Raw genomic sequence first — 50177 nt, forward strand, 5'->3', positions numbered from 1 at the left:
CTGATCTCCTACGTCGAGACCTACGGCGACGACGACCTGGTGCTGGTCTTCCTCGGCGATCACCAGCCGTCCCCGGTCGTCACCGGCGAGAACGCCAGCCGGGACGTGCCGATCACCATCGTGGCCCGCGACCCGAGGGTGCTCGACCGGATCGACGGCTGGCAGTGGCAGGACGGGCTACGGCCCAGCCCGGACGCGCCGGTGTGGCGGATGGACGCCTTCCGGGACCGCTTCCTCACGGCGTTCGGGTCCCGGCCGGCTTCCGCGCCGCCGGCCGCCGCGCCGCGCTGACCCGTCCGGGCGTACGGCGGGTCAGGCGGCCTCCCGCCCGGTGCGCGTGCCGTCGGGCCGGGCCGCAACGCCGGGCCGGGGGCGGGTGGCGGGAAGCTGCGGGCCGGTGGCCGCGTCGCCGCGGGCGAGTCGCATGGCGCGCTCGGCGTCCACCAACACGTGGCACGGGGCCTCCTGGTCGCCGCAGAGCAGGCTGCGGCACCGGCCGGTCCCGTCGGGCTGGTGGGCCTCGGCGACGTCGTACGCCAGCCGCCACAGCAGCGTGTCCGTCACGTCACTCGGCGGAACTGTGTCGTGGCTGGGCCGGTGGCGCGTTGTGCCGGACACCCGGGAACCCCTCTCGTTGTCGCTACCCGTACAGGTTCACCGGCATTCCGGCTCGCTAAACCCACCCCGGGTAGGCGGTTGCTCACATCCCCCCGATTCTCGTCCCCCGGCGCAAATGCGGTTGCCGGCGTCGCCCCGACCCTGCTGTCCTGGTCGTGAACCGTCCGATCGAAGGGAGCAGCGCCATGCCCGACTCGTCGAGGTCCGCCGCCAGCCCGATGTTCGTCCCCCTTTGAGGATGCGAGACTTCATGAGTACGTCGACCCCGGGGCGCACGCCCCAGGCGAGCACCACCAGTCCCCGCCGATCCGCCGCCGCGCCGCCCCGGCGGATCCCGGAGGGGGAGGCCGCCTGATGTCGATCTTCGACGATCCCGGCCTGTTCGGCCAGCTCTGGGCGGCCAGCTACGACCTCGGCCCCAATCCCGATCCGGCCCCGGCCGTCGACTTCCTAGCCGGCCTGGCCGACGGCGGTCCCGTCCTGGAGTTGGCGATCGGGACGGGCCGGGTGGCGCTGCCCCTGGCAACGCGCGGCCTCGACGTCGAGGGCGTCGAGGCCTCGGAGGAGATGGTGGCGCGGATGCGCGCCAAGCCGGGCGGCGACGGCATCCCGGTGGCGATCGGCGACATGGCCGACGTGCCGGTGGTTGGGCCGTACCGGCTGGTCTACCTGGTGTTCAACACGCTGTTCAACCTGGTCGACGAGTCCCGACAGCAGGACTGCTTCCGCAACGTGGCCCGGGTGCTGGCCCCCGGCGGCGCATTCGTCGTCGAGGCGTTCGTCCCCGACCCGGCCGGCTTCGACCGCGACGAGCAGCTTCAGGTGCGCGAGGTGACCGAGGACTCGGTGACCCTGCGGGTGCACCGGTACGACCGGCCCGCGCAGCGGTTCGTCCGGCAGACCGTGGTCATCGACGGTCGGGGCGCGCGGCTGGAGCCGTTCGCGATGCGGTACTGCTGGCCGGAGCAGATCGACGAGATGGCGGAGCGGGCCGGGCTGCGCCTCGCCGAGCGGTACGCCGGCTTCGACCGCCAGCCGTTCGACGCCGACAGTCGCTCGCACATCTCGGTGTACCGCCTGCGGTAGTGGGCGCCGCCGCCGCGCCGGCCGGAGAGCTACGGCCGGCGCGGCGGGCCGGGCCGGTTCCGCCGTCGGCGCGTACCGGCCCGGCGACACCCTGCCGGGCGAGCGGGAGCTGTCCGCCACCTTCGCGGTGAACCGGCACGCCGTGCGCGAGGCGCTGCGCCGCCTGCAACAGCTCGGCCTGGTCCAGGTCACCCAGGGGTACGCGACCCGGGTACTCGACTGGCGGGTGCACGCGGGCCTCGACCTGGCCCTGTCCCTGGTCCGCTCCGGCGACGTCCTGCCGGTCGACACGCTCGTGCGGGACATGCTGGAGATGCGCGCCTGCTTCGGCGTCGACGCGGCCCGGCTCTGCGCCGAGCGGTCCGACTCGGCTTACCCGGGAGACGGTCACCCGCGCCGCCGATTAGTTCGCCGCGCTCGCACCCGACCTGCCCCGTCGGCGTGGCGCTCGACGACATGGTGCTCCACAGTGTCTGGCCAAGCCGCGCCGGCGGCCGTAGGTGCCTGCCCGCCGGCCGTCATCGGGGCCGGGCGGGACAGCCTCCGGCGACCGCCGGGGCGGGACGGCGGACCGCTGCCCGCCCGTCCCGCCCCAGCCTGGTCGTCACGCCTGCGGGGCGGCCTCCCGGCGCAGCGTCGACGAGCCGGCGGCCACCGACCAGCCGGCCACCCACCGGCTGACGCTGCCCGGCCGGGTCCGGTCCGCCAGGTGGTACCAGTCCATCCGGCACCGCTGCCGGGTCACGTCCAGTACGCCGTAGCCGTGGCCGTCCAGCTCCGTCCAGCGCACGTGCGTGTTGGTCGCGCGGACCAGGTCCGCGCCGAGGAGGCTGAGCGCGTTGCCCTCCGGCAGGCCGAGGAAGTCGTTGATGTTGTCGCTGGTCACCGAGGGGACCACGAACTCGGCGGCGGCCGGGGCGGACGTGCCCGTGGCCCGGGTGGTGACCTCGTTGGCCCAGGAGGTGTGGATGTCGCCGGTCAGGAAGACGACGTCGCGGGTGCCGGCCGCCCGCAGGTGGTCGACCAGCTCGTTGCGGTCGGCGTTGTAGCCGTCCCACTGGTCGGGGTTGAGCACCGCGCCGTTCTCGGGAATGCCGAGCAGCCTGCCGAGCGGGCCGAGTAGCCACGCGGGCAGCGTGGCCAGGTCGACCCGGGCGATCATCACGGGGTTGCCGACCAGCTTCCACCGCGCGGTGGAGGCGGCCAGGCCGCTCTTGAGCCAGGACATCTGCGCGTCCCCGGTGATCGTCCTGGCCGGGTCGTCGACGGCGGCGCCCGACGCCTGCCGCGAGCGGTACGAGCGCAGGTCCAGCATGGACAGCTCGGCCAGCCGCCCGAACCGCAGCCGGCGGTAGATCGCCCCGTCCGCTCCGGTGCGCACCGGCATCCACTCGGCGTACGCCTGCCGGGCGGCGGCGACGCGGTCGGCGAATTCGCCCTCGGTCGCCGGGGTGTGGTTCTCGGCGCCGCCGGACCACTGGTCGTTGGCCACCTCGTGGTCGTCCCAGGTGATCACCCACGGCACCGAGGCGTGCAGCGCCTGCAGGTCCGGGTCGGTCTTGTACAGCGCGTGCCGGATCCGGTAGTCGGCCAGCGTCAGCACCTCGTGCGCCGGGAGCACCGACCGCACCACCGTCCCGCCGGCATCGAACTCGCCCGTGCCGTACTCGTAGAGGTAGTCGCCGAGGTGCACGACGAGGTTGAGGTCGCCCCGGTCGGCCAGGTTCCGGTACGCCGAGAAGTAGCCCGCCTCCCAGTTGGCGCAGGAGACCACGCCGAGGCGGAGCCGATCGATGTCGGCGTCGGCCGGCGGCGCGGTCATCGTGCGACCGGTCGCCGACCACGCCCCGGCGTACCCGAACCGGTACCACCAGGTGGTCGCGGGGGCCAGGCCGGTGACCGCCACCTTGACGGTGTGGTCGCGGGCCGGCCCCGTGGTCAGCGTGCCCTGCGCCGCCACCGTCGCGAAGTCGGGGTCGGCGGCGACCTGCCAGGTCACCTCCACCTCCGGGCCGACGCCGGAGCCGGGCTGCGCCTCGTCGGTGGGGGTGAGTCGGGTCCACAGCAGGACGCCGTCGGGCAGCGGGTCACCGGAGGCCACCCCGTGCCGGAACGCGCCGCCGGCCGCGCCGGCGGGGGCCGGGCCGGCGAGGGTGGCGCCGGCGAGCACGGCGGTGCCGGCGGACGCGCCGGCCAGCCGCAGGAGGGTACGACGGTCGATGGTGTTCGTCATGCCTCACGTATCTACCGTCATCACCGTCTCGCCCGCTGCCCCGCACGCCACTGTTTCGCCGACCCTTCACCGGCTGTCGGCCCGATTCCGGCCGGCGGAGATAGGGTCGGCAGCCATGCGGACGAAGCAGGAGTTGGGCGCGACGATCCGGCGGGACCGGCGGGCGGCGCTGGTGGTCAACGCCCGCTCACGCCGGGGTCGCCGACTCTACGAGCACGCCCGGGCGCTGCTGGCGCGGTCGGGCTTCGAGCTGCTCGGGGCGTACCCGGCCGACCGGCCCGGTGAGCTGGAGCGGAGCCTGGACGACGCCCTCGCGCTCGGGCCGGACCTGCTCGTCGCCGGCGGTGGTGACGGCACGCAGAGCGCCGCCGCGCGGCTGCTCGCGCACCGCGACGTGGCGCTGGGCCTGCTGCCGCTGGGCACCACCAACAACTTCGCCCGCACCCTCGGCCTCCCGCTCGACCTGGACGCCGCCGTGGCGGTTCTCGCCGAAGGCAAGGTGATCGACGTCGACCTGGGGCTCGCCGGCGACGTGCCGTTCGCCAACCACGTCGGGGTGGGGCTGTCGGCCGACATCATGCTGCGGACGCCACCGGCGCTCAAGCGGGTCACCGGGCGGCTGGCGTACCCGGCGACCGCGCTGGCGCTGCTGACCCGGCACCGGGCGCTGCGGGCCACCGTGCGCGCCGCCGGCGCGACGCACGAGTTCCACACCCACCAGCTGTACGTGGCCAACGGCGGCTTCCACGCCGGCCGCCCGATCACCGCGGACACCGACGCCGACGACCGGCTGCTGGTGGCGTACCCGGTCGGCGGTCCGACCCGGCGCGGTCTGCTGCGGGACACGGCCCGCAACGCCGTCACGGGAGCCCGACGCACCCTCGCCGAGACGACGTTCCTCGCCGTGGGCGAGCTGTGGCTGGAGACCGACCGGCCGGCGCGGGTCGAGGTGGACGGCGAGCTGTGCGGCGAGACCCCGATCCGGATCGGACTGGCCGCCAACGCGCTGCGGGTGATGGCCCCCACGGACAGCCCGGACCGCTGACGACGCAAGGAAGGGCCCCCTGTCAACGCATACGGTAGAGAAGGGTTCCCTTCTCACGGGCGGAGTCCCCGGGCCGGTGGCGCGCCGGACGGCGTGCCACCGGCCGGGGTCAGGCCGGGGTCAGGACCCGTACGGCCGGGCCGCCCGCGCCGTCCGCAGCGCCTCGGCCCACCAGCCGAGCTGGTCCAGCAGGGCGGTGGCCGCACGGTTGACCGAGTCGGCGTCGACCGGCTCCCCGGTCGGGTCGAAGCAGGCGTGGCACATGGCGAAGCTGACCGTCTCGCGGACGGTGACGGTGTGCAGCTCGGCGAAGACCGCCCGCAGCGGCTCCACCGCCCGCAGCCCACCGGAGATGCCCCCGTACGAGACGAAGCCGACCGGCTTGGCGCGCCACTGGGCGCCCACCGAGTCGATCGCGGTCTTCAGCGGCCCCGGGTAGCTGTGGTTGTACTCCGGCGTCACCACGACGACGGCGTCGGCCGCCCCGATCCGGTCGGCGAAGGGCACCTCCTCCGCGCCGGGGGCCACGGCACCCGCCGCGCCGCCGAGCGCCGCCGGGACGTGCGCGAGGTCGATCAGGTCGACGACGAGGTCGTCGCGCTGACGCGCCTGTCGGCAGAACCAGTCCGCCACGACGGGGCCGAACCGCCCCTCCCGGACGCTTCCGACGATGACGGCCAACCGATACGGGAACTCGGACAACGCATTCTCCAAACGGGACGACGGGCCGTCCCTCGACGGCCGCTCGCCAACGGTACGACCTCAACCAAAGTTCAGGTCAACCCGGAGGCAGCCAGCCCGCCGCCCTGCGGCCGGCCGGGGACCGCTCAGGCCCCGCCCCGCCAACCGCCACACACAGGCCCGGCCTGTACCGGCCCCGGCCGGCCCACCGTCGTCGGCCCAGCCGGGACGGCGGGCCGGCGACGGCGCGGGTCACTGGGCCAGCTCGGCGACCTCCTCGGCGCTCAGCCGAAGGGCGGTGGGGGCTGCGGACTTCGCCAGGGCGCGCGCCGCGGCGGCCGGCGGGTCGGCGGGCCGCCGCCGATGCCAGTCGGTGACCGCCTGGTACGCCGCCGCGACCGACAGTAGCCGATCCTCCCCGTACGGCAGGCCGCCGAGGATGGTGCCGATCGGCACGCCCGTCGTCGTGAAGCCGATCGGGAAGGCGATCTCCGGCAGGCCGAGGATGTCGAAGGGCACCGGGCTGGTCTGCACCACCACGTCGCAGGAGGCGAAGAGCTGGTCGAGCACCCGCTCCATGAGCAGCAGCTTGGCCCGCTGGCCGGTGATGAACTCGCTGCCGCCCATCAGCGCGCCCTGTAGCCAGCCCGTCACCGACACGCCGAAGCCGCGCAGGTCGGTACGCAGGTACGGCAGGAACGGCTCGCTGCGCTCGGGCAGCCGGACGTTGTTGAACGCGCTGCCGGTGAGCAGATCCCACTCGTCGGGCAGCGGCACGTCGACCACCGTGGCACCGGGGATCGCGGCGAGCTTCGCCAGGTACGCGGCCCGCGCCGCCGCCGTCTCGGTGGTGCCGGCGGTGAAGCCCGGCAGCACGCCGATGCGGGTCTTCCAGCGCAGTCCGAGCCGGCCACCGAAGTAGACCGGGGTGGCCGCGTCGATCAGCTTCGGCACTGCGGGCAGGCCCTGCGTGCGCGGGTCGGCCGGGTCCTCGCCGGCCATCGCGGTGAGCATGATGGCCGCGTCCTTGGCGTCGCGGGCCAGCGGGCCGGGGTGGTCGCGGGTGTAGCTGAGCGGGATGATGCCGTGCAGCGAGACGCGGCCCATCGTCGGCTTGAGGCCGGTGAGGTTCTGCGCGTTCGACGGGGCGGTGATCGAGCCGCCGGTCTGGGTGCCGGTGCCGGAGGCGGCGAGTCGCCCGGCGACGGCGGTGGCGGTGCCGGTGGACGAGCCGCCCGGGTCGGTGCGGTTGTCGGTCGGAGTCCAGGCGTTGACGGTGGTGACCACCCCGTTCGGGGTGGTGGCCCGGGTGGTGGCCAGCGGCCCCATCTGGGTCTTGCCGAGCACGATCGCCCCGCCGGCGAGGAGCCGGGACACGGCCGTGGCGTCGTACGGGGGCCGGAAGTCGGCGAACAGGTAGGAGTTGGCGGTGGTGGGCACCCCGGCGGTGTAGTAGTTGTCCTTGATCGCCAGCGGGATGCCGTGCAGCGCCCCCCGCCGGGGCTTCTTCGCCAGGGCGGTCGCCGCCTTGGCCGCCGCCTCGGCGAGGACCAGGTTGAACGCCTGGTACGTGCCGTCGTACGTGGAGATGCGGGCCAGGTACGCCTCGACCAGCTTGGCGGGGGTGAGCCTGCCGGCGCGGATCAGCCAGGCCGCTTCGGCGACGGTGAGTTCGGTGGGGTCGGCCACCGCCTCCGGGCGCGGCTTGACGTAGGCGTTGGGCACGTCCAGCGCCGGGTTCCACTTCGCGGCCGTGAGCAGGGGTGTTCGGCCCGGACCGGCCGCCGACGCCACGGCGGGCAGGCCGACGGCGCCGCCGACCGCCGACGCGGCGGCCAGGGCGGCGGTGCGGGCGAGGAAGGCGCGGCGGTCGACGCCGCGGTCGACGGGGGCTGCGCTCATCAGTTCCGCCATTCCGTGCTGATCGAGGGGTAGAGCATCGGCGCGGGCTGCTGGGACAGCGCCCTGGCGACGGCGGGGTCGGTACCGGCCGGGGCGGGTAGCTGGTACGCGGCGAGCGTGCCCACGGTGCTACGGACGAAGGACCGCAGGGAGGCCAGCACGGAGTCGCGGCCGGGGGAACCGGTCTCCGGATCGGCGGTGGTGCCGGCCGGAAGCTGGTCGAGGTCGATGCCGAGGGACGCGAGCCGGGCGCGGATGAGAATGTCCAGTTCGGCGTCGGTCGGTGGGGTGGGTGCCAAGGGTGCCCCCTCCTGGGGTGGGAGTTGATGCGCCCACTGTCGGGCCGGGCCGTGTCACCGGCGTGTCGAGTCGATCTCGACGCGGTGAAGCAACGCGGGTCGATGCGCTCTGACCTGCGAAGGCTCGGCCGACTCCAGCCTCGCCCGGTTCCGCCGGCCACACCTGCGGGCGCGCCGGCGCGGGTCACTTGAGGTGGGTGAGGAAGAAGTCGCGGATGTCCTCGGCGAGCAGGTCCGGCACTTCCATCGCGGCGAAGTGGCCGCCGCGTTCGAACTCGGACCAGTGCCTGATGTCGTACAGTCGCTCGGCCAGCGGTCGCACCGACTGCGTGATGTCGTGCGCGAACACCGCCACGCCGAGCGGCACCCGGCACGGCTGCTGGCTCCCCCGCGGGGTGTCGTGGTGGAACCGGCCAGAGGAGGCCCCGGTCGCGGTCAGCCAGTACAGCGAGATGTCGGTGAGCATGCGCTCGTCGCTGACCGGCGTGACGGGGTCGGTCCACTGTGCGAAGCGCTCGGCGATCCATACCAGCTGCCCGACCGGCGAGTCGGTCAGCGCGTAGCCGATGGTCTGTGGGGTGAGGGCCTGCAGAGCCTGGTACGGCGGACGGTTCGCCATCAGCTGCCTGACCTTGTCCAGTCGGGCCTCATCCGCTTCGGACACCTCGACGTCGGGATCCGGCCGGGTCGGCAGGTAGTTGACGTGCACCCCGACGACCTGCTCGGGTGCCACCGCGCCCAGCGCCATGGAGATGCCCGCACCGAAGTCGCCACCCTGCGCGCCGTAACACTCGTACCCGAGACGGCGCATCAGCTCAGCCCAGGCCCGCGCGACCCGGACGGTGTCCCAGCCGCGCTCGTGGGTAGGCCCAGAGAAGCCGAACCCCGGTATGGACGGAATCACCAGGTGGAAGTCTCGCGACAGCGGCTCGATCACGTCCAGGAACTCCAGGAACGAACCAGGCCAGCCATGGGTGAGGACCAGCGCGAGCGCGTCCGGTTTCGAGCACTGGACGTGGACGAAGTGGATGTTCTGGCCCTCGATCTCGGTGGTGAAGTGCGGAAGCTCGTTGAGCTTGGCCTCGTGCTCGCGCCAGTCGTAGCCGGTGCGCCAGTATTCGGCCAGTTCCTTGAGCCGCGCCAGCGGGAAGCCGTAGTCCCATCCGGCGTCGGCGACTTCGTTGGGCCAACGGGTGCGGGAGAGTCGGTCGGTCAGGTCGTCGAGGTCTGCTTGGGGGATGTCGATGCGGAACGGCTTGATCATGGGTCTGCCTCCAGGGGCCCACTCGGCGACAAAACGTTCGGACGACTAACATTTGGCGTACTAACGGTACCACAATCATTAGTTAGCCAAACGATCCGTTAGGCTTGTCACATGGAGAACACATCCGAGGAGACGCCCGCCGGGTGGCAGAGCCTGCCCAGCTGGCTGCTCACCCAGACCGCCAGCCACGCGCACCGCCTGGTGGCTGGCGGGTTCTCGGCCGTTCATGCCCGCGGGCACCACTACCGCCTGCTGGCGACGCTGGAGAAGTACGGCCCGGCCAGCCAGGCCACGCTGGGCCGCGGTAGTGGCATCCACCTCAGCGACATGGTCGCGACGATCAACGAGCTCGCCGAAGGCGGACTGGTCGAGCGCGCCCCGGACCCTGCCGATCGGCGGCGCAACATCATCTCGCTGACCGTCGCGGGCAAGCGGCAGCTGCGACGACTGGAGAAGCAGCTGGCCGAAACCCAGGACGAACTGCTGGCCCCGTTGTCACCCGAGGAGCGACAGCGGTTGACCGAGCTGCTGTCCAGGCTGTTGGACCACCACAACCGGCGAACCGGCTCCCCCGAAGAGCAGTGACGCTGACGGGGAACGAGCCCAGGAACCCGCTGCCCGGCGAGGAACGCCGGTGGAAGTGGAAGTTGCGAGGCGGCGTCGTCCGGCCCGGGTAGCACCGACACCGAAGGCCACCTCCCGTTTCGGGGGAGGTGGCCTTCGGCCCGCGTGGGCGGTGGAAGCGACTACCTAACGACCTTCGCGGTCTGCTTCGACGTGGCCGTGCCGGGCTGGAGGTCCGAGCGCATCGCCGTCACCCGCACGGAGAGCCGGTGCCCGACGTCGACCGCCTGCGGCACGTACCGCTGGCCGGTGGCCCCGGCGATGACCTTGCCGTCACGCAGCCACTGGTAGGAGAACGTCAGCCCCTTCTGGTCCCACTTGCCCGGATCGGCCCTGAGGGTCTTGCCGACCTTGGCCGTCCCGCTGATCGACGGGAGGGTCTTGGCCTTGGCGGGCGGGCCCAGCGCCGGCACGTTGAGGGCGCGCTCGCGGCTGACGTTGCCGGCCACGTCGTACGCCCGGTACCGGATCACGTGCGCGGAGCTGTCGATCCGCGCCGGGGCCAGGTAGGGCTGCCAGGCCCCCTTGTCGATCCGGTACTCGATCCGGGCCACGCCGGAGTCGGCGTCGCTGGCGTTGACCACGAACTTGCGCTCCACCAGGTACGCCTGCACCGTCGGTGGCGCCTCGTCCACCTTGGCCGGCAGGGACCACACGTCGCTCCAGAAGAGGTTGACGCCCTGGGCCCGGTAGTCGATCTGGTGGCTGCCCGCCGGCAGGTCGACCGGCTCGCGGTACGGGAACCAGCCGCCGCCGTCGATCTGGTACTCGACGAGGCGCACCTTGTCGCCGGCGGTGATGGTCAGGGCAGCGTCCGCGCCGTACCACCCGTCGGCCCCCGCGTCGGAGACCGTGGCCTTCGGCTTCCCGCCCTCGTAGCGCAGCGGGTCGACGCCGCCCAGCGTCGGGACGACCTTCTTGATCGTGTCGTCCGCGCCGAAGTACAGCCGGTCGATCGTGGTCTCCCGGTGCATGCCGTCGCCGCCCGGGATCCCGAACCGGTGGTACGCGATGTACCAGTCGTCGGTGCCCGGCACCTGGAGGATCGAGTGGTGGCCGGTGCCGAGGATGCCCTGGCTCGGGTCCTTGGTGAGGATCTCCCCCTTGGCGGTGAACGGGCCCAGCGGGCTGGTGCCCGTGCCGTAGCCGACGCGGTAGTTCTCGCTGCGGGTGTCGTCGATCGACCAGGACAGGTAGTAGGTCCCGGCGCGCTTGTGCATGAACAGGCCCTCGCGGAAGTCCGTGAGGCCGGTCAGCCGCACCCGCTTGGCGACGTCGTAGGAGACCATGTCGTCGTTGAGCGGGACCACGTACGGGGTGCCGTTGCCCCAGTAGAGGTAGCTCTGCCCGTCGTCGTCGGTGAAGACCGCCGGGTCGATCTGCTGGGCGTTGTTGTAGTCGGCCTTGCTCACCAGCGGCTTGCCGATGGGGTCGACGAACGGCCCGAGCGGCGAGTCGGCGACGGCGACGCCGATGTTCTGCTGCGCCGAGAAGTAGAAGTAGTACTTCCCGTTCTTCTCGATCGCGGCGGGCGCCCAGGCGTTGCTGTCGGCCCAGGTGACGTCCGGCCCGAGGTCGAGGATCGTGTCGTGCTCGGTCCAGTCGACCAGGTTCCGGCTCGACCAGACCTTGAACGTCGAACTGCCCCAGCCGGGGATGCCGTCGGTGGTGGCGTAGATGTAGTAGGTCTCGCCGAACCGGACGATGTTCGGATCGGCGTTGAAGCCGGGCAGGACCGGGGTGCGCATCTGGATCGTCCGCACGGTCCACTCGCGGGTGGCCCCGGTCGCGCTGGTCACGGTCAGCGTCACCGGCTGCGAGTAGTCCCGCGCGCCGCTGGGCGCGACGGTCGAGGTCGGCGCGACCACGTACGTCGGGGCGAGGGCGGTCACGTCGGTGCCCGGCTTGACCGGCAGGGTGATGGTGCTGCTGGCGGGGTCGACGATCGCGGGGACCTTGAGGCTGTCGAGCTGCACCGCCTGGACGCTGGTGCCGTTGGAGCCGAGCCCGGCGACCTCGCCGTCGGTGAGCGCCCGGTTGTAGATGGAGAAGTCGCGCACCCGGCCCTTGAGGTATCTGTCGGCGGTGTACTGGGAGCGGCCGATGTAGTTGGCCGTGGTCCGGCCGCCGCCGATGTCGCCGGGACGGTTGGTCAACCCGGTCTTCTCGGCGACCCGCACCCCGTCCAGGTAGATCCGGGCGGTGCCGGCCGAGTTCAGGGTGTACGTGAGGGTCTTCCACACGCCCCGCGGCACGGCACTGGTGCCGTCGACGCTCTGCTCGCCGGTCCAGTTGCCCAGGCTGATCGCGGTTCGGTAGTTGTTGCCGGTGGTGAAGAGGTAGCCGTTGCCCACGCCACCGGAGTCGGTGTTGCCCAGACCCCAGATGAAGTACGGCGTGGCCTGGTCGGCGGCCATCTTCACGTCCATCGACACGGTGATCTCGTCGAGGCCGGCCATGATGTTGTCGGGCAGGGCCACGTGGCCGTTGGTCCCCCCGAGGGCGAGGCTGCCGTCGCCCCAGCTCGCGTCACCGGCCAGCTTCGCGTCGTAGCCGTTGCCGGAATCGTCGGTGACGGTGGTGCCGGTGGCCTGGTCGAGGGGGTAGTGGGCGACGACGCCGTCGGCGTTGGCGCGCACCGGCGGCGGCGCGTCGTTGAGGGCGTCGAGTTCCTTCTTCGTGACCGGGATGACGGTGCCGTGCCGCGGGCTGGCGGGCAGGCGGTAGGAGGCCGGCACCTTCCAGTCCGGATTCGCCAGGTCGTTGGTGCCCAGCGGGATGTAGCCCCGGCCGCCGTACTCGTCGACGAACAGGTAGTAGGCCGAGCCGGAGGTGTCGCCCGGGTTGGTCTTGAAGACCGTGGGCCCTTCGACGGCGGAGGTGCCGGCGTCGCGGCCGATGCAGGAGTCCTGCATGGTCCAGGCGGGCTTTCCGGGCAGGTCGACGGCGGTCAGCGAGGACGACTTCTCCTGGATGATGTCGGAGCAGCCGGTGCCGCCGCCGCCCTCGTCCTTGGTGAACCGGTAGTAGGTGTCGCCCTCCCGGATGACCGTGGAGTCGATGCGCGACTCACCCCGGTCCTGCCAGATCGTCGGCTGGCTGAACGTGACGAAGTCACGCGTCGTCGCGGCCAGCATCCGGTTGTACGTGTTGCCGGTGTGGTTCGGGTCGTTCTCGGCGAAGAGCTTCGAGGCCCAGAAGACGAGGTACTCCCCGCGGGCGGCGTCCCAGTACGCCTCGGGCGCCCAGGTGTTGCCGGCGGTGGGCGGGGAGATCAGGACATGCCGCTGCTCCGACCAGTTCACCAGGTCGGTGGACTCCCAGACCTCCAGGTACCGGCTGCCCTGGCGCTGGGCGACGTCCCAGTTGCCGTTGCGGCCGATGGACAGGTCGGTGGCGATGAGGAAGAACCGGTCCCCCTCCGGGCTGCGGATCAGGAACGGGTCACGCAGGCCCAGGGTGCCGAACTTCGACTCCAGCTTCGGCTGGCCGCCGTTGAGCTCGGTCCACCGCAGGGCGTTGTTGCCCTGGCTGGCCGCGAAGTAGATCTTCTCCCCGGCGATGGAGTTGCCGGTGAAGTAGCTGAAGACGTAGCCGGCGTACGGGGCGGCCTCGGGCAGCTCGCGGACGGTCAGCTCGATGGCCCGCTCGGCCGTGGCCGTGCCGACGGTGACGGTGGCGGTCACGGTGACCTTCACGTCGCCGGCGCCGTGCGCGGGGCGCTTGACGACGCCGTCGGCGCTGACGACGGCCGGCTGGGCGGAGCGCCAGGCGACGGCCGCGCCGTTGATCCCGGTGGTCGGCATGGTCAGGTTGCCGCGTACGTCGCCCGCGTTCACGAGCGACAGGGCGGCGGCAGCCCCCTCGCCCAACGTCTGGTCGTTCTCGTTGGGCAGCACGGTGGCGGTGAACGCCTTGGTGTCGCTGGTGGCGCCCGGCTGATGGTGGCGGTGAGGGTGACGGTGGCGGGTCCGTCGGCGGGGGCGGGGCGAGTCACCTCGCCGGTCGCGCTGATGGTGCCCGGTGCGCTGGAGGACCAGGCGATCGCCGACCCGTACGTGCCCGTGGTGGGCAGGGTGAGCTTCCCGGTCACGGCCGAGAGGTCGCCCAGGTCCAGGGCGGCGGTGTCGGCGGCGACGCGGGTGCCGTCGGGTATGGCGATCGCCGCCACCTCGTCGGCGGCGAGGGCCCGGTCGTAGATGCGGAAGTTCGCCACCTTGCCCTTGAGGTACCGGTCGGCGGCGTAGTTGGACCGGCCCAGGTTGTTGTTGGTCGTGGTGCCGTTGCCGACGGCGCTGGGCAGCACGGTGACGCCGGTGTTCTGGGCGACCTGCACACCGTCCTCGTAGAGGGTGCCGGTGGTGCCGGTCTGCGTGTAGGTGACGGACTTCCACACGCCCCGGGCGAGGTTCGCGCCCTTGCCGGTCACCTTCTCGCCGGCCCAGTTGGTCGTAGTGATGCCGGTGCGGAAGGCGTCACCACTGGTGAACAGGTAGCCGGTGCCGGAGTTCGAGGTCGCCGAGTTGCCGAGGCCCCAGATGAAGTACGGGGTTTGCTGGCCCGGGTCGACGTACACGTCGACGGCGACCGTGATCGACGACAGCCCGGCCATGATGTTGTTGGGCAGCTTGACGTGGTCGTCCACGCCGTCGAGGACGAGGCCGCCCTGGCCGGTCCAGGTGCCGCCGCCGGTGAGCGTGCCGTTGTTGCCCCGGCCGGAGCTGTCGGTGACGGTGGTGCCGCTGCTCTGGGTCAGGTCGTAGCGCACCAGCAGGCCGTCGGTCACGTCGGCTGCGGTGGCCGGCGCGGCGGTGGCGGGCAGCAGCCCGGCGACCAGCGCGAGCAGCGCGCCGGCGACGAGCGGCCGGGCGCGGCCGAGGACGGCGGGGAAGGATGTTCGCGTTTGCGGGGGCGGTGCTTCGCGCATGGGGTTCCCTCGTGGTGGCGGGGGGTGTGAGGCTTGAACAAGGTCGAATTCTCGGGGTCGCGAAACTCCGGCGTCAATGGCCTGACCAGGCGCAAACGTTCCGTATGTCCACCCTCACGCAATGCGGAGTCCTCCGGGCAGCGCGAACCGCCGACGGGGCTCGCGAGCCCGTCTGCGCGGGCGGCAACCCCCAGGTGCCCCGCCGCGCCGGCGGGGTGCGCGCGGTCAGCCCTGCCGGCCGCCGCTGCTGGCGCGCACCACGAGCTGCGGCTCGACCTGCGGGTGCGGGGCATTCCCCGCCGGACTGTCGGCCTCGAACAACTCCAACAGGGCCGCGACGCATCGGCGGCCGACCTCGTCGAAGTCCTGACGGACGGTGGTCAGCGGCGGCGAGAGGTACTCGGCCTCGGGGATGTCGTCGAACCCGACCACGCTGACGTCCTCCGGAACCCGCACGCCGCGCTGGTGCAGAGCGCGCAGCAGGCCCAGCGCCTGGTGATCGTTGGCGCAGAAGACGGCGGTCACCTCCGGGCGGTCGACCAGTGACTGCCCGATCTCGTAGCCGGCGCGGGGACTCCAGTCGCCGACGAGGGCCGGCGGGACCGACCGGCCGGCCCGCTCCAGCACCAGCCGCCACCCGTCGACGCGGTCGCGGGCCTCCAGCCAGTCCCGGGGACCGGCGATGTGCCACACCGTCGCGTGGCCGAGGGAGAGCAGGTGCTCGACGGCCAGCCGGGCCCCGGCGACCTGGTCGACGGAGATGCTCTGCAGGTCGCCGGCCCCGCCGCTCGACTCGACCACCACGGCGGGCATTCCGGTGGGCAGCCCGTGCACGGCCACCGCCGCCGTCATCATCGGGGCGATGATGACGACCCCCGCCACCGACTGCTCGGTGAGTGCGTCGATGGCGGACTTCATCCCGGTTCGGTCGAGCTGCTCCAGGGTGACGATGCTGATGCCGTATCCCGCGGCGCGGGCAGCGCGCTCGATGCCGAGCAGGGTGGCCGCCGGGCCGTAGAGGATAGTGTCGAAGCTGACCACGCCGATGACCCGGGAGCGCCGCCCGGCCAACCCCCGGGCCAGGGCGTTGGGCCGGTAGTTGAGCTGGCGCACTGCGCGCATCACCCGCTCGCGGGTTTCCTGGCGGACGCTGGGGTGGTTGTTGAGCACCCGCGACACCGTCTGGTGTGAGACACCGGCGAGCCGGGCGACGTCGTTCATCACCGCCGCGCGTGCGGCCGGCTGCTGACCCATAGCAAGTCCCCTCGTGGCCATCGTAACCCGCCACAATCAACAAAACGGGTGGTGAGGCTCGCTGCGCGGATGGCGTGTTCGGTGTGTCCCCGGCCCGGGAACACACCGAACACCCGGTGTCGTACGTTCGATCGGAACCGGGCTCAGAACCCCCGGGCCAAACGGTAGTAGGCCTGGTTCCACCGCAGCTCGTTCGCCAGCCGACGGGGGGTCGTGTCGGCGTCGATCACGACCAGTTCGGTGGCGACCATCTCGGCCAGGTCGTGCAGTTCCTCAGTCCCGACGGCCTGCGACAGCACCGTGTGGTGCGGCGCGCCGGCGGTGAGCCACGCCTCCGCCGAGCCGGCCAGGTCAGGCCGGGGCCGCCACACCGCCCGGGCGACGGGCAGCTTCGGCAGCGGCTGCGGCGGGACGATCACGTCGATCTCGTTGGCGACCAGCCGGAACCGCTCCCCCATGTCGGCCAGCCCCAGCACCACGGCGGGGCCCGGCCGGGCGTCGAACACCAGGCGCACCGGGTCCTCGCGCCCGCCGATGCCCAGCGGGTGGATCTCCACGGCGGGCGTATCGGCCGCGATGGTCGGGCAGACCTCCAGCATGTGCGCGCCGAGGACCACCTCCCGGCCGGGGGTCAGGTCGTAGGTGTAGTCCTCCATGAAGGACGTGCCGCCGCTGGTGCCCACCGCCATCGCCTTCAGCGTGCGAACCAGCACCGAGGTCTTCCAGTCGCCCTCGCCGCCGAAGCCGTAGCCGTCGGCCATGAGCCGCTGCACCGCGATGCCGGGCAGTTGCCGCAGCCCGCCGAGATCCTCGAAGTTGGTGGTGAACGCGCGGAACCCTCCGGCGTCGAGGAAGTCACGCAGCCCCGCCTCGATCCGGGCGGCGTAGCGCAGGGAGTCGTGCCGCTCGCCGCCGGCGCGCAGCTCGGCGACGAGCCGGTAGCTGTCGTCGTACTCCTTGACCAGCTCGTCGATGCGCGCGTCCGCCACCGCGTCCACGGCCGCCACCAGGTCGTTCACGCCGTACGTGTTGACCGAGACGCCGAAGCGCAGCTCCGCCTCGACCTTGTCGCCCTCGGTCACCGCCACGTCGCGCATGTTGTCGCCGAAGCGGGCCAGCCGCAGCGACCGCATCTCCGCGTGCCCGATCGCCGCCCGGGTCCACGCCGCGATGCGGGCGGTCACGGTCGGGTTGCTGACGTGCCCCGCGACCGTCTTGCGGGCCACCCCGAGCCGCGTCTGGACGAACCCGAACTCCCGGTCGCCGTGGGCGGCCTGGTTGAGGTTCATGAAGTCCATGTCGATCTCGGACCAGGGCAGCTCGACGTTGGCCTGGGTGTGCAGGTGCAGCAGCGGGGTGCGCAGCGCGTCCAGGCCGGAGATCCACATCTTGGCCGGGGAGAAGGTGTGCATCCAGGCGATCACCCCGACCGCGCCCTGGACGGCGGCGTCGCGGCAGACGGCCAGGATGTCGGCGCTGGAGGTCAGCACGGGCTTCCAGACCACCCGGGCGGGGATGGCTGGGTCGGCGTCGAGCTGCGCCGCGATCTGCCGGGACTGGTCGGCCACCTGACGCAGGGTCTCCGGGCCGTACAGGCCCTGGCTGCCGGTGAGGAACCAGACCTCGGCGGCCGGGGATGGGTTGGTCATGGGGTTGCCTTCCGGTGTGCTGGGGTGGTCACTTCTTGCGGATGCCGACGAGGCGCTGGAGGAGGATGAACGCGAACAGCAGGCCGCCGATCACGATCTTGGTCCACCAGGAGCTGAGGCTGCCGTCGAAGGTGATCAGCGTCTGGATCACCCCCAGCACGAGGACCCCCAGCAGGGTGCCGAACACGTAGCCGGAGCCGCCCGTGAGCAGGGTCCCGCCGATGACGACGGCGGCGATCGTGTCCAGCTCCATGCCGATGGCGATCAGCGGGGCGCCCGACAGCGTGTAGAAGGACAGCAGGATGCCGCCGATGGCCGAGCAGAGCCCGCTGATCGTGTAGACGGCGATCTTCGTGCGCCCCACGGGCAGGCCCATCAGCAGCGCCGACTGCTGGTTGCCGCCGATGGCGTACACGTTGCGGCCCAGCCGGGTGTACGCCAGCGTGTACGCCGCGACCGCCACCACCGCGAGAGCGACCAGGACGCTCACGGTGACGAAGTTCTCGCCGATGCGGATGCGCTCCTGGGCCGCCGAGGTCCAGAACCCGTCGGTGATCGGGATGGACGCCGTGTTGATCCAGGTGCACATGCCCCGGGCGAAGAACATGCCGGCCAGGGTGACGATGAACGGCTGGATGTCGAAGAAGTGGATGACGCAGCCCATCGCGAACCCGAGGGTGGGGCCGATGAGCAGCGCGATCAGCAGCACCAGCGCGGGGTGCACGCCGTCATTGAGCAGCGACGCCGACACCATCGCGGTCATCGCCACCACCGAGCCGACCGACAGGTCGATGCCGCCGGTCAGGATGACGAAGGTCATGCCGACCGCGACGACGAGCAGGAAGCCGTTGTCGATGAAGAGGTTGAAGACGACCTGGATGTTGGAGAAGGCGCGGTACTGCGAAACGCCGATGCCGTACATCACCAGCAGCAGGGCCAGGGTGGCCAGCACCGGCACCTGCCGCTGCGGCACCCGCCACCAGGCCCGTGGGCCTCGCGCGGCCAGGGGGGTCGTGGTCATGCCGGGACCTGCTCCTTCTGCTTCTCGACGGGCGCCGCCGGGGGCGCCGTCGGCGCCTGCCGGCGCCTGAACCGGGCGCGGAACGCCGGCGCCTGGATGAGGCAGACCGCGATCACCACGACCGCCTTGAACAGCAGGGTCGTCTGCGGGTCGATGTTCATGGCGTACACCGAGGTGGTCAGGGTCTGGATGATCAGCGCGCCCACGATGGTGCCGCTGAGGTAGAACCGGCCGCCGGCCAGCGAGGTGCCGCCGATGACCACGGCGAGGATCGCGTCGAGCTCCACCCAGAGGCCGACAGCGTTGCCGTCGGCGCTGGAGACGTTCGCGGTCATCATGAACCCGGCGATCGCCGCGCAGGCGGCGCTCACCACGTACACCAGCAGGGTGATCCGCCGGGAGCGGATGCCGGCCAGCCGGCTGGCCTCGGCGTTGCCGCCGACCGCCTCGATGATCATGCCCAGGGCGGTGCGGCGGGTCAGCACCGCCACGAGCAGGGTCACCGCGAGGGCGATGATGATCGCGAACGGCAGCGTGAGCAGGTGCCCGACCCCGATCGTCTTGTACGGCTCGCTGTTGATGGTGATGATCTGCCCGGAGGTGATCAGCTGGGCCAGGCCCCGGCCGGCGACCATCAGGATCAGCGTGGCGATGATGGGTTGGATGCCGATCCCGGCAACCAGGATCCCGTTCCACGCGCCGAGCAGCAGGGCGATGCCGAACGCGATCGCCAGCGCGGTGAGCACCGCGCCGAGGCTGTTCTGGTCGGGCTGCTCGCTGATGTAGAGACAGGCTATCGCGCCGCTGACGGCGGCCACCGAGCCCACGGAGAGGTCGATGCCGCCGGTGGCGATGACCAGGGACATGCCCAGCGCGACCAGGATGAGCGGGGCGCTGAGCCGGACGATGTCGATCAGGCTGCCGTACAGTTGACCGTTCTTCAGTTCGACCGAGAGGAAGCTCGGCCGGTAGACGGTGTTCGCCGCCAGCAACACGACCAGCACCACCAACGGCCAGAACAGCCGGTGACCGGTGACCGGCGCGAGGCGGGCCTTGACTGTGCTCATGCCTTCTCCAGCTCTTCCTGCCGAGCGCCGCTGGCGATGGCCCGCATGACGCGGTCGGCGTCGAGGGTGTCGTCGTTGTCGAGCTGGGCGACGAGCTGCCGGTCGCGCATCACGACGACCTTGTGGCTGAGCCGCAGCACCTCCTCCAGCTCGGCGGAGATGAACAGCACCGCCATCCCGCCGTCGGAGAGCTGCGCCACCAGGCGCTGGATCTCGGTCTTCGCGCCGATGTCGATGCCCCGGGTCGGCTCGTCCAGGATCAGCAGCCGCGGCTCGGTGATCAGCCACCGGGCGAGCAGCACCTTCTGCTGGTTGCCGCCGGAGAGGTTGCGCACCGGCATGTCGGGATCGGCCGGCCGGATGCTCAGCGCCTTGATGTAGCGCTCGACCAGCTCGTCCTGCTTGCGCCTGGGCACCGGCCGCAGCCAGCCCCGGGTGGCCTGCATGGCCAGGATGATGTTCTCCCGCACCGACAGCTCGCCCACCAGGCCCTCGGTGCGGCGGTTCTCGGAGCAGAAGGCGACGCCCCGGCCGATCGCGGCCACCGGGTTGCGGATCGCGGTGGGCTCGCCGTCGACGGCGAGCCGGCCCTGGTCGGCCCGGTCCGCGCCGAAGAACAGCCGGGCGACCTCCGTGCGCCCCGACCCGAGCAGCCCGGCCAGCCCGACGACCTCGCCGGCGTGGATGGTGAGGCTGAACGGTGCGACCGAGCCGGTGCGGCCCAGCCCGTCCGCCGCCACGAGGGGCTGCCCCGCGGTGATCGCCGCACGGTCCCGGCCGGCCTCCGAGTCGAGGCGCTCCAGCGCGTCGAGCTCCTTGCCGATCATCTTCTCGACGAGGGCGATCTGCGGCAGCTCGGCCGTCGGGTACTCGCCGACGAGGCGGCCGTTGCGCAGCACGGTGATCCGGTCGGCGATGCCGTACACCTGGTCGAGGAAGTGGGTGACGAAGACGATCGCGATGCCGTCGTCGCGCAGCTGGCGCATGATCCGCAGCAGCTGGGCCACCTCGTCGGCGTCGAGGCTGGAGGTGGGCTCGTCGAGGATCAGCACCCGGGCGTTCACGTCGACCGCGCGGGCGATGGCCACCATCTGCTGCACCGCAAGGGAGTAGCTGCCGAGCGGCTCGGTGACGTCGATGTGCAGGTCGATGCGGGCCAGCAGCTCCTGGGCGCGGCGGCGCATCTCGCGCCAGTTGACGGCGCCGAGCCGGCGCGGCTCCCGGCCGATGAAGATGTTCTCCGCCACCGACAGGTTGGGGCAGAGGTTGACCTCCTGGTAGACGGTGCTCACCCCGGCCGCGGTGGCCTGCATCGGCCCGGCGAAGGAGACCTGCTGGCCGTCGAGGGTGATCGTGCCGGCGTCCGTGCCGTAGACGCCGGTCAGCACCTTGATGAGGGTGGACTTGCCGGCGCCGTTCTCGCCCATCAGGGCGTGGACCTCACCGGGGAAGAGGCGGAAGTCGACGCCGTCGAGGGCGCGTACTCCCGGGAAGATCTTGCTGATCGCGGTCATCGTCAGGACCGGATGCCTCTGCGACATCCCACCAGGCCTTTCGTGTTTCGCGGAAGCGAGCGGCGGGGCCGCCGCGCCGTGGCGCGGCGGCCCCCTCCGGTCAGTACTTCCGGGTCGGCAGAGCGGCCTTGGCCTGCTCCTGGGTGAAGGTGCCCTCCTGGGTCTCGACCCGGGCCGGGACCTCCTCGCCGGCCTTGACCTTCTTCACCAGGTCCATCAGCTGGTCGCCGAGCAGCGGGCTGCACTCGGCGATGAAGTTGAACTTGCCGTCGGCCAGGGCCTGCATGCCGTCCTTGACCGCGTCGATGGTGATGATGGTGATGTCCTTGCCCGGCACCTTGCCGGCCGCGGTGATCGCCTCGAGCGCGCCCAGGCCCATGTCGTCGTTGTGGGCGAACAGCACGTCGATCTTCGGGTTGGCCTTCAGGAACTGCTCCATGACCTGCTTGCCACCGGCCCGGGTGAAGTCACCGCTCTGCGACGCGACGATCTTCAGGTTCGGGTTGGCGGCGATCGCCGTGGCGAAGCCCTCCTTGCGGTCGATGGCCGGCGCCGAGCCGGTGGTGCCCTGCAGTTCGACGATGTTCACCGGGCCCGTGGCGGTCTTCTTCTGCTCGACCAGCCACTCACCGGCGAGGCGGCCCTCCTTGACGAAGTCCGAGCCGAGGAAGCTCTTGTAGAGGCTCTTGTCGGCCGAGTCGACGGCCCGGTCGGTCAGGATCACCGGGATCTTGGCGTCCTTGGCCTCCTTGAGCACGGTGTCCCAGCCGGACTCCTTGATCGGCGAGAAGGCGATCACGTCGACCTTCTGCTGGATGAAGTTGCGGATGGCCTTGATCTGGTTCTCCTGCTTGCCCTGGGCGTCGTCGAACTTCAGCTCGATGCCGGCCGCGGCGGCGGACTCCTTGATGGAGTTGGTGTTCGCCGTCCGCCAGCCGCTCTCCGCGCCGATCTGCGAGAAGCCGAGGACGATCTTGCCGTCGTCGCCGCCATCCGAGCCGGTGTCGCTGTTGCCGCACGCGGCCAGGCCGGTGGCCAGCAGGCCGGCGGCCAGAATCGCGCCGAGCCCGCGGCGGGTGATGGTCGTGCCGGTCTTCAACATCTGATGACTCCTTGCGGGGGTGGGTGGGGTACCTACGAGGGCCGGGCCGCCACGGCATGCCGGACGGCACGGCCAACTGATGGTGCTGGGTGAGGTGCGGTGGGACGGGCCGGGCCCCTGACGGGTGCGGCCGGCCGGGACAGGGTCGGGCGGCGGTCAGGGGGTCGCGGAGGAAGCCCCGGGCTGCCCGTAGACGTTCTGGTAGCGGTCGTAGAGGGAGTCGATGTCCTCGCGGGCCATCGGCACCGGCCGGCCGAGCGTGCGGGCCAGGTGCGCGGTGCGGGCGACGTCCTCGCACATCACCGCCGCCTTGACCGCCGCGCGGGCGTCCTTGCCGATGGTGAAGACGCCGTGGTTGCGCATGAGCACCGCCGGCGAGCGGTGCCCGGACAGGGTGGCCACGATGCCCTTGCCGATGTCGTCGCCGCCGATGAGCGCGAACGGGCCGACCGGGATCTCGCCGCCGAACTCGTCGGCCTGCGCGGTGAGGTGGCAGGGAATCGACTCGCCGCAGGCCGCCCAGGCGGTCGCGTAGGAGCTGTGGGTGTGCACCACTCCCCCGACCTCGGGCATCGCCCGGTAGACGTAGGCGTGCGCGGCGGTGTCGCTCGACGGCGACAGGTCGCCCTCCACCACCGCGCCGTCGAGGTCGCAGACGATCATGTTGGCGGGCCGCAGGTCGTCGTAGGAGACGCCGCTGGGCTTGATGACCATCAGGTCCGCGCCCGGCACCCGCGCCGACACGTTGCCGGCCGTCCAGGCCACCAGGCCGTACCGGACCAGTTCGCTGTGCAGGGTCGCGACCTGTTCGCGCAGCCGCGTCACCTCGGCGCCAAGCTCGGGGCTCATGCCAACACCTCCAGGGGGACCGCGGCCTCACCGGCCGGGGAGTGGTCGACCGCCCGACGGGCGGCGTTGCGGATGGTGCGCAGCCGCAGCAGGGCGTCGTCGCCGCCCCGGCCGAAGTGGTCGTGCAGCCGCCGGTACTCGGCGTACAGCGCGTCGTAGGCGCGGGCCCGCTCCGGGTCGGGCCGGTAGACGTCGCGGTCGACGCGGCCCATCACTGCCGAGGCCGCCGGCACGTCGGGGTACTCGCCCGCGGCGACCGCCGCGTGGATCGCCGAGCCGAGCGCCGGGCCCTGCGCGGAGCCGATGATGCCCAGCGGGCGCTTCGTGACGTCGGCGTAGATCTGCATCAGCAGCGCGTTGTTGGTCAGTCCGCCCGCGACGATGATCTCGTCGACCGGCACCCCCGCCTCGGCGAACGCCTCGATGATCATGCGGGTGCCGAACGCGGTGGACTCCAGCAGCGCGCGGTAGACGTCCGGCGGCCGGGTGGCCAGGGTCAGCCCGACGATCACCCCGCTGAGGTCGTGGTTGACCAGCAGGGACCGGTTGCCGTTCCACCAGTCCAGCGCCACCAGGCCGTGCGCGCCGACCGGCTGGGCGGCAGCGGCAGCGGTCAACGCCTCGTGCGAGGCGTACCCGGCGGGGGCGGCGTGCTGGACGTACCAGCCGAAGATGTCGCCGACGCCGCTCTGGCCCGCCTCGTAGCCCCAGTGCCCGGAGCTGATCCCGCCGTCCACGACGCCGCACATGCCGGCCACCTCGGCCAGCTCGGTGCCGTTGACGACGTGGCAGGTGGAGGTGCCCATGATGGCGACCAGCCGGCCCGGCTCCAGGGCCTGGGCGGCGGCGGAGGTGACGTGGGCGTCGACGTTGCCGACCGCCACCGCGATCCCCTCGGGCAGGCCGGTCCAGGCCGCGGCCTCGGCGGTCAGCCCACCGGCCCGGGCGCCCAGCGGCGCGAGCGGACCGTCGATCTTGGCGACGAAGTCGACGAAGCCCGGGTTCAGCGCGGCCAGGTACTCCCGCGACGGGTACCGGCCGTCCTGCCGGATGCCCTTGTAGCCGGCGGTGCACACGTTGCGGGTCTCGACGCCGCAGAGCTGCCAGACGATCCAGTCGGCGGCCTCGATCCACCGCTCGGCCCGGTCGTAGACCTCCGGGTCCTCCTCCAGCAGTTGCAGGCCCTTGGCGTACTGCCACTCGGCGGAGATCTTGCCGCCGTAGCGGCCGATCCACGGCTCGTTGCGGGAGTGGGCCAGGGCGTTGATCCGGTCCGCCTGGGGCTGGGCCGCGTGGTGCTTCCACAGCTTGACCCAGGCGTGCGGGCGGGTGCGCAGATCGGGCAGCTCGCACAGCGGAGTGCCGTCGGCGAGGGTGGGCAGCACGGTGCAGGCGGTGAAGTCGATACCGATGCCGACGACCCGCTGCGGGTCGACGCCGCTGGCGGCCAGGGCGGCCGGCACGGCGTGCCGGAGCACGTCACGGTAGTCGTCCGGGTCCTGCAGGGCCCAGTCGGCGGGTAGCGCCTGGCCGTCGACGGCAAGTACCGTATCCATCACGGCCTGTCGGTACTCGTGCACCGCCGTGCCCAGTTCGGCGCCGTCACCGACCCGCACCACCAGTGCTCGACCCGACAACGTGCCGTAGTCGACGCCGACAACGTACCGGTCACCCGGTCCGGTCGAAACGCTCATGACATCCTCCGCTCACTTGCTGGCAACAGTGTTAGCGCTCACATGTCGGGTCGTCAAGATGCTTTCCGCCAGGATTCTCCGGACCGTTACGCGGCACCGGCTCCCGCCTAGGCTCCCTGCCGACGGCGACCCAAACGGGGCCACAGCCCGACGCCGCGCCAGCGCAGGAACACCACCACCCGGGGCATGTGCGCGTTCACAAGACCGTGGAGCCGCGTGAGGCGGGCGACGGGCTACCGACGCCCCATCGCGCCCACCCCGCACCCGATCGGGCGCGGCCCGACGACCACGACCCCGACAGCCCGCGCAGCCTAACGCCACCGCCGCGACAGGGTGGCACGGCCATGGCCGGGATACGGTCCCGCCCGTCAACCGGCACGATTTTCGGCCACGCGGCCGAGCACCGGGACCGAAACCTTCCGGCGCATCCGACAAGCCGGTCCCGTCGACAATTCGCATAGACATATATCTATCAAACATAGGTGGAAACCGCCGATCCGCCGCCCCAGGAATCGATCGGCGCGTCGACGCGGAACCGGGCGACCCGGCGAATGTCGCCGCACCGCCCGGCCGGCGTCGGCGAGCGGCGGAGCGCCAGGTGAAGGGATCCTCCCCGCAGCGGGGCCGCGACCACCACCGGCCCCTGCGGCACCATCACCCCCTCCGCGGGGCTTGGCGGCGCGACCACGAGCGTGCGGGCCCAACAGTTGGCAGGGCGACACCGGAGTCGGCACGGCGCCACCGGCAAGGCCGTCCGCTGGACCAGTGCGACGATTCTCCCGGCCGCCACAAAGGCAGGCACGCGCCATAACGGGAATTGCGCTCCGGGGACGCCCGAGAGGCGGTCGAACCGGCCGAATCGCAGATCCACCCCGACCGACCGCCCCGGTCCCCCCCGTGACGGACCGGATCGGCCGTCCGGTGGTGCGCCCGAGCGGGGCGACCCGCCCCGGACACCGGGTCGACGTCACCCCGCCCGGCGGCGTCGACCCGGCCGACAGCGAGCACGGGGCGATCACCGTACCCGAAAGTTTCGGTACCGTTTCGAACGGAAGCAGACTAAGCGCCGGGCGCGAACGCGGTCAAGAGCAGCCCATCGACGCGTCGAAACTCGCGCCGCAATTTCGAGACCCCCCGCCCCATATCGTCGAAACTTTCGAGATATGCTGCCCCCGGTCCGGTGAGCGTGCGAGGGAGATGCCATGGAACAGCAGCGGGCGACGTTGGCGGACATCGCGCAAGCGGCCGGGGTGTCGATCCCTACCGTCTCGAAGGTCCTCAACGGCCGGCCGGACGTCGCAGCCGCGACCCGGCACCGGGTCCAGACCCTGCTCGACGCGCGGGGGTACACCGCCCGGGGCACCGGCCGCCCAGCGGCCCGCGCCGGCCTGATCGACCTGGTGCTGCGGGACCTCGGCAGCCCGTGGGCCATGCAGATCATCGACGGGGTCGAGGAGCTGGCCTACCAGGTCGGCTTCGGCGTCGTCGTCTCCGCCGTCCACGGCCGGCATCGCACCCGTCCCGACCGGCGCTGGACCGAGCAGCTCGCCGCCCGCCGCTGCGACGGGGTGCTGCTCGTCCTGTCCGACATCTCCCCCGCCCAGCGCGGCCAACTGGAGGAGCTGGGCATACCGGTGGTGATCATCGATCCGGCCGGACAGCCCCCCGCGGACATCCCGTCGGTCGGGGCGACCAACTGGGCCGGCGGGCGGGCGGCCACCGAGCACCTGCTCGACCTCGGGCACCGCCGCATCGCCGCCATCGGCGGGCCTCCCACCGTCCCGTGTAGCCGCGCCCGCGTCGACGGCTACCGGGCCGCCATGGACGCCGCAGGGCAGCGAATCCCCGCCGGCCACGTCCGCACCGGTGACTTCCTCGCCCCCTCGGGCTACCGGGAGACACACGCCCTGCTCGACCTGGCCCGGCCGCCGACGGCGATCTTCGCGTGTTCCGACGAGATGGCCCTGGGTGCGTACGAGGCGCTCTACGAACGGGGGCTGCGGGCGCCGGACGACATGAGCGTCGTCGGCTTCGACGACCTGGACGCGGCCCGGTGGGCCGTGCCACCGCTGACCACCGTCCGCCAGCCGCTGACCGAGATGGCCGCGATGGCCACCCGGATGCTGCTCAGCCTGGTCAACGGCGAGGAGCTGGCCAGTGACCGCATCGAACTGGCCACCTCGCTGGTCGTGCGGCAGAGCACCCGGCCCTGTTGATCGCCCCCACGGTGGACCGACGGCCCGGCGTCGGCGCGACCGCCCGGGGCGGCACACTTCGACGTATCGAAGTGTTGCGCAGGTACGACGTACGCCCTCCGGCTGCCGTGGGAGCACTCGCGGGGGCATCGGTGCTGCCGTGGCGGGAGGACACGCAGGCACGGCCGCCACACCACCACCGGGGGGAGGGGCCCCCACCCCGTCCCGTCCCGCCCCGCCCAACGGAATGAGACGGTCCGATGAAGAGAGCCCCCCGCCCGTCCCGGCTGCAGCTGGTCGTGGCCGGTGCGGTCGGTGCGCTGACCCTCGGCGCGACGGCGTTCGTACCGGCCACCAACGCCGTGGCGGCCACCGGCTGCGCCGTCACCTACACGACCAACAGCTGGTCCGGCGGGTTCACCGCATCGGTCGGCATCAAGAACCTCGGCGACCCGGTCAACGGCTGGACCCTCGGCTTCACCTTCCCGAACTCGGGGCAGAAGATCACCCAGGGCTGGTCGGCGACGTACAACCAGAGCGGCAACGCCGTCACCGCGCAGAGCTTGAGCTACAACGGCTCGCTGGCCACGGGCACCACGACCCGGATCGGCTTCAACGGCAGTTTCACCGGCAGCAACCCGGCGCCGACGTCGTTCACGCTCAACGGCACGGTGTGCAACGGCGGCACGCCGCCGACCACCACGTCGCCGCCCGCCACCACCACGCCGCCGACCACCACGCCGCCGCCGACCACTCCCCCGCCGGGCGGCACGACGCCCGTGGCGATCAACGGTCAGCTACGGGTGTGCGGGGTCAACCTGTGCAACCGGTACGGCAAGCCGATCCAGCTACGCGGCATGAGCACCCACGGCCTCCAGTGGTTGGCCCAGTGCTACGACGACGCGTCCCTCGACGCGCTGTCCAAGGACTGGCTGGCCGACCTGCTCCGCGTCTCGATGTACGTGCAGGAGGGCGGTTACGAGACGAACCCGGCCGGCTTCACCAACCGGGTCAACGCCCTCGTGGAGGAGGCCACCGAGCGCGGCATGTACGCGCTGATCGACTTCCACACGCTGACGCCCGGCGACCCGATGTTCAACCTGGAGCGGGCCAAGGCGTTCTTCGCCGCCGTGTCCGCCCGGCACGCCAGCAAGAACAACGTGATCTACGAGATCACCAACGAGCCCAACGGGGTGAGCTGGTCGACGATCAAGAACTACGCGGAGCAGGTCATCCCGGTCATCCGCGCCAACGACCCGGACGCGGTCGTCATCGTCGGCACCCGCGGCTGGTCCTCGCTCGGCGTCTCCGAGGGCGGCAACTCCGCCGAGGTCATCAACAACCCGGTGAACGCCGGCAACATCATGTACGCGTTCCACTTCTACGCCGCGTCCCACAAGGACAACCACCGGGCCGAGCTGGAGCGGGCCGCCGCCCGGATCCCCATGTTCGTCACCGAGTTCGGCACCGTCACGTACAACGGCGGCGGCGCGGTGGACGCGGCCAGCAGCACGGCCTGGCTGGACCTGCTCGACCGGCTGAAGATCAGCTACGCCAACTGGACGTACTCGGACGCCGACGAGGGCAGCGCCGCGTTCCGCCCCGGCACCTGCTACGGCGGCACGTACACCGGCACGTCGGTGCTGACCGAGTCGGGCAACTTCATGCGCAACCGCATCCGCACCCCGGACAACTTCCCCACGAGCTGACCGGTCGCACCATCCCGCGACGCCCCGTCCATCGTGGACGGGGCGTCGCGGCACGTCACCGGCCGGTGGTGCGCGGGGCCGGACCGTCAGGGAAGGGGGCCTCCGGCCCGGCCAGCATGGCCCGGACGGCCTCGCCCGCGTACGGGCAGGCGGCCCGCTGGCCGGCGGTGATCTCGGTCAGCGCCGGGTCGACCTCGGCGCAGTCCGGCCGCGCCTGCGGGCAGCGGGTCCGGAACCGGCAGCCGCCGGGCGGGTCGATCGGGCTCGGCACGTCTCCGCGCAGGATGATCCGACGGCGGCGGCGCTCCACCTTCGGATCGGCCACGGGCACCGCCGACAGCAGCGCGGCGGTGTACGGGTGCGCGGGCTGCCGGTAGAGCTGGGCCGGCGTGCCGGTCTCCACGATTCGGCCCAGGTACATGACCGCGACCCGGTCGCTCATGTGCTCCACGGCGGCCAGGTCGTGCGCGATGAACAGGTACGTCAGACCCAGATCCCGCTGGAGCCCCCGCAGCAGGTTCATGATCTGCGCCTGCACGCTCAGATCCAGCGAAGCGATCGGCTCGTCCAGGACGATCAGGTCGGGCTCCCCGGCAAGCGCGCGGGCGATGCCGACCCGCTGGCGCTGCCCACCGGAGAGTTCGTGCGGGTGCCGGCCGGCGAGGTCGACGCGCAGGCCGACCAGCTCCAGCAGCTCCGCGACCCGGCGACGCCGGGCGTGGGCGGAGTCCACGAGCCGGTGCACCACCAACGGCTCGGCGACACTGGCCCCGATCGTGCGCCGGGGGTCCAGTGACGCCTGCGGGTCCTGGAACACCATGGCCACCCGCCGGCGCAGGCCACGTAGCCGGCGGCGGGACCACCGGGTCACGTCCCGGCCGCCGACCCGCACCCGTCCGGAGGTCGGGTCGACCAGGCGCAGCAGCGCCAGGCCGGCGGTGGACTTCCCGCTGCCCGACTCGCCGACCAGCCCGAGCGTCTCGCCCCGCCGGATGGCCAGCGACACCCCGTCGACGGCCCGGACCCGGGCGCCGCCGCCGGCCGGGAACCACACCCGCAGGTCGTCGAGCTCGGCGAGGAGCTCCCCTGCGGCGGCATCCGGGGCGGTCTCGGTGGTCATGCGTCCTCCCCGCCGGGGTAGAAGGTGCGTACCTCGTGGCCGCGGGTCACCTCGACCAGCGGTGGCAGCTCGTGCTCGCACCGGGCGTCGCCGCGTACCGGGCAGCGGGGCCAGAACGCGCAGCCGGGCGGCAGTTCGAGGGGGCTCGGCGGCGCGCCCTGGATCGCCGGCAGGTCGCCGCCGGCGCGTTCCGGGTCCGGGCGGGCCGCCAGCAGACCCCGGGTGTACGGGTGCGCCGGCGCGGCGAACACGGCGTCGACGTCGCCCCGCTCGACGATCCGGCCGCCGTACATGACGGCCACGGTGTCGGCGACTCCAGCGACCACGCCGAGATCGTGGGTGATCCAGACGACGGCGGTGCCGAGCCGGCGGCGCAGGTCGGCGACCAGTTCGACGATCTGCGCCTGGGTGGTGACGTCGAGCGCGGTGGTCGGCTCGTCGGCGATGAGCAGAGCCGGCTCGCAGGCCAGGGCCATGGCGATGACGACCCGCTGGCGCATTCCGCCGGAGAACTGGTGCGGGTACTCGGCGACGCGCCGGCCCGGCGACGGGATGCCGACCAGGTCCAGCAGCTCGACGGCCCGGTCCCGGGCCTGCCGGCGGGTCATGCCGAGATGCTCCTCGCACGCCTCGGACACCTGCCGGCCCACGGTGAGCACCGGGTTGAGCGAGGTCATCGGGTCCTGGAAGACGAAGCCGACGTGCCGGCCACGCAGCCGCCGGCGGCGCGGCTCGGACAGCGTGGTCAACTCCTCGCCGAGTAGCCGGACCCGGCCGGTGACCCGGGCCGCGCGGGGGGCCAGGCCGGTGGCGGCGAGCACGGTCATGCTCTTGCCGCTGCCGGACTCGCCGACCAGGGCGAGGGTCTGCCCGGCCCGCACCGACCAGTCGACGCCGGCGACCGCCCTCGCCTGGCCCCGTCGGGTGCCGATCGTCACGGTCAGGTCCTCGATGTCCAACACCGGCTCGGCCTCGCGGCCGGCAGCAGGTGACGAGGTCTTCATGCCCGGCTCCTCCTCGCCTCGCTGACGGTGAGCTGACGCGGGTCCAGTACGTCCCGCAGCGCGTCGCCGACGAGGTTGAAGGCGAGCACGGTGAGGAAGATGGCGGCGCCGGGGAAGACGCCGAGCCACCACGCCTCGGTGACGAACCCGCGCCCGTCGTAGAGCATCCGCCCCCACGCCGGGGCGGGTGGCTGCACACCGAGGCCCAGGAAGGACAGGGCCGCCTCCGAGAGGATCGCGAACGCCAGGGACAGCGACGTCTGCACGATCAGCGGGGCCGCGATGTTGGGCAGCACGTGGCGGCGGATGATCCGGGCGTCCGACGCGCCGATGGACACGGCCGCCCGCACGAAGACCTGCTCGCGTACGGAGAGCACGCCCGCGCGGGTCACCCGGGCGAAGATCGGCGTGTAGACCACCCCGATCGCGACCATCGCGGTGACCAGGCCCGGCCCGAGCACGGCCACGATCGCGACGGCGAGCAGCAGCACCGGGAACGCGAACAGCACGTCCATGCCGCGCATGAGGACGTTGTCGACCCAACCCCGGTACCAGCCGGCCAGCAGGCCGACGGTGACCCCGACCAGCAGCGCGATGCCCACGCTGACCAGGCCCACCTCCAGGGAGACCCGGGCGGCGGCGAGGACGCGGCTGAGCACGTCGCGGCCCAGCTCGTCGGTGCCGAACGGATGATCGAGGCTGGGCGGGCGCAGCATCTTCTCGACGTCGACGTCGTTGGTCCCGGCCGGTGCCAGCCACCGGCCGGCCAGCCCCACCACGAGCAGCAGGAGCAGTACGAGGGTGCCGGCGACGGCCGGCGGGTCGTGCCGCAGCGCGGACAGCGCGCGGCGCACCGTGCCGTCGGAGCCGGCGCTCACCGGGCACCGATCCGCGGGTCGAGGCGGGCGTAGAGGACGTCCACCAGCAGGTTCATCAGCAGGAACAGGGCGGCCACGAAGAGCACCGCGCCCTGTAGCACCGGGTAGTCGCGGGCTTGGACGGCATCGTAGGTGAGCCGGCCGACGCCCGGCCAGGCGAACAGCACCTCGATCACGATCACCCCACCGACGAGGCTGGCCAACTGCACCGCCACGACGGTCACCACGGGGATCAGGGCGTTGCGCAGCACGTGCCGGACGACCACGACCCGGGCGCGCAGGCCCTTGGCCACGGCCGTGCGCACGTAGTCCTCGGAGAGGACCTCCAGCACCGAGGAGCGGATGAACCGGGTGAGGATCGAGGCGGTGACCAGCCCCACCGCCGTGGCCGGCAGGATCACGTGCGACGCCCACCCCGCCGGGTCCTCGGTGAGGGCCACGTACCCCGAGGGTGGCAGCCAGCCGAGCACCCCGGCGAAGAGCAGGATGCCCATGATGCCCGTCCAGAAGTCGGGCACCGACACCCCGAACTGGCTGAACACCCGGGCGGCGTGGTCGAGGGCCGATCCGCTGCGCACGGCGGAGAGCACGCCCAGCGGGAAGGCCACGAGCAGGGCGAGCAGCACAGCGGTGACCGCCAGCGACAGGGTCGCCGGCAGCCGCTCCAGGACGATCGTGGTGACCGGCTGGCCGCTGCGGAAGCTGACCCCGAGATCGCCGGTGAGCGCGTGGCTTACGTAGCTGACGTACTGGGCGACCAGCGGCCGGTCCAGGCCGGACCGCTCCCGCAGCGCGTCGTAGGTCTGCTGGTCGAAGCGCGTGCCGAGGGCCACCCGGACGGGATCGCCGGGGACGAGTTGGAGCAGCAGGAAGACGACAAGCGTCACCCCGAGCAGGACGATGGCCGACTGGAGCAGCCGGCGGAGGACGAAGCGCGCCATGCCGGGCCCCGTCACGTCACCGGTCGAGGCCGACGTCGCGGAACCGGATGGCCCGGTCGGAGCGGACCTGATACCCGGTCACCTGCTTCGACCAGCCCTGCACCACGTCCGGGTTGTACAGGTAGACGTAGCTGGCGTCGTCGACGATCTGCTTCGCCGCCTGGTCGTACGTCCGCTTGCGGGCCACCGGGTCCGACTCGGTCCGCCCTGCGTCGAGGAGCTTGTCGACGGCGGGGTTGCTGTACTTGTGGAAGTTGAACGTCCCGCCGGTGCGATGCTGGGCATAGTAGAACTCGTCCGGGTCGATGTTGCCGAGCCAGCCGAGCAGGAACGCGTCGAAGGTGCCGCGGCCCTGCTCGTCGAGCCACTGGGCGAAGTCGAGGGTACGGATCTTCACGGTGATCCCGACGTCTTTGAGCTGGGCGGCGATGACCTGGGCCGCGCTGACCGTCTCCGGGTACTCGCTGGTCACCATCAGGTCCAGGGTCAGCCCGCGGACGCCGGCCTGGCCGAGCAGGTGCCGGGCCTGATCGGGGTCGTGCCGGTACGGCGCGTACTCGTAGTGCCAGGAACTGCCCTTCGGAATGGCGGTCTGGTTCACCGTGGCCTGCCCGAACTTGGCCGCCTTGGCGATCGCGTCCCGGTCCAGGGCGAACGCGATCGCGCGGCGCACGTTCACGTCGTCGTACGGCTTGCGGCCCTGGTTGAGCGCCAGGTACCAGTAGTCGGTCGACGACCGCGACTCGACGCTGACGTCGCCGCCGTCGTCCTTGAGTGCGGTGACCTGCTGGGGCGGGAGGTTGTCGGTCCACTGGACCTCGCCGCCGCGCAGGTTCTGCAAGGCCACGGTGGGGTCCTTGACGAAGGTGAATTTGACCCTGTCCAGCTTCGGCTTCGCGCCCCAGTAGTTGTCGTTGCGGGCCAGTTCGATGCTGTCGCCGGAGGTGTAGCCGGCGACGGCGAACGGCCCGCTGCCGACCGGCCTGGTCTTCACCGCTCCGGATTCCACGTTGGACTTCTCGACGATCGCCACGCCCTTGAACCCGCCGAGGTTGGCCAGCAGGTTCGGGGTGGGCTTGGTGAGCGCGACGACCACGGTGGTCGGGTCGGGCCCGGTCACGGACTTCACGGTCTCGAACTTGTACGCCTGGTTCAGCTTTTCCGAGATGATCCGCTGGTACGAGTAGACGACGTCTTCGGAGGTCAGTGGCGACCCGTCGGAGAACCGCACCCCCTCGCGGAGGGTGAAGGTCCAGGTGAGCTGGTCGGCGCTGGTAGTCCACTTCGTCGCCAGCGCGGGACCCATCCGCAGGTCGGGGCCCGGCTCGACAAGGGTGTCGTAGACGTTCTCCAGCACCTGGAAGCTGTAGTAGGCCGAGGTCCGCTGCGGGTCGAGCTGGTCCGGTTCTCCACCGATGGCGGCGGTCAGCGTGCCGCCGGAGCCCCCGCCTCCGGTGTCGCCGGCTGCGTCCACGTCGACGCTGTCGCCGGTGCCGCAGCCGGCGACAGCGGCGACGGCGAGCGCGAGCACGGCACCGATCACTCTGGATCTGGTCATGAACCCGGTCCCCCTCCGTCACCGAGGCGCGGGAGTGATCCCGCCTCTGCCCTCCTTGCCCGCCGGGCCCCGACGGTGAAACCTGCGGCGGCGCCCCCCGGAACGCCGCCCGGCCGGGCTACGGAGGCAGGGGCCCAGGTGGAAACCATTTCGTAACTCGACCGTCATACGACCGGGGGTGCCCTCCAAAGCCGCGTACCGGTCGAGTTCGACGGGCGGGGCCGTGGTGGACCTGGACGGGATGGACCAGATCGACTCGGTCGGGTTGGAGCTGCTGGTGCGGGCCCACCAGGAGGCCAGGCAGCGGTTCCCCCGCGCCGGTCGCGTACCCGACCGGAGATGACTCAGGCCGACCCGTCGGACTGCGGCTGGTAGACGTCGGGTACGCCGTCGCGGTCGTGGTCGACGCTCTCGGCCTCGTGGACCCGCCGGTACACCCGGCTGCGGGCGCGCAGGATGACGGTGGCCAGGGTGGCGGCGAGCAGGGATCCGGTGAGTACGGCGACCTTGACGTGGCCGTCGCGCTCGCTGCCGAGGCCGAAGGCGAGCTCGCCGATGAGCAGGGACACGGTGAACCCGATGCCGCCCAGCAGCGCCAGGCCGAACACGTCGAGCCAGTTCAGCCCCTCGCCGGGGTCGGCGCGGGTGAAGCGGGAGACCAGCCAGGTGGCCGCCATGATGCCGATCGGCTTGCCGAGCACCAGGCCGACCACGATCCCGACGGCGACCCGATCGGTCAGGGCGGTGGCCAGGCCGGTCAGGCCGCCGACGGTGACGCCGGCCGAGAGGAACGCGAAGACCGGCACCGCGAACCCTGCCGAGATGGGCCGGAACCGGTGTTCGAAGTGCTCGGCGAGCCCGGGCCCGGCGTCGGAGCCGCCTGCGGCCTGGCTACGGACCACCGGGACGGTGAACGCCAGCAGCACGCCGGCGACGGTGGCGTGTACCCCCGAGGCGTGCATGAGAGTCCACGTCGCGGCGGCCAGCGGCAGGAGCAGCCACCAGGACCGGACCCGACGCCGCACCAGCAGGCCGAAGACCGCCAGCGGGACCAGCGCGCCCAGCAGCGGCCCGACGGCCAGGTCGGAGGTGTAGAAGACGGCGATGATCACGATGGCCAGCAGGTCGTCGACCACCGCGAGGGTGAGCAGGAAGGTACGCAGCGGCGAGGGCAGGAACCGGCCGACGACGGCGAGTACGGCCAGGGCGAAGGCGATGTCGGTGGCGGTCGGGATCGCCCAGCCCTTCGCGGCGTCGCCGCCGGCGATGAAGTAATAAAGGAGCGCGGGCACGAGCACCCCGCCAACGGCGGCGGCCACCGGCACCGCCGCGCGGCGCGGGTCCCGCAGGTCCCCCGCGACGAACTCGCGCTTGAGCTCCAGCCCGGCGACGAAGAAGAAGATCGCCAGCAGGCCGTCGGCGGCCCAGGTGGCCAGGCTGAGGTCCAGGTGCAGCGACGCCGGGCCCATCCGCAGGTCACGCAGCGCCTGGTATCCATCGGACCAGGGCGAGTTCGACCAGATCAGGGCCAGCAACGCGCCGACGAGCAGGAGCGCTCCGCCCACGGTCTCCTTGCGCAGGATCGCGAAGATGCGGCTGGTTTCGCCCCACGAGCGTCGGGCGAACAGGCTGGTGCGGCGCCGGGTGGCGTCGGTCACGGGAGAACTCCTCGTCGGCAGGGCAGCGTCATCCATCGCCGACCAGACTTCCCGGCACACCAGAGCACCAGGTTAGCCGCCCCGGCCGCGAACGCATCGACGAAGGCGGGCGATAGGGCTTCCCCGGCCCGAAACCTCCGCTGGTTGCCACCCCAGCGACATCTATACATACTGATGAACGTTCCTGAGCCGGACATGGTCGGGCGCCGGGCAGCCCCCGATCGGAACCTCGCCCCATCGGCACTCTCCGAAGGAACACGTCCCATGAGATCAGGAATGAAGCTGCTGGGTGCCGCCCTGGTGGCCGCCGCAGTGGCCGCGCTGACGGCCGTCACGGCCCCCGCGCCCGCGTCGGCGGCGGCGCTGACCGAGGTCACCAACTTCGGCGCGAACCCCAGCAACCTGCGCATGTACCTGTACGTGCCGGACAACGTCGCGCCCCGGCCGGGCCTGCTCGTCGCGGTGCACTACTGCACCGGCACGGGCCCAGCGTTCTTCAACGGCGCCCAGTTCGACGAGTTGGCCAACCGGTACGGCTACATCGTCATCTATCCGTCGGTGACCCGCAGCAGCCAGTGCTTCGACGTCTCCTCGCCGCAGGCACTTCGCCGCGACGGCGGCAGCGACCCGGTGGGCATCAAGTCGATGATCGACTACGTCCGGGCGCGGTACCCCGTCGACGCGAACCGGATCTTCGCCACCGGCGTCTCCTCCGGGGCGATGATGACCAACGTCCTGCTCGGCGTGTACCCCGACGTGTTCGCCGCCGGCGCGGCCTTCGCCGGTGTCCCGTTCGGCTGCTTCGCCACCACGAACGGCTCGGAGTGGAACAGCGAATGCGCCAACGGGCAGATCACCAAGACCCCCCAGCAGTGGGGTGACCTGGTCCGCAACGCCTACCCGGGCTACGCGGGGAAGCGGCCACGGATGCAGGTGTGGCACGGCACCAACGACGAGACCCTGCGGTACCCGAACTTCGGCGAAGAGGTCAAGCAGTGGACGAACGTGCACGGGCTGAGCCAGACCCCGACGTACACCGACACCCCGCAGTCCGGCTACACCCGCACCCGCTACGGCGGCAGCGGCCCGATGGCGCCGGTCGAGGCGATCAGCATGGCCGGGGTCTCGCACAACCTGCCCGTCGACGCCGCCCAGGCCATCCGCTTCTTCGGCCTGGACAGCACCACCCCGCCGACCACGCCCCCGCCCACCACGCCCCCGCCGACCACGCCGCCGGCCTCCGGTCCCTGCGCGGTCGGGTACGTCGTCAACGCCTGGAACACCGGCCTGACCGCCGCTGTCACGATCACCAACACCGGCAGCACGGCGATCAACGGCTGGAGCCTGGCGTTCACGCTGCCGTCCGGGCAGGCCATCACCAGCGGCTGGAACGCGACGTACGCCCCCACCAGCGGCGCGGTGCTCGCCCGCAATGTCTCCTACAACGGCACGATCGCGCCGAACGCGTCGGTCAGCATCGGCTTCCAGGCCAACCACACCGGCAACACCGCCAACCCGGCCTCGTTCACCCTCAACGGGGCGGCCTGCTCGGCCTCCTGAATCTCTCGGCCGGGGGGTAGACCCTGAGCCTTCCCCTGCTCCCCGGTGGCGGTGCCCGAGGGCCCCGCCACCGGGGACCCGAAGGCGCGCGCCGCTGCCGGTTCGCGGCTTCGTAACATTCCCGCAATGTCGGTCGCCGGCACGGGGGGTCCGAGTTCGGACTCCCCGGTGCCGGCGAGCCACGCCGGGCCGCGCGCCGGCTACGGCCCGGCTCGGCGCGCGGTCAGCTCGTCGCGGTGGCGGGCTCCCCGGGGCCGTCCCCGGCGGCGACCGGCGCGACGGTCCGGTCGGCCAGGTGCTGGCGCACCGACCAGGCCACGGCCGCCACCCAGGCGGCCACGATGACGAGGTAGCTGGCGTACCGGACGCCGGCCGAGGCGTCGACCCAGTCGCTGAGCAGCAGGGTGCGCACGTTGGTGAGGATGATCACGCCACCGACGGCGGAGCCGAGGACCCGCGGCGGCACCATCCGCACCAGCCAGGCGGCGATCGGCGCGGCGATCATGCCGCCGAGCAGCAGCGCGCCCACCCAGCCGAAGTCGATGTTCTCCGAGCCGATCCCGACCAGGAAGCCGGCGCTGGCGGCGATCGCCACCAGGAACTCGCTGGTGTCGATGGAGCCGATCACCCGGCGTGGCTCCAGCCGCCCGCTGGCCAGGATGGCGGGGGTGCCGACCGGCCCCCAGCCGCCCCCGCCGGTGGCGTCGACGAAGCCGGCGACGAGACCCAGCGGGCCGAGGAAGCGCTTGCGCAGAGGCAGCCCGACCCGCCCGCGCGGCAGCCCGGAGACGGTGAACCGGACCAGCACGTACACCCCGAGGGTGAGCAGGATCAGCGACATTATCGGGGCCGCGGTCGCGGTGGAGAGGCTGGACAGGAAGGTGGCGCCGGCGAAGGCGCCGAAGGCACCTGGCACGCCGACCCTACGGACCACCGTCCAGTCGACGTTGCCGAAGCGCCAGTGCGCGGCGCCCGAGACGAGGGTGGTGCCGATCTCGGCGAGATGAACAGTCGCGGAAGCGCTCGCGGCGCTCGTGTTGATGGCGAGCAGCAGGGTGGTCGACGTCACGCCGTACGCCATCCCGAGGCTGCCGTCTACCAGTTGCGCACCGAGTCCCACAAGGGCAAGGAGAAGGAGTTTACGCACAATTACCGCCGATCCGAAAGACAAAAAGAGGACTGACAGCGCCGGGAGGGGACAGCGGTCGGGGCGGACCCACCACCCCGGCCGGCCGGAGTCTGCGCAGGTGCAGGGATTGTCGTAGGCGACGGTGGCCGGCCATTGGTCGGCGACTGCGCGCCAACTATTCCGACAGTCCGGGTGAAATGCTCGTTAAGCAAAAGCGGCGAAGACGTCGCTCCCGGTCGCGGCATCGGCCGTCCAGCGCGATCGCCGGCAACGCACTCGCTGAACTCGCCCCGCTGTGGCCCGACAGCGCGGCAAGGCCCACGCCGGTTACCCCAGTCGGAGTGACGCCAGTCACAAGCGGCCATCCACCAGGGCATTCGATGATCATCCGGCGATGCTCACCTCACTTTCTGTTAATCTCGAAGTTAATCTATGGGTAATAGCGATGACGACATTGACAGGGATCGTTGAGGTGGTAAGCGACACATGGCAAGGCCCGTTCCACATCGTGGGACGGGGCGGACAAAATCACCCATTGCCAGGCAATAGCTGGGTGGCGCAAAACAATTTGGTAATGAACTCGACAATCGCCGCCCTGCGGCGAGCGGTACCGTTCGCGCCCACTTCGGCCCACACGCGGGGTCATTTTGCCTGGCCAACTCGGCGACAAATCCCGCCGCCTTAGTAGGAAATCTTCACCGTCCCGATCAGGTTGGTCAGATTTAACCGGGCTGTAACTGGACGGCGCTACGTTATGACCCAGCGCGACATTGACTGCCGCGAATTAGGGCATCGAGCGCCGGCGGATCGGCCGGCCGGTCCAGCCCGTCGCCCCGCGATCTTCTCGCGACCGAAGTGGGAGCCTGATGAGTACTGCACCGCACACGCGCGACCTGATCATGGTTGTCAACCCTGCCGGCGCACTGGAGCCCGGCCCACGGATCACGGCCGCCGCCTGCGCCGGTGGCGGGTTGGGCGTGCTCGACCTGGCCGGCGGTGACGACTGGGCGTTGCGCGCACTGACCCGGGCCGCGTCCTGGTCCCCCGCTCCAATCGGGGTCCGGGTGCCGGCCGGCTGCCTGGCCACCCCCGAGGAGGTCGACCACGCCGCGCGCGGCCAGGTCGACATGGTGGTGGTCACGGCGGACAGCCCCTGGCCCCTGGCCGAGATCGCCAAGAGGTACCGGGTGATCGTGGAGGTCGCCAGCCGGGACGAGGCCCGCGCCGCGGCTGCGGCCGGCGCGCACGGGCTGATCGCCCGGGGCCTGGAGGGCGGTGGTCGGGTCAGCGACCTCAGTTCCTTCGTCCTGCTCCAGCAGCTCGTCGCCGACGACACCCTCGATCTCCCGGTCTGGGTGGCCGGCGGGATCGGCCCGCGCACCGCCGGGGCCTGCCTCGTCGGCGGGGCCACCGGCGTCGTCCTGGACACCCAGCTCGCCCTCATGCCCGAGTCCGAGCTGCCGGCCGACGTCAAGGCCGCGATCCGGCGCATGGACGGGTCGGAGACGGTGCTGGTCGACGGAGCCCGGGGGATGCGCCGGGGCGGCCAGCACGACACGCGGTCGGAGCTGCTGCCGATCGGTCAGGACGGCTGGCTCGCCGCCGTCTTCGCCGACCGGTGGGCCGACACCGCCAGCGCCGTGCGGGCCATGCACGCGGTCATGCTCGACGCCGCCGACGATTCCGAGGCCGGCGAGCTGCTGCTGCCCGGTGCCCCGCTGGCCGAGGCCCTCGGCGTACGGGTGCCCGTCGCCCAGGGCCCGATGACCCGGGTCAGCGACGAGGCGGGCTTCGCCGCCGCGGTAGCCGACGGCGGTGCTCTGCCCTTCATCGCGCTCGCCCTGAACTCGGCCGACCAGTGCCGCCGGATGCTGACCGAGACCGCCGAACGGCTCGGCGACCGGCCCTGGGGCGTCGGGGTGCTCGGCTTCGCCCCCGAGGAGCTGCGCGCCGCGCAGCTCGCGGTCATCCAGGAGATCCGCCCCCGCTTCGCGATCATCGCCGGCGGCCGACCGCCGCAGGCGCGGGCGCTGGAGGAGCAGGGAATCAACACCTTCCTGCACGTCCCCTCCCCCGGCCTGCTGCGGCAGTTCCTGCGCTCCGGGGCGAGGAAGTTCATCTTCGAGGGCGCCGAGTGCGGGGGGCACATCGGCCCCCGGTTCAGCTTCCCGCTGTGGGAGGCGCAGCTTCAGGTTCTCGAGGAGTACCTCGACGGCGAACCGAGCGCCGCCACGCAGCTCCAGGTTCTCTTCGCCGGCGGTGTCCACGATGCCCGCTCGGCGGCGATGGTCGCCACGATGGCCGCGCCGCTGGCGCGCCGAGGGGCCCGGATCGGCGTGCTCATGGGCACGGCGTACCTGTTCACCGCCGAGGCGGTGGAGCACGGCGCGGTCCAGCCCCTGTTCCAGCGTGAGGCGCTGACCGCCGAGCGGACCGCCCTGCTGGAGACCGCGCCGGGGCACGTGACGCGCTGCCTGCACACCCCGTTCGTCGACGACTTCCACGAGCTGCGCGCCCAGCTTGAAAGCGCCGGGGCGGAGAACCGCGAGGTGTGGGAGCAGCTCGAACTGCTCAACGTCGGTCGGCTGCGGATCGCCAGCAAGGGGCTGAAGCGCTCCGGCGAGACCATCGAGTCGGTGGACGAGAGCGTCCAGGCCGCCGAGGGGCTGTTCATGGCTGGCCAGGTCGCGGTGCTGCGCAACGCCGCCACCACCGTGGCGGGCCTGCACGAGGCGGTCAGCACCGAGGTACGCGACCTGCACGCCGCCCGGCTCGACGCGCTGCGCGCCCGGCTCGCCCCGCCCGCCGCCGAGATCGAGGAGCGGCCCGCGCCGCTGGACATCGCCATCGTCGGGATGGCCTGCATGCTGCCCGGCTCCCCCGACCTGGACAGCTTCTGGCGCACCGTGCTCAGCGGCACCGACGCGGTCACCGAGGTCCCGGCCGAACGCTGGGACACCGACCTCTACTACGCCCCGGAGGTCGGGCCGGGCCAGACGGGCCGGATCAGCGTCTCCAAGTGGGGCGGCTTCATCGAGCCGGTGCCCTTCGACGCCATCGGCTACGGCATCCCACCGACGGCGCTGGGCAGCATCGACCCGACCCAGCTACTCGCCCTGGAGGTGTCGCACCGGGCGTTGCTCGACGCGGGCTACCCGCACGACGCCGCCGGCGTCGACCACTCCCGCACCGGCGTGGTCTTCGGCGCCGAGGCCGGCAGCGACATGGGCCACGCGCAGACCCTGCGCACCATGCTCCCGGCGTACCTCGGGGAGGTGCCCGAGGAGATGCAGGACCTGCTGCCCACGGTCACCGAGGACAGCTTCCCCGGCGTGCTGGCCAACGTGATCGCCGGCCGGGTCGCCAACCGCCTCGACCTGGGCGGGCCGAACTACACCATCGACGCCGCCTGCGCCTCCTCGCTGGCCGCCATGGACGCCGCCTGCAAGGAGCTGGTCAGCGGCGACAGCGACATGATGATCTGCGGCGGCGCCGACCTGCACAACGGCGTCAACGACTACCTGATGTTCACCTCGGCGCACGCGCTCTCCCCGACCGGGCGGTCGCGGCCCTTCGACAGCACCGGCGACGGCATCGCCCTCGGCGAGGGCGTGGCCTGCGTCGTACTCAAGCGGCTGGCCGACGCCGAGCGCGACGGCGACCGGATCTACGGCGTGGTCAAGGGGCTCGGCGGGGCCAGCGACGGCCGCGCCCTCGGCCTGACCGCCCCCCGCCCGGACGGGCAGCGCCGGGCGCTGGACCGGGCGTACCGGCGCAGCGGCGTCTCCCCCCGCGACGTCGGCCTGGTGGAGGCGCACGGCACCGGCACCGTGGTCGGCGACCGCACCGAGCTGGAGACGCTGACCCGGATGTTCGTCGAGGCCGGCGCGGAGCCGGGCGCGTGCGCGCTCGGCTCGGTGAAGTCCCAGATCGGGCACACCAAGTGCGCCGCCGGACTGGCCGGGGTGATCAAGGCAACCCTGTCGCTGTACCACGGGGTCCGGCCGCCGACTTTGCACCTGAAGCGGCCCAACCCGGCCTGGCACCCACAGCAGAGCCCGTTCGCCTTCTACACCGAGGCCCGCCCCTGGCCGGCGCCCGCCGCAGAGCGGATCGCCGGGGTGAGCGCGTTCGGCTTCGGCGGCACCAACTTCCACGTCGTGCTCAGCGCCTACGCCGACGCGCCGGAGCCCCGGCACGCCCGGCGGATCTGGCCGGCGGAGCTGTTCTGCTTCCGGGGCAACGACCGGGCCGCGGCCCACCAGTCGGTCCGCCAACTGCTGGACGGCCTCACCGACAACGGGGGGCAGAACCGGTCGGGACGCCTGGCCGAGCTGGCCGCCTCGGTGGCCGCCAAGGCCGCCGGCCGGTCCGGCCCCACCCGGGTGGCGATCGTCGCCCGGGACCTGACCGAGCTGGAGGCGCTGCTGCACCGGGCGTTGGCCGGCGAGCACGACCCGGCCCGGGGCCTGGTGCAGCCGGCCGAGGACGAGCCGGCCGGACCGGGCCAGGTGGCGTTCCTCTTCCCCGGGCAGGGCAGCCAGCGGCCGGGGGCCCTCGCGGAGCTCTTCGTCGCCTTCCCGGAGCTGCGGCACTACCTCGAACTCGACCGGGACGCGGCCGAGTTGCTCTTCCCGGCCGCAGCCTTCGACCAGTCGTCCCGGCGCGAGCAGGAGGAGCGGGTCCGCGACACCCGGGTGGCCCAGCCGGTGCTCGGCATCGGCGGGCTCGCCGTCGACCACCTGCTGCGCCGCCTCGGCGTACGACCGGACATGACCGCCGGCCACAGCTACGGCGAGCTGGTCGGCCTCTGCGTCGCCGGCGCCCTGGACGCGCCCACCCTGCTGGAGCTGAGCCGGGAGCGGGCGGCGGCCATCCTGGGCGCCTGCGGTGAGGACCCGGGCACCATGGCGGCGGTCAACGCCTCCGCCGACGACGTGGCCCAGGTCCTCGCGAGCGCCGGGCTGACCAGCGAGGTCGTGCTGGCCAACCGCAACTCCCCGACGCAGGTGGTGATCTCCGGTCCGACCGCGAAGTTGCAGTCGGCCGTGGTCGCGCTCAAGGAGGCCGGCCTGTCGGCCAAGACCCTCTCGGTGGCCTGCGCCTTCCACAGCCCCGTGGTGGCCGGCGCGGTGGAGACCTTCGCCGAGGTGCTCGCCGCCTGCAAGATCGCCGAGCCGCGCATCCCGGTCTGGTCCAACCTGACCGCCGCGCGGTACTCCGGCGACGCCGACCAGGTGCGGCACCACCTCGCCGAGCAGATCGGGGCACCGGTCCGCTTCGTCGAGCAGATCGAGTCGATGTACGCCGCCGGTGCCCGCCTGTTCGTCGAGGTCGGCCCGGGCCAGGTGCTGACCCGCCTGGTCAAGGCGGTGCTCGGCGACCGGCCGCACCGGGCGGTCGCCTGTGAGCGCGGGCCGGACGAGGGGCTGCGCGGCTTCCTGATCTCGGTCGGGGAGCTGGCCTGCGCCGGTGTGCCGGTGCGCCCCGACTGGCTCTTCCACGGCCGGGTCGCCGCCGATGCGCCCGGCACCGCACCAACCCGTCGTCCGATCTGGACGGTCGACGGGCTGCTCGTCCGGGACCAGCACGGCAACTGTCTTCCCGGTGGCATGACCCCTCCCCGACGCATCAAGGAGTTGTCGATGACCCCAGCGAACGGTGCCGTCACCGGTACCACCACCGGCACCCGGCCCCGACGCCGGTGGCCAGGGACATCCCGCGGCGAACTGCTCAACGAGTACCTGCGCGCCACCCGGGACATGATCGCCTCCCAGCGCGACGTGATGCTCGCCTTCCTCGGCGACCCGGGCGGCGGCCAGTTCGTCCGCCAGCCCGTCGAGACGTACCGGGTCGACAAACTACGCGCCCGCCGCCCTGCCGCAGGGATCGGCCGCGGTGCCCGCCGTCGCCCCGCCGGCCGCGACCCCGCGGCCCACCGCAGCCCCCGCGCCGGCCGTGGCGGCCGTGGCGGTGACCGCCAACGGTGGGTCGGCGCTGGCCACGACCGTCGCGCCGGCGAGGCCGGTGGCCCCGGCCGTCGTCCCGGTCTCGCCCGCCGTCGGGCCCGTCATCCCCGCCCCGGCGCCGATGCCGGCTCCGGCTCCGGCCCCCGCACCGGTGGCCTCCGGGCCGAGCGTCGCCGACTTCCAGAACGCCATCCTCGCGGTGATCAGCGAGCGCACGGGCTACCCGGTCGACCTCATCGAACTCGACCTCGACCTCGAGGCCGACCTCTCCATCGACTCCATCAAGCGCGCCGAGGTCGCCGGCGAGGTCGCCCAACGCCTCGAACTCGCCGTCGAAGGCGACGAGAGCGAGCTGGAAGACCTCGTCAAGGCCCGCACCGTCCGCGCCATGGTCACCTGGCTCGACGAGAAGATGGGCGCGGCGCCGCCGGCGCTCGGCGCGCCCGTCGCCGCCGTCCCGCCCGCCGGTACGCCGGTCGGCGTCACCACGGCCGACTTCCAGCAGGCGATCCTCAGCGTGATCAGCGAGCGCACGGGCTACCCGGTCGACCTCATCGAACTCGACCTCGACCTCGAGGCCGACCTCTCCATCGACTCCATCAAGCGCGCCGAGGTCGCCGGCGAGGTCGCCCAACGCCTCGAACTCGCCGTCGAAGGCGACGAGAGCGAGCTGGAAGACCTCGTCAAGGCCCGCACCGTCCGCGCCATGGTCACCTGGCTCGACGAGAAGATGGGCGGCAGCGTCCACGTGTCGGTCTCTACCACCGGCCCCGTCGCCACCCCCGTCGCTTCCTCCGCCCCCACCGGGGCCTCCCTCGCCGACTTCCAGAACGCCATCCTCACGGTGATCAGCGAGCGCACGGGCTACCCGGTCGACCTCATCGAACTCGACCTCGACCTCGAGGCCGACCTCTCCATCGACTCCATCAAGCGCGCCGAGGTCGCCGGCGAGGTCGCCCAACGCCTCGAACTCGCCGTCGAAGGCGACGAGAGCGAGCTGGAAGACCTCGTCAAGGCCCGCACCGTCCGCGCCATGGTCACCTGGCTCGACGAGAAGCTCAACGGCGCGGTCACCGCGACGGCGACCCTCACCGCCTCGGCGAGCATCGCCGCCCCGGCGGAGACCACCGCAGCCGCGACCCTGGCCGCGCCGGAGCCGGCCGAAGCCGGGGTCGGCGTCGGGATCGCCCCGAAGCGGTTGGTGGCCCAGGAGAGCGTCCGCACCGAGCCGGTCGGCGACCCGGCCACCGTGCTCGCCGGCACTAGGTTCCTGATCACCGGCGGCGGCGCCATCGGGGCGTACCTGGCGGAACTGCTCGGCGAGTACGGCGCCAGCGGCCAGCTCGGCGTGCTCGACAGCGAGCAGGCCGGCCAGGGCTTCGACGGGGTGCTCGTCCTCGACGGGCTCACCAACCTCGACGAGCCGCTGCTGCCCGACGTGTTCCCGCTGCTGCAACGGGCCCTCGCGACCGGCCCGCGCTGGCTGATGGCCGCCGGGGCCCGCGACGCCACCGGTGCCGCCGACGGCATGCCCGGCCTGTTCCGCACCATCGCCCGCGAGTACCCGCAGCTGACCGCCCGCTTCGTGCAGGTGGACCCGGCGGCGGCTCCGGAGGTGCTCGCCCTGCAACTGCTCGACGAGGTGCTCACCACCAGCGACGCGCCCGTGGTGGCCCGCCGCGGCGACCACCGGTACGTCGCCGACCTGGTGCCGGTGGAGCTGGGCGCGCTGGCCGCCGGCGGGGCCGGACCGGCCGGCGACGGGGTGGCCGAGGCCGCCGCGATCGGCCTGGAGCCGGACTCCGTGATCGTCCTGATCGGCGGGGCGCGGGGCATCACCCCCTGGTTCGCCCGGACGCTCGCCTCGGCCAGCCGGTGCCGGATCGAGCTGGTCGGCCGTACCCCGCTGCCCGAGGGCCCGGAGGACCCGGCGCTGGCCTCGGCCGGCGACAAGTCGGCCCTGGTCGCCGCGCTGGCCCGGCAGGGTCTGCGTAACCCCGCCGAGATCGACCGGACCGCCCAGCGCATCCTGGCCGCCCGGGAGGTCAACGCGACCATCGCCGAGCTGACCGAGCTCGGCGGCGAGGTCCGCTACCACAGCCTGGACGTCCGGGACACCGCGGCGACCCGGCACCTGCTGGCCCGCATCCACTCCGAGTACGGCCGCATCGACGGCCTGGTGTACGCCGCCGGGATCATCGAGGACAAGCTGATCGCCGAGAAGGACCCGGCGTCGTTCACCCGGGTCTTCGACACGAAGGTCGACGGGGCGCGCGGGCTGCTGACCGCACTGGACGAGCTGGCCACCAAGCCGCGCTTCGTAGTCTTCTTCGGCAGCATCGCCGCCGCCTACGGCAACCGGGGGCAGGCCGACTACGCGGCGGCCAACGACGCCCTGGACACGATCGGCACCCGCTACGCGGCGCGGACCGGGGTCCGCTGCGTGACCGTCCACTGGGGGCCGTGGGCCCCCGGCGCCGGCCACGGTGGCATGGTCACCGCCGAGCTCAGCCGGGAGTACGCCCGCCGTGGCATCGGCCTGATCGACCCCGAAGAGGGCGCGCTGGCCCTGCTGCGCGAGCTGGCGTGGGCCGACGCGACGGTCACCTCGGTCGTCTACACCGCCTCGGGCTGGTGAGCGCGCCGATGCCCCGCAACGCCCCCGCCCACACCGCACGACGGAGGAACCGATGAGCAACGGCGCACCCGCGCCCGGCCAGATCGCGATCGTCGGGATGGCCGCCCTGATGCCCTCCGCCGGTGACCTGGAGAGCTACTGGAAAAAACCTGATCAACGGGAAAGACGCGATCACCGACGTGCCGCCGCACCGGTGGGACGAGGAGTTCTACGACCCGGAGCAGGCGCACCGAGCGGACCGGATGTATTGCCGGCGCGGCGGTTTCGTCGACGACTACGCCACGTTCGAGCCGCTGCGGTTCGGGGTGATGCCCGCCTCCATCGGTGACATCGAGCCGGACCAGCTCATCACGCTGGAGGTGGCCGCCGCCGCGATCGACGACGCAGGCGGCAGCGACAAGCTGCCCGACGGCGAGCGGGTCGGCGTCATCCTCGGCCGGGGCGGCATCCTCAGCCCCGCCCAGGCGCGTTACGCCCAGCGGGTACGGATGTCCAGCCAGGTCATCGGGATCCTGCGGGAGCTGATCCCGGACGTCGACCCGGCCCGGCTGGAGCTACTGCGCAAGAAGTTCGACGAGCGGCTCGGCCCGTACCAGCCGGAGGGGACCATCGGCCTGGTGCCGAACCTGGCCGCCTCCCGGGTGGCCAACCGGCTCAACCTGCGCGGCCCCGCGTACACCATCGACGCGGCCTGCGCCTCCTCGCTGATCGCCGTGGACCAGGGCATCACCGAGCTGGTCAACGGCCGGCTCGACGCGGTGCTCGCCGGCGGCGTGCACCACGTGCACGACATCAGCTTCTGGTCGGTGTTCAACCAGCTCCGGGCGTTGTCGCGGCAGGGCGAGATCCGGCCGTTCGACGCCGCCGCCGACGGGCTGCTCATCGGCGAGGGCACCGGCGTGGTGGTGCTCAAGCGGTATGCCGACGCGGTGCGCGACGGCGACCGGATCTACGCGGTGATCCGGGGCAGCGGGGTCTCCAGCGACGGCCGCTCGGCGAGCATGTTCAACCCGGCGGTCTCCGGGCAGGTGTTGGCCATCAAGCGGGCCTGGGAGGCCGCCGGGCTCGACCCGACCGCCCCCGACGCGCTGGGGCTGCTGGAGGCGCACGGCACCGGCACCCCGACCGGGGACGCCGCCGAGCTGACCACGGTGGCCGAGGTGTTCGGCCCGTACACCGGCGGCCCTCGCCCGGTGATCGGGTCGGTCAAGTCGATGATCGGGCACACCATGCCGGCCGCCGGCGTCGCCGGCCTGATCAAGGCCGCCATGGCGGTCTACCGGGGGGTGCTCCCACCCACTCTGCACTGCGAGTCCCCCCGGGCCGAGATGGCCGCGACCCGGTTCGCCCCGATCGCCACCGCGCAGCCGTGGGAGAGCGACGGGCCGCGCCGGGCCGGGGTCAACGCCTTCGGTTTCGGCGGGATCAACGCCCACCTGGTCATCGAGCAGGCGCCCGCGTCTGCGGGCGAGCCGCTCGTCGCGGTGGGCGCGCCCGCCGCCGGCGCCGGGACGGTCACCGTCGACGAGCCGGACCAGGTGCTCTGGCTGGCCGCGCCGAGCCCGGCCGGGCTCGCCGAGCTGCTGGACCGCGACGACCAGACGGTACGCCAGCTCGGCGCCGACCTGGCCGAGCGCTCGGGCGGCGACGCACCGGGGCGGACCCGTCTCGGCATCGTCAACCCCACCGACAAGCTGCTCGCGGTGGCCCGCAAGACGGTGGCCCGGGGGCTGGCGTGGCGGGGTGGGCGGGACATCTGGTTCAGCCCGGAGCCGCTGCTGGCCGACGGGGCGGGCAAGCTCGCGTTCGTCTTCCCCGGTCTGGAGGCGGAGTTCTCGCCACGCACCGCCGACCTGGCCGCCCACTTCGGGCTGCCCGACCGGGAATGGTCCGCGGCCGACCTGGGCCGGCACGGCGCCGGCCTGATCGAGGTCGGCAAACTGCTCAACGAGGCGCTGGAACGCATCAACGTGCGGCCCGACGCCGTGTCCGGGCACAGCATCGGCGAGTGGACCGCCGCCGCCGTCAGCGGCCAGATCAGCACCGCCGCGATGGACGAGTTCCTGGAGCTGTTCAACGCCGACTCGGTGGAGGTTTCCGGGTACGTCTTCGCGGCGGTCGGCGCGGGCGCCGACCGGGTCACCCCGCTGCTCGGGGACTTCCCCGGGGTCGTCCTCTCGCACGACAACGCGCCGGGCCAGTCCGTGGTGAACGGGCCGGAGACGCAGGTGGACCGCCTGGTGGAGGCGCTGCGTACCCGCAACATCCTGTGCCAGAAGCTGCCGTTCCGCTCGGCGTTCCACACCCCGGCCTTCGCCGAGGGGCTGACCTCGATCGGCGCGGCGCTTGGCCGGTGGGAGGTCCACCCGACCCGGATGCCGGTGTGGTCGGCGACCCTGCACGCACCGTTCCCGGACGACGAGGACCAGGTCAACCACATCTTCGTCCGGCACATGATGGAGCCGGTCTGGTTCCGGCAGACCGTCGACGCCATGTACGCCGACGGGTTCCGGGTCTTCCTCCAGGTCGGCGCGGGGCAGCTCGCCTCGCTGGTCAGCGACAACCTGCGCGGGCGGGACCATCTCGCCATGCCGGTGAACACCTCGCACCGCAGCGGGCTCAACCAGCTCCGCCGAGTGGCCACCGCGCTGTGGGTGGAGGGTGCCGCCCCGAACCTGCGGGCGTTGACCGCCCCGGTCCGTACCGCGCCGGCGGCACCGGTGAAGCCCACCGGCAGCACCGGTCGGCGCGGACCCCGAGTGAAGCTCGACCTCGGCGGCCCCCTGGTCCGCCTCGGCCCGGAGGCGGCCGGCCTGCTCGGCCTCACGGTCACGTCGGGCGGAACCGTCGCGCCGGCCACCGTGCGGGCCGCCGGCAACGGGGGACCCGCCGCCCGACCGACGGTGGGCAACGGCACACCGGCCGCACCCCGCCCGGCTGCCGGCAACGGGGCACCGGCCACCCGGCCGGCCGCCGCGCCCGCCCGCGG

Annotated in this window: 31 protein-coding genes and 5 pseudogenes; 13 read left to right on the plus strand and 23 right to left on the minus strand. The window is 72.3% G+C overall.

Annotated elements, in window-relative coordinates; genetic code table 11:
• Positions 1-291, plus strand: a pseudogene (locus MCAG_RS02490) (sulfatase); the annotation flags it as partial.
• A 21-nt stretch (positions 292-312) separates the two neighbouring features.
• Here MCAG_RS02490 and MCAG_RS33270 read toward each other — a convergent pair.
• Complete coding sequence (locus MCAG_RS33270) at positions 313-564, minus strand: hypothetical protein (protein ID WP_050777824.1); 252 nt, start codon at positions 562-564, stop codon at positions 313-315.
• A gap of 408 nt (positions 565-972) precedes the next feature.
• Between MCAG_RS33270 and MCAG_RS02500 the strand changes: the two genes are divergently transcribed.
• Positions 973-1704: a class I SAM-dependent methyltransferase gene (locus tag MCAG_RS02500; protein ID WP_007071412.1), complete on the plus strand. Its 732-nt coding sequence runs from the start codon at positions 973-975 to the stop codon at positions 1702-1704.
• A gap of 79 nt (positions 1705-1783) precedes the next feature.
• Positions 1784-1906 (plus strand): annotated as a pseudogene (locus MCAG_RS36055) (GntR family transcriptional regulator); the annotation flags it as partial.
• 402 nt (positions 1907-2308) lie between these two features.
• Here MCAG_RS36055 and MCAG_RS02505 read toward each other — a convergent pair.
• Positions 2309-3937, minus strand: coding sequence for an alkaline phosphatase (locus MCAG_RS02505; protein WP_007071413.1), 1629 nt, complete (start codon positions 3935-3937; stop codon positions 2309-2311).
• A gap of 115 nt (positions 3938-4052) precedes the next feature.
• On the opposite strand from MCAG_RS02505, the gene MCAG_RS02510 reads away from it, so the two are divergent.
• Positions 4053-4982: a diacylglycerol kinase family protein gene (locus tag MCAG_RS02510; RefSeq protein ID WP_036372023.1), complete on the plus strand. Its 930-nt coding sequence runs from the start codon at positions 4053-4055 to the stop codon at positions 4980-4982.
• Between the two features lie 120 nt (positions 4983-5102).
• On the opposite strand, the gene MCAG_RS02515 is transcribed toward MCAG_RS02510, so the two are convergent.
• From MCAG_RS02515 to MCAG_RS02530, 4 genes are all read right to left on the minus strand, one after another.
• Entirely contained in the window at positions 5103-5684 is a 582-nt protein-coding gene (locus tag MCAG_RS02515; protein WP_036372026.1) for an NADPH-dependent FMN reductase, read from the minus strand.
• A 231-nt stretch (positions 5685-5915) separates the two neighbouring features.
• Positions 5916-7565: an amidase gene (locus MCAG_RS02520; protein WP_198141471.1), complete on the minus strand. Its 1650-nt coding sequence runs from the start codon at positions 7563-7565 to the stop codon at positions 5916-5918.
• On the minus strand, positions 7565-7864 hold the full coding sequence (locus MCAG_RS02525) for a hypothetical protein (RefSeq protein WP_007071417.1): 300 nt from the start codon (positions 7862-7864) through the stop codon (positions 7565-7567). The genes MCAG_RS02520 and MCAG_RS02525 overlap by 1 nt, the downstream gene beginning before the upstream one ends.
• A 184-nt stretch (positions 7865-8048) precedes the next feature.
• On the minus strand, positions 8049-9128 hold the full coding sequence (locus MCAG_RS02530) for an epoxide hydrolase family protein (RefSeq protein ID WP_007071418.1): 1080 nt from the start codon (positions 9126-9128) through the stop codon (positions 8049-8051).
• Positions 9129-9239: 111 nt separating this feature from the next.
• Here MCAG_RS02530 and MCAG_RS02535 point away from each other — a divergent pair, with 111 nt between their 5' ends.
• Positions 9240-9713: a MarR family winged helix-turn-helix transcriptional regulator gene (locus MCAG_RS02535; protein ID WP_007071419.1), complete on the plus strand. Its 474-nt coding sequence runs from the start codon at positions 9240-9242 to the stop codon at positions 9711-9713.
• A gap of 161 nt (positions 9714-9874) precedes the next feature.
• Here MCAG_RS02535 and MCAG_RS02540 read toward each other — a convergent pair whose 3' ends face one another.
• The 10 genes from MCAG_RS02540 to araB form a co-directional block, all read right to left on the minus strand.
• Positions 9875-13651, minus strand: coding sequence for a family 43 glycosylhydrolase (locus MCAG_RS02540; protein ID WP_198141472.1), 3777 nt, complete (start codon positions 13649-13651; stop codon positions 9875-9877).
• The gene (locus tag MCAG_RS02545; protein WP_007071421.1) at positions 13588-14679 is read right to left on the minus strand and encodes a LamG domain-containing protein; all 1092 of its coding nucleotides are present in this window, start codon (positions 14677-14679) and stop codon (positions 13588-13590) included. Before MCAG_RS02545 ends, MCAG_RS02540 begins: the two co-directional genes overlap by 64 nt.
• Before the next feature lie 225 nt (positions 14680-14904).
• Entirely contained in the window at positions 14905-15933 is a 1029-nt protein-coding gene (locus MCAG_RS02550; protein ID WP_036372029.1) for a LacI family DNA-binding transcriptional regulator, read from the minus strand.
• Positions 15934-16076: 143 nt separating this feature from the next.
• Complete coding sequence (gene araA / locus MCAG_RS02555; RefSeq protein WP_007071423.1) at positions 16077-17582, minus strand: L-arabinose isomerase; 1506 nt, start codon at positions 17580-17582, stop codon at positions 16077-16079.
• 28 nt (positions 17583-17610) lie between these two features.
• Positions 17611-18603, minus strand: a complete 993-nt coding sequence (yjfF, locus tag MCAG_RS02560) for a galactofuranose ABC transporter, permease protein YjfF (RefSeq protein WP_007071424.1) — start codon at positions 18601-18603, stop codon at positions 17611-17613.
• Positions 18600-19670, minus strand: coding sequence for an ABC transporter permease (locus MCAG_RS02565; protein ID WP_007071425.1), 1071 nt, complete (start codon positions 19668-19670; stop codon positions 18600-18602). Before MCAG_RS02565 ends, yjfF begins: the two co-directional genes overlap by 4 nt.
• The gene (locus MCAG_RS02570) at positions 19667-21211 is read right to left on the minus strand and encodes a sugar ABC transporter ATP-binding protein (RefSeq protein ID WP_007071426.1); all 1545 of its coding nucleotides are present in this window, start codon (positions 21209-21211) and stop codon (positions 19667-19669) included. The genes MCAG_RS02565 and MCAG_RS02570 overlap by 4 nt, the downstream gene beginning before the upstream one ends.
• 73 nt (positions 21212-21284) lie before the next feature.
• Entirely contained in the window at positions 21285-22286 is a 1002-nt protein-coding gene (locus MCAG_RS02575) for an ABC transporter substrate-binding protein (RefSeq protein WP_036372031.1), read from the minus strand.
• 156 nt (positions 22287-22442) lie between these two features.
• Positions 22443-23135 carry an L-ribulose-5-phosphate 4-epimerase gene (locus MCAG_RS02580; RefSeq protein WP_007071428.1) on the minus strand — a complete coding sequence of 231 codons (693 nt, stop codon included), beginning with the start codon at positions 23133-23135 and terminating at the stop codon, positions 22443-22445.
• Positions 23132-24829 (minus strand): ribulokinase, encoded by a 1698-nt coding sequence (gene araB / locus MCAG_RS02585; protein ID WP_007071429.1) that lies wholly within the window; start codon positions 24827-24829, stop codon positions 23132-23134. The genes MCAG_RS02580 and araB overlap by 4 nt, the downstream gene beginning before the upstream one ends.
• Positions 24830-26031: 1202 nt before the next feature.
• Here araB and MCAG_RS02590 point away from each other — a divergent pair.
• Both MCAG_RS02590 and MCAG_RS02595 read left to right on the plus strand, forming a co-directional pair.
• A complete protein-coding gene (locus MCAG_RS02590) occupies positions 26032-27045 on the plus strand; it encodes a LacI family DNA-binding transcriptional regulator (RefSeq protein WP_007071431.1) in 1014 nt (337 codons plus the stop codon).
• A gap of 239 nt (positions 27046-27284) precedes the next feature.
• Positions 27285-28733 (plus strand): cellulase family glycosylhydrolase, encoded by a 1449-nt coding sequence (locus MCAG_RS02595; RefSeq protein ID WP_050777825.1) that lies wholly within the window; start codon positions 27285-27287, stop codon positions 28731-28733.
• Between the two features lie 55 nt (positions 28734-28788).
• On the opposite strand, the gene MCAG_RS02600 is transcribed toward MCAG_RS02595, so the two are convergent.
• The 5 genes from MCAG_RS02600 to MCAG_RS02620 are packed head-to-tail and all read right to left on the minus strand — an operon-like array spanning position 28789 to position 34234.
• The gene (locus tag MCAG_RS02600; RefSeq protein WP_007071433.1) at positions 28789-29853 is read right to left on the minus strand and encodes an ABC transporter ATP-binding protein; all 1065 of its coding nucleotides are present in this window, start codon (positions 29851-29853) and stop codon (positions 28789-28791) included.
• On the minus strand, positions 29850-30857 hold the full coding sequence (locus MCAG_RS02605; protein ID WP_007071434.1) for an ABC transporter ATP-binding protein: 1008 nt from the start codon (positions 30855-30857) through the stop codon (positions 29850-29852). Before MCAG_RS02605 ends, MCAG_RS02600 begins: the two co-directional genes overlap by 4 nt.
• A complete protein-coding gene (locus tag MCAG_RS02610) occupies positions 30854-31735 on the minus strand; it encodes an ABC transporter permease (protein WP_007071435.1) in 882 nt (293 codons plus the stop codon). Before MCAG_RS02610 ends, MCAG_RS02605 begins: the two co-directional genes overlap by 4 nt.
• Positions 31732-32676: an ABC transporter permease gene (locus MCAG_RS02615; RefSeq protein WP_036376070.1), complete on the minus strand. Its 945-nt coding sequence runs from the start codon at positions 32674-32676 to the stop codon at positions 31732-31734. The genes MCAG_RS02610 and MCAG_RS02615 overlap by 4 nt, the downstream gene beginning before the upstream one ends.
• A gap of 16 nt (positions 32677-32692) precedes the next feature.
• Positions 32693-34234: an ABC transporter substrate-binding protein gene (locus MCAG_RS02620; RefSeq protein ID WP_036372034.1), complete on the minus strand. Its 1542-nt coding sequence runs from the start codon at positions 34232-34234 to the stop codon at positions 32693-32695.
• Positions 34235-34448: 214 nt separating this feature from the next.
• Between MCAG_RS02620 and MCAG_RS32035 the strand changes: the two are divergent.
• A pseudogene (locus MCAG_RS32035) lies at positions 34449-34541 on the plus strand (anti-sigma factor antagonist); the annotation flags it as partial.
• A gap of 37 nt (positions 34542-34578) precedes the next feature.
• Here MCAG_RS32035 and nhaA read toward each other — a convergent pair.
• The gene (nhaA, locus tag MCAG_RS02625) at positions 34579-35892 is read right to left on the minus strand and encodes a Na+/H+ antiporter NhaA (RefSeq protein WP_036372036.1); all 1314 of its coding nucleotides are present in this window, start codon (positions 35890-35892) and stop codon (positions 34579-34581) included.
• A gap of 264 nt (positions 35893-36156) precedes the next feature.
• Here nhaA and MCAG_RS02630 point away from each other — a divergent pair, with 264 nt between their 5' ends.
• Positions 36157-37452, plus strand: a complete 1296-nt coding sequence (locus MCAG_RS02630) for a PHB depolymerase family esterase (RefSeq protein ID WP_036372038.1) — start codon at positions 36157-36159, stop codon at positions 37450-37452.
• Between the two features lie 223 nt (positions 37453-37675).
• Here the strand turns inward: MCAG_RS02630 and MCAG_RS02635 are convergent, their stop codons facing one another.
• Complete coding sequence (locus tag MCAG_RS02635; RefSeq protein ID WP_036372040.1) at positions 37676-38599, minus strand: sulfite exporter TauE/SafE family protein; 924 nt, start codon at positions 38597-38599, stop codon at positions 37676-37678.
• Positions 38600-39708: 1109 nt separating this feature from the next.
• Between MCAG_RS02635 and MCAG_RS02640 the strand changes: the two are divergent.
• From MCAG_RS02640 to MCAG_RS02650, 4 genes and pseudogenes are all read left to right on the plus strand, one after another.
• Positions 39709-43926, plus strand: a pseudogene (locus MCAG_RS02640) (beta-ketoacyl synthase N-terminal-like domain-containing protein); the annotation flags it as partial.
• A 745-nt stretch (positions 43927-44671) separates the two neighbouring features.
• A pseudogene (locus MCAG_RS36060) lies at positions 44672-45538 on the plus strand (acyl carrier protein); the annotation flags it as partial.
• 45 nt (positions 45539-45583) lie between these two features.
• Positions 45584-47188: an SDR family NAD(P)-dependent oxidoreductase gene (locus MCAG_RS31705; RefSeq protein WP_083802166.1), complete on the plus strand. Its 1605-nt coding sequence runs from the start codon at positions 45584-45586 to the stop codon at positions 47186-47188.
• Positions 47189-47310: 122 nt separating this feature from the next.
• Positions 47311-50177, plus strand: a 2867-nt coding sequence (locus MCAG_RS02650) for a type I polyketide synthase (RefSeq protein ID WP_007071443.1), incomplete at its 3' end; no start/stop codon positions are given.

Origin of the sequence: Micromonospora sp. ATCC 39149 (genome assembly GCF_000158815.1) — a bacterium.
In the GTDB taxonomy this organism is placed as follows: Bacteria; Actinomycetota; Actinomycetes; order Mycobacteriales; family Micromonosporaceae; genus Micromonospora.

Coding starts and splice junctions, on each gene's coding strand:
- MCAG_RS02530 (WP_007071418.1), bottom strand. CDS start 9,128: ATGATCAAGCCGTTCCGCATCGACATCCCCCAAGCAGACCTCGACGAC.
- MCAG_RS02600 (WP_007071433.1), bottom strand. CDS start 29,853: ATGACCACCGAGACCGCCCCGGATGCCGCCGCAGGGGAGCTCCTCGCC.
- MCAG_RS02590 (WP_007071431.1), top strand. CDS start 26,032: ATGGAACAGCAGCGGGCGACGTTGGCGGACATCGCGCAAGCGGCCGGG.
- MCAG_RS02550 (WP_036372029.1), bottom strand. CDS start 15,933: ATGGGTCAGCAGCCGGCCGCACGCGCGGCGGTGATGAACGACGTCGCC.
- MCAG_RS02505 (WP_007071413.1), bottom strand. CDS start 3,937: ATGACGAACACCATCGACCGTCGTACCCTCCTGCGGCTGGCCGGCGCG.
- MCAG_RS02580 (WP_007071428.1), bottom strand. CDS start 23,135: ATGAGCCCCGAGCTTGGCGCCGAGGTGACGCGGCTGCGCGAACAGGTC.
- MCAG_RS02535 (WP_007071419.1), top strand. CDS start 9,240: ATGGAGAACACATCCGAGGAGACGCCCGCCGGGTGGCAGAGCCTGCCC.
- MCAG_RS02630 (WP_036372038.1), top strand. CDS start 36,157: ATGAGATCAGGAATGAAGCTGCTGGGTGCCGCCCTGGTGGCCGCCGCA.
- MCAG_RS31705 (WP_083802166.1), top strand. CDS start 45,584: ATGGTCACCTGGCTCGACGAGAAGCTCAACGGCGCGGTCACCGCGACG.
- MCAG_RS02575 (WP_036372031.1), bottom strand. CDS start 22,286: ATGTTGAAGACCGGCACGACCATCACCCGCCGCGGGCTCGGCGCGATT.
- MCAG_RS02605 (WP_007071434.1), bottom strand. CDS start 30,857: ATGAAGACCTCGTCACCTGCTGCCGGCCGCGAGGCCGAGCCGGTGTTG.
- MCAG_RS02565 (WP_007071425.1), bottom strand. CDS start 19,670: ATGAGCACAGTCAAGGCCCGCCTCGCGCCGGTCACCGGTCACCGGCTG.
- MCAG_RS02620 (WP_036372034.1), bottom strand. CDS start 34,234: ATGACCAGATCCAGAGTGATCGGTGCCGTGCTCGCGCTCGCCGTCGCC.
- MCAG_RS02545 (WP_007071421.1), bottom strand. CDS start 14,679: ATGCGCGAAGCACCGCCCCCGCAAACGCGAACATCCTTCCCCGCCGTC.
- MCAG_RS02570 (WP_007071426.1), bottom strand. CDS start 21,211: ATGTCGCAGAGGCATCCGGTCCTGACGATGACCGCGATCAGCAAGATC.
- yjfF (WP_007071424.1), bottom strand. CDS start 18,603: ATGACCACGACCCCCCTGGCCGCGCGAGGCCCACGGGCCTGGTGGCGG.
- MCAG_RS02520 (WP_198141471.1), bottom strand. CDS start 7,565: ATGAGCGCAGCCCCCGTCGACCGCGGCGTCGACCGCCGCGCCTTCCTC.
- araB (WP_007071429.1), bottom strand. CDS start 24,829: ATGAGCGTTTCGACCGGACCGGGTGACCGGTACGTTGTCGGCGTCGAC.
- MCAG_RS02615 (WP_036376070.1), bottom strand. CDS start 32,676: ATGGCGCGCTTCGTCCTCCGCCGGCTGCTCCAGTCGGCCATCGTCCTG.
- MCAG_RS02510 (WP_036372023.1), top strand. CDS start 4,053: ATGCGGACGAAGCAGGAGTTGGGCGCGACGATCCGGCGGGACCGGCGG.
- MCAG_RS02595 (WP_050777825.1), top strand. CDS start 27,285: ATGAAGAGAGCCCCCCGCCCGTCCCGGCTGCAGCTGGTCGTGGCCGGT.
- MCAG_RS02500 (WP_007071412.1), top strand. CDS start 973: ATGTCGATCTTCGACGATCCCGGCCTGTTCGGCCAGCTCTGGGCGGCC.
- araA (WP_007071423.1), bottom strand. CDS start 17,582: ATGACCAACCCATCCCCGGCCGCCGAGGTCTGGTTCCTCACCGGCAGC.